Raw genomic sequence first — 57,671 nt, 5'->3', positions numbered from 1 at the left:
TGATCTTGAATGATTGGGATCGCTTTCGTTGCTTCATGATCCTCTTCAATGACAAAGCGTTTTTCTTTTAGTCTTGAAGGGTCGAAAGCAGTTTGTAAATCTTTTTGCATTTCAGATGCATCTTCATATCGATAAAATGGATCTTTGGCCATTGCCTTTAAAATGATGTTTTCCACGCTTTGTGGAACAGAAGGATTCCACCTTCTTACAGATGGTGGCTCTGATTGCAAATGCTTCAGCGCAACACTGACAGCTGATTCCCCTTCAAATGGCATGCGTCCAGAAATGAGTTCATAGAGCACAATTCCAAGTGAATAGATGTCTGACTTTTTCGTCGCAAGACCTCCGCGGGCTTGCTCTGGAGACAAATAGTGCACGGATCCTAGAACCGAATTTGTGTGGGTGATGGTCGCTGAGCTGAGTGCAATGGCAATCCCAAAATCAGTGACTTTAATATTCCCCATGTTGTCTATTAATATATTGTGGGGCTTAATGTCCCGGTGGACGAGCTGCTTTGCATGGGCTTCTTCCATCGCCGCAACCACTTGCTCCATAATGCGAACGGCTTCTTTCGGATGAAGCGGGCCATTGGCATGTATGTATTCTTTCAGCGTCATCCCCTCGACATATTCCATGACAATATAATAAATGTCATCTTCTTCCCCTACATCGTAGATGCTGACAATATTTGAATGATCTAAGCTTGCGGCTGATTGCGCCTCGCGCCGGAAACGTCTAATAAAATCATCATCGCTTGCAAAGTCAAAGCGCAAAATTTTAATCGCAACTTCGCGATCTAAAATCATGTCCTCCGCCAAATAAACGTTTGCCATTCCGCCTCCGCCTATGACGCGAAGAATCTGATAACGGCCGCTGATCCGTTTTCCGATCAACACTTGCTGTCACCCTCCTCTGGCTGGGAGGAGATTTCTAACAATACTGCTGTAATGTTATCTTCACCGCCGTTGTCATTCGCTGTTTGGATTAATGCTGTTACTTTTTCATCTGGTGCGGTCGTTTGCGTTAAAATATGAATCAAATTCTCTTCTTCTACTTTATTTGATAAACCATCTGAGCAAAGCAGGATTTGATCTCCTGGGTCCACTTCAAAGGTATGTGCATCAATTTGAACGTGTTTATCTGTTCCTAATGCTTTCGTAAGCACATTTTTTCTTGGATGATATTCTGCATCCTCTTTAGAAATTTCACCTGTTTTCACAAGCTCATTTACAAGTGAATGGTCATCTGTTAGCTGGGTCAGTGCTCCTTCTCTTAGCAAGTAGCAGCGGCTGTCGCCAATATGGGCAATTGTGACCGTTTGCAAATGAACGAGCGCACAAACAATGGTTGTCCCCATTCCTTGGCACTCCTCATTGTTTTTCGCATGTTCATATACTTGATCATTAATGTCACTTATTTTTGAGATTAACCAGCTTTCTTGCTCTGCTGGTTTTGCTGGGATTGAAGATGTTTCTTCCCAGTATTCTTTTAAAGAAGAGACGGCCATCCTGCTGGCGACATCACCAGCAAGATGACCTCCCATTCCATCTGCTACAACAGCTAGAAGGGTGTCTTCTTTTGCTTCAAAAATACCTGCATCATCTTCATTATGCTGACGGACTTTTCCTGTATCGGTTTGAAAGGCTGCCCTTATCAACATTCGTCACCTCGTCTCTTCCTGACGCTCCTTCGCTCTTAGCTGACCGCAAGCAGCATCAATATCATGGCCTTGCTCTCGTCTAATCGTTACGTTTACGCCGCGTTCTTTCAGCGTTTTTTCAAATAGGAAGATTTGTTCTCTCGGTGTTCTTACATAATCCCTTTCCGGTACATAGTTCACCGGAATGAGGTTCACATGGCACTTGATTCCTTTTAATAAGTCTGCAAGCTCTTCTGCATGATGCACTTGATCATTTACTCCGCCAAACAGGCCGTATTCAAAGCTGACACGTCTACCCGTTTTTTGAATGTAGTATTCAATGGCTTCCATTAATTTTGGGAGCTTATATGCCTTATTGATCGGCATCAGACGGCTTCTGATCTCTGTGTTCGGTGCATGCAGGGAGACAGCAAAATTGATTTGCATTTGCTCATCAGCGAATTGATAGATCTTTGGAATGATTCCGCTTGTCGACACTGTAATATGACGCGCGCCAATATTTAAGCCGTTATCATGGTTGATGATTTTAAGGAAAGCAAGCATTTCGTCAAAGTTATCAAACGGTTCGCCAATTCCCATGATGACAACCGAGCTGACTCTCTCATCTGTTTCGTCAAGTGCCTGCTGCACTTTCAATACTTGAGCAACGATTTCTCCTGCTTCAAGGTTTCGTTTTAACCCGCCAAGTGTAGATGCACAGAATGTACAGCCAATTCGGCAGCCAACCTGAGTTGTGACACAGACAGAGTTGCCGTATTCGTGGCGCATCAGTACTGTTTCAATCGTATAGCCATCATGTAATTCAAATAAAAACTTGATCGTTCCGTCTTGAGACGTTTGTTTGATCACGGTTTTTAATGTAGTGATCGCAAATTGATTTTTTAATTTTTCTCTTAAATCCTTTGAAAGGTTAGACATATCGTCAAAGGATGTCACACGTTTCTCATAAAGCCACTCGAAAATTTGGGCTGCGCGGAAAGGCTTTTCGCCTTGTTCTTTTAACCATTCTTTCATTTCGTGAAGCTCAAATGAGTAGATCGACGGCATTTCTGTCTTCAGTTCTTTTCTTACTTTTTGTTCTGTCATTTTTTATCCCTTCTTTCTCATGCTGCAAATAAAGAAACCATCTGTTCCGAAATAATGAGGAAGAATTTGTACACTTCCGTTTTGAACAAACGGAGCAACCTGCTCAGGCAGCCGTTCATTAAGAGATAGATCGGGTTCGAAGTCTTGGTGTTCTTGTAAAAACGCATGAATCACTTGTTGATTTTCTGTTGGGTCCATTGTACATGTACTGTATACAAGGGTTCCGCCCGGTTTTAAAAGCGGGGCCGCTTCCTTTAAAATGGCCTGTTGGATAGCCGCAAGCTTTGCTGAGTCTTCTTTAGACTTTGTATATTTCATATCTGGTTTTCGTCTAATGACGCCAAAACCGGAACACGGTGCATCAATGAGAATACGGTCAAACGAAGCTTCGCTGTAATAGTCTGCCGCTTTCCTTGCATCAAGTGCTTTTGCCTCAATGTGAGTAAGGTTCAGACGTTTTGCTGCTTGTTTGATGAGTTTCACTTTGTGTTCATGTAAATCAAGAGAAACAATTTTGCCCTCATCATTCATACGTTCTGCAATATGTGTTGATTTTCCGCCAGGAGCCGCACAGGCGTCAAGCACTGTTTCTCCCGGCTGAGGGTCGAGCGCTCTTGCGACAAGCATCGAGCTTTCATCTTGTATCGTCACATAGCCTTCTTGAAAAGAAGGGGTTGAGACGATGGACCCTTTCATGAGCTTAAGTGCATCTTCAGATAAGTCGCCAAGCTCCGTTTCGATGCCTGCATCCATTAGTTTTTGCTGCAGTGCCGTGCGGTCAGTTTTCATTCGATTGACACGAAGGGTTTGCTTTGGCGGGACTAAATGAATGCGGCACATGCTTTCTGCCGCTTCAAACCCGTACGCCTGAACCCACTCCTGCACAAGCCATAATGGGTGGCTTGTCTCAATGGACAGCCGCTTTACGGGATCTTTGATTGCATCAAATGCCGGAACGCCTTCTCTTTGCACAGAACGAAGAACACCGTTCACAAGTGAAGAAATGCCTTTGTGCCCGCGCTTTTTCGTTAGCTCGACCGCTTCATGAATGGCTGCACGATCTGGTATTTTTTCAAGGTACACCATTTGATAAAGAGACATCCGCAAAAGCTGCATCACCCATGGAGCGACCTTTTGCGGTTTTTTTACAAAGGGCGTCAGCATATAATCTAATGCCAGTTTATTTTGCAGTGTACCATATACAAGCTCTGTTAACAGCGGTTTGTCCTGATCAGCTAAGTCTTTATCTTTCATGACTGACTGCAACAGCAAATTACTGTAAGCTTGATTTTGTTCGAGTTTGATTAAAGCGTCCAGCGTTACTTCTCTCACATTACTTTTCTTCATTCATTAACCCTAATTTCTGTCCAATTTCGATATTTGCGCCTCTTAAGAAGTCTTCGCCGCTCATTTTTTTCTTACCAGCTGGCTGCACACCTGTTAATAAAAGGCCTTGCTCATTCCCCGTTCCAATGACCGGACCTTCTTTTTGAAGTTCAATCACTTTCCCTGGTTCTTCTTGAACTTGGAGCGGAACCTTTTTCGCTTCCCATACTTTTAGATGAGCGCCGTTCCATTCAGTATAGGCAACTGGCCAAGGATTTAGCCCGCGAACTTGGTTGTAAAGCTCTTCACCGGTTTTTGTCCAGTCTAACCTTTCTTGCTCCCGCTTAATATTTGGTGCGTATGTGGCCGCTTCTTCATTTTGCGGAATCGGAGAAATAGACCCGCTCAGAACATTTGGCACCGTATCTTTTAACAGTGCGGCACCAGCTGCACTTAATTTATCATGCAATGTTCCGACATTGTCTAATTCATCGATTTCTACTTCTACTTTACTGATCATGTCACCTGCATCAAGTCTTTCCACCATGTACATGATGGTAACGCCTGTTTTCTTTTTGCCTTGAAGGATCGCATAATGGATCGGCGCGCCGCCTCTTAGTTCTGGCAGAAGCGAGGCATGAACATTGATACAGCCAAACTTAGGTTCATCGAGTAATCGCTTTGGTAAGATTTGTCCAAATGCCGCTGTGACAATTAAATCCGGCTGTAATGCAAGCACCTTATCAATTTCTTCATCAAGGCGCACCTTTTCAGGCTGCAACACAGGAATGCCGTGCTTTAAGGCTTCCACTTTTACAGGAGGCGGTGTGAGCACTCGTTTTCTTCCTTTCGGGCGGTCTGGCTGCGTGACGACCCCTACCACTTCGTATCCTTCTGTTATCAGTGTTTGCAGCACAGGTACTGAGAAATCAGGGGTTCCCATAAATACGATACGTGCCATTTTCTTCACCCTTCCATTTCCGCAAGTTCTTTTTCTGTATAAGTTTCAATGATTTTTGACGTAAATAAAATGCCGTCTAAATGATCAATTTCGTGCAATAAAGCTCTTGCTAAAAATCCGTCTGCTTCTATTGTAAATGGTTTGCCTTTCTTATCAAAGGCTTTTACCTTCACATAGTTCGGTCTCTCTACAGTGCCGTATAAAGTTGGAAAGCTCAGGCAGCCTTCAATATCTGTCTGGCTTCCTTCTACTTCAAGCACCTCGGGGTTCACTAAATCAATTCTGCCAGATTCTTCTCCGATATCTACAACAGCGATTCTTTTTGAAATACCGATTTGTGGTGCTGCTAGTCCAACTCCATCCAGCTCAAGCATTGTATCATACATATCATCCAGCAGTTTTTTAAGCTTTTTATCGAACGTCTCGACACGCTCTGTCTTTTGTTCAAGCACTTCTGCCGGATGTATGACTATTGGTTTTACTGCCACTTACAGCCCTCCGTTTTACATCATCATGTATGGATTCATATCTATTGAAATCATCAATTGTTTTTGTTCCATTTCCTTTTGATAATGGTCTTGTATTTTCCGTAATAAACTTGTCAGTTCATTTTCCCTTTTGTATTTTATCACGCATTGATACCGATATCTATCTTTGATCTTAGCGATTGGCGATGCGGCCGGACCAAGGATTCGAGTATTCGGTGCACAGTTCATTTTTAGGAACTGGACAATTTGATCAGTGACATGTGCTGCCTTCGTCACTTCTTCGTGTGACACTGTCACCATCGCCAAAAAGTAATATGGCGGATAGGACTGGTGGCGGCGATGCAGCATCTCCTGTTCATAAAAGGCTTCGTAGTCATGCTGCTTCGTTAATTCAATACTATAGTGAGAAGGGGTATACGATTGAATAATAACCGAGCCCGCTTTTTCATGGCGCCCTGCCCTGCCGCTGACCTGCGTGAGAAGCTGAAATGTTTTTTCACTTGAACGAAAATCAGGGATGTGAAGGGATGTATCCGCACTGAGAACACCAACAAGTGTGACATCTGGGAAATCCAGCCCTTTTGCAATCATCTGCGTCCCGAGCAAAATGTCCGCTTCTTTATTGCCAAAAGACGTAAGAAGCTTTTCGTGAGCACCTTTTCGAGACGTTGTATCCACATCCATTCGGATCACACGCGCCTCAGGCAATACCTTTGTCAGTTCTTCTTCTACTCGCTGCGTGCCAGTTCCAAAATAGCGAATATGCTCACTGTGGCATTCTGGACATTCAGAAGGTACTGGAGCTTCGTGACCACAATAATGGCACTTCAGCCGTTTTTGATAGCGGTGATAGGTGAGAGAAATTTCGCAATGAGGACATTGCTCCACATATCCGCAATCACGGCACATCACAAAGGATGAATAGCCTCTTTTGTTCAGAAATAAAACGGCTTGTTCTTTTCTTTCAAGCACTTCCTTTAACCTGATCATTAATTCTTCTGAGAACATGGAGCGGTTTCCATTTCTTAGTTCTTCTCTCATATCAATTAACGAAACGTGCGGCAGCTGCTGCTGGTTGACGCGGTGCTTGAGCGGCAGCAATGTATAGACGCCTTTTTTCGCACGTGCATAGGTTTCAAGTGAAGGTGTTGCACTGCCTAATACGACTGGACATTGATGCCGCACTGCTCGTTCAATGGCGACATCCTTGGCATGGTAACGAGGCATTTCTTCTTGTTTATAAGAGGATTCGTGCTCTTCATCTATAATAATCATGCCTAAATTTTCAAATGGAGCGAAAACAGCAGATCTTGCGCCAACGACAAGCTTGACTTCCTTGCGATGAATCTTCCGCCATTCATCATATTTTTCTCCTGTCGATAAGCCGCTATGAAGAACAGCCACATTTGAGCCAAATCGTTCTTTAAATCGCTGCACCATTTGAGGGGTTAATGAAATTTCAGGAACTAAAACGATCGCTTCTTTCCCTTTTTGAAGAACATGATCAATTGTCTGCAAGTAAATCTCCGTTTTGCCGCTTCCTGTCACTCCGTGCAGCAAAAAGGTTTCGTGCTGATCCTCACTGACTGCTTGATGTATATGTTTTGCCGCCTCTCTTTGCTCAGGCGTGAGATCAAGTGATGCAGATGGTGTAAACTCCCGGTCACGGTAAGGATCTCGATAGACCTCTTCATAGCTTTCTGTTAACAGCCCTTCTTGAATAAAGGTTTTAAGCGTTTGAGAACTCGCGCCTGTTTGCTGCTGCAAGTCTTTCGCTAAAAAGGTTGTCTCTCCCGCTTGAAGCAAGTAAGAGATCAGTGCCTTTTGTTTTACCGCATTTTTCTTTAGCTGCTGCTGTTTTTCTTCAAGTTTTTCTTTCGATACAGCCAGCTGGAGCATGCGGACCTTTTTCTTTCCAGATTTTTGCGAGACATGGTATCTCACCTCTAGATGACCTTTTTGGACATGTTTTTGAATCTGTTTTAATTGTTCAGCCGGGATGTCAGCATAAAGAATGCTCTCTCGCTGACCGAAAAGCTCTTTCAATGACTGCGGAAGTTCTTCCTCTGATAGCACCTGTATTTCTTTTTCATACTTTGCCTTCATGGCTGCGGGCAGCATCGATTGAAGTGCCGTAATATGATAGGACAATGTTTTTTCCGTCAGCCAGTGGGAAAGCTCCAATAGCTCATCTGTCAGAACAGGTGATAAATCAAATAAATCGACTATCTCTTTGATGCTTCCTGACTTGATGTCTGTTTCCTCTTTGACTTTTGTCACAAACCCTTGAATCTTCCGCGGGCCAAAGGGAACGACCACCCTCATCCCCGCTTTGACGAGATCTTTGAATCGATCTGGTACACGGTAATCAAATGGCCGGTCAATGGCTTTCGTTGTGACATCTACGATGACTTCAGCAATCATGCGCGATCACGCTCTTTTGGAAGCAGCAGTATTGCCTCCTTTAAAATTTCAAAGGCGAGGTCTTTTTTGCTCATCATTGGCAGCTCTTTTTTCGTTCCATCTGCTTTGATGATCGCTGCCACATTTGTATCTGTGCCAAAGCCTGCCCCTTCTTTAGTGACGTTATTAGCCACAATCATATCTAGATTCTTGGATTCAATTTTCTTTTTCGCATAATATTCTACATCCTGCGTTTCAGCTGCAAATCCGACCAGCACTTGATGCTCTTTTCTTTTCCCCAGCTCTTTTAAAATATCTTTTGTCCGGGTGAATTCAATGTCCAGAGCGCCGTCCTGTTTTTTCATTTTATGAGCATATGTCGTGACAGGGGTGTAATCGGCGACAGCTGCTGATTTAATGACAAGATCAGCTTCTCCGTATACATCTAGCGCAGCTTGATACATCTCTTCAGCTGATTCAACGTGCACTACATGTACATCGTCAGGTTCAGTTAAAGAAACAGGCCCAGAAATCAGCGTCACATCTGCCCCCATTTGCTGAGCAGCCTCTGCAATCGCATAGCCCATTTTTCCACTAGAACGGTTTGTAAAGAACCGGACAGGATCGATGACTTCACGAGTAGGACCTGCTGTCACCACAACTTTTTTACCAGAGAGCGGTAAGCTTTTTGGCTCTTCAAAAAAGGCCCGGATGTGTTCCACAATTTTTTCAGGCTCTTCTAGTCGCCCTTTTCCAATGTACCCGCAGGCTAAATAACCTTCACTTGGCTCAATAAACCGGTAGCCGTCTTCATATAATGTGCGAATGTTCCGTTTGACAGCCGGGTGATCATACATATGCACATTCATCGCTGGTGCGATCCATACAGGCGCTGTTGAAGCAAGCAAAGTCGTCGTAAGCATATCATCTGCAAGTCCAGCGGCCATTTTACCAATCGTATGTGCTGTTGCAGGGGCAACAAGAATGAGATCGGCCCAGTCAGCTACGTCAATATGCGCAATGACTCTTGGATTGTTTTCTTTGAATGTATCTACATATACCTCATGTCGAGACAGAGCTTGGAAGGTAAGCGGAGACACAAACTCACGAGCAGATTCCGTCATAATCACTCTGACATTTGCGCCTGCTTGTACGAGTTTACTAGTAAGTGCTGCTGCTTTATATACGGCAATTCCTCCGCTGACACCGAGCAAAATATTTTTTGACTGTAACATTTGTTTGTCCCCCTTAACGGCCTTTTTCACAAATTCGTCTACAATTCAAAAAAGTCAAAACCAATCATAGTTTTGACTTTTTTGAACGTATCGTATCTGCATTGCAGAAGCGATGTGTTATTCTTGATCCTCTTTTTCAAATGTCAAAAGACCAGCGTCGATTTCTTCTAGTGCTTTGCCTACGAATTTGTAAGACTTTGTGTTTTCAATCTGCTGATCTTGATGGATCTGCATTTCACGTGCACGGCGTGCCGACACTGTTACAAGTGTGTATTTTGAATCAAGTTTGTTCATCAATGAGTCAATTGAAGGATCTAACATGGTTTATTCTACCCCCAGCATTTTTTTATATCTTGGTGCGACTCTGTCTCTGCGCAGGTGTTCTGCAAGGACGATCGCTTTGATTCTTTCACAAGCAAGCTCGACATCATCGTTTTCAACGACATAGTCGTAAGCATCCATCATTTCAATTTCTTCTTTCGCAGCGGCCATTCGGTTTCGAATGAGCTCCTCAGACTCTGTACCGCGTGTAATAATACGGTTTTGAAGTTCTGAAAGACTAGGCGGTGCAAGGAAAATAAAAAGACCTTCTGGGAATGCTTCTCTTACTTGAAGTGCACCTTGCACTTCAATTTCAAGGAAAACATCTTTTCCTTCGCTTAATGTCTGTTCTACATAGTCAACAGGCGTGCCGTAGTAATTCCCGACGTACTCTGCCCATTCTAACAGCTTTTTGTTTTCAATCATATGTTCAAATTCTTCCCTGGTTTTAAAGAAATAATCGACACCATTTCTTTCACCTTCACGCGGTTTGCGTGTCGTCACAGAAATAGAGTATTCAAATTTCGTATCTTCCTGGGAGAAAATGGCTTGTCTGACCGTTCCTTTTCCAACTCCCGAAGGTCCAGAGAGAACGATTAAAAGTCCTCTTTCTTTCATAATGGCGTATTACCCCTGCCCTTCATCTATGATTTCTTCTTTTACAGAAAGTCTTTGCGCGACAGTCTCAGGCTGAACGGCAGATAAGATGACATGGTCACTGTCCATAATGACAACAGCACGGGTTCTTCTTCCGTATGTAGCATCTATGAGCATGCCTCGATCTCTTGCGTCTTGTATCATTCGTTTAATCGGTGCTGATTCCGGACTGACGATCGAAATCATCCGATTCGCTGAAATGATGTTTCCAAATCCGATATTGATCAACTTTATGGTCATCTTCTTTCGTCCCCCTGTAATATAAACGTCTCTAGTCTCGCCGAAAGAGACGCACTGTAAACAGCATACACAATGACTATTCTATATTTTGCACTTGTTCTTTTATTTTTTCAATAGCACTTTTCATTTCAACCACCAGCTTTGTTAAATGGTGATGGTTCGCTTTTGATCCAATAGTGTTCACTTCACGGTTGAGCTCCTGTACAAGGAAGTCAAGTTTTCGGCCGGCAGCACCGCCTTGCAGCAAGATTTGCTGAAACTGCTGAAAATGACTTTTCAGTCTCGTAATCTCTTCTGTAATGTCACACCGGTCAGCAAAGATGGCAGCCTCTGTCGTTAGTCTGCTCTCGTCAAGCGCCTCTCCGATCCATTCTTGCAATCGCTGATTCAATCGTTCTTTGTACTGACTCACAACCTCTGGTGCAAAGACTTTGATTTCTTCTGTATAGGCCTCTAGTTCAGAAAGCCTCAGTTCACAGTCTTTTTGAAGTGATGCTCCCTCTTGCTCTCTCATGAAGCAAAGCTCCTTGACAGCAGCCTCGCAAGCTTCCATCAGCAGCTGCTCTAACTGTTCATTTCGGCTGGCTGACTCTTCCACCTGAACGGCAAGCTCCAGCCCCAATAAGTCATGTGCATGCTGAATGCCTGAAATGTGATAGCGTTCTTCGAGGTCTTTTGCGGCTTTCATGTATTCATCAAGCAGCGGCCAGTCGATCTGTAAGGACCGGCTTGCTAGTTTACCGCCTTCAATCGTGACAAACAGCTCAATTCTACCGCGCTGCACGTGACGAAGAATGATTTTTTTTAATGTATCTTCGAAATATAAAAGCGGCCTCGGCAAACGGGCATGAACCTCTTTAAAACGGTGATTGACCGATTTTAGCTCAACTGACACTGTCAGTTCTCCATCCGTTTTACTCGCTTGGCCGAATCCCGTCATACTGCGTATCATGTCAAAACACCCAATTCTTTCATATTAATAAAATGAAAAAGGTAATAGCAGACACTATTACCTCAAAATTATACCATAATCAATTATTTTTTTCTTGTCAAAAGTGATCCTGCCAGTAAAAAAGTTGGCAGTGCAGACATCCCGATGATCAGCAGCCAATCAATTGGTGCAACCGCGACCGTTTTGAAAATCGGCTGAAGCGGCGGGTAATAAATGACCACAAACATGAGCAAAAGTGATGACAAAACCGCACCGATCAAATAAAGGTTCCCAAATGGATTACGTTCAAAAATGGACCGTTCACTGCGGCAGTCAAATACATGAATGAGCTGCGCCAAAACAAGCGTACTAAATGCGACAGTCTGTGCATATTGCAGGTTGTTTGGATCGCGGTGATACACAAATATAAATGCCAAAAGGGTCGCAAGTCCGATGAGGAAGCCTCTTGAAATGACCTTCCAGCCAAGCCCTCTAGCAAAAATGCCCTCTTTCACATTCCGCGGCTTTCTCTTCATGACATCGCCTTCTGGCTTATCCATGCCAAGTGCCATAGCCGGCAGACCATCTGTGACAAGGTTGACCCATAAGATTTGTATAGGAACGAGCGGAAGCGGAAGCGCGAGGAGCATCGCAAACAGCATGACCAAAATTTCTCCGACATTTGATGCCAGCAAATAACGGACAAACTTACGAATGTTTTCATAAATATTCCGGCCTTCTTTAATGGCGGATTTAATGGTCGCAAAGTTATCGTCAAGTAAAATAAGAGATGACGCTTCTTTGGCTACGTCTGTTCCAGTGATGCCCATGGAAATGCCGATATCTGCTTGTTTAATGGCAGGCGCATCATTGACCCCGTCACCTGTCATCGCCACAACATGCCCATTTTTTTGATAGGCTTTGACAATTCTCAGTTTATGCTCAGGGGAAACCCGGGCAAAGACGTATACATTTTCAGCCGTTTGCTCAAGCTCTTTGTCGCTCATCTGATCAAGCGCTTTTCCGTCGAGCACCTGTCCTTGCTTCGGTAAAAGGCTCAAGTCTTTGGCGATCGCTTTGGCCGTTTCGACGTGGTCGCCTGTAATCATGACCGTTTTAATCCCGGCATCCCGGCACTCTTTAATCGCTCGTCTGACTTCAGGACGCGGTGGATCGATCATGCCCTCTAACCCGATCAATGTTAAATCGGTTTCAGCCTGCTTTACAGAGGTGATTTTGTCTGTCAGACTGACTTTTTTATACGCAATGGCAATGGTTCTAAGCGCCTGTCTTGCCAACCCTTGAATTGCAGCTTCTGTTTCTTGCCTGTGAGTCGCTGAAAAAGAAGCTGTGCGTCCGCCGTGCATGATATGACTTGAACGGTTCATTAGTACATCCGGCGCACCTTTTGCAATGACATACCGCTCTTTTTGATTCGTTTCAACGACGACTGACATCATCTTTCTTTCTGAATCAAAAGGAAACTCCTCAATGACATGAAATCCAGCTTCAATGAATTGCTCTGTAAAACCCGCTTTACGTGCTGCGGTAAGAAGCGCCCCCTCTGTCGGATCGCCATCAAGCCTCATCTCTCCGTCTTTTTCAACGATGGTCGATGTATTACACAGCGCCCCGTATAATAACACCTTTTGCAGGCTTGGGTGATTGTCGGCATGGACGATTTCTCCGTTTAAGGTAAAGTCACCGGATGGCTCGTAGCCTGTGCCAGAAATATTCCACGTTTTCCCCTCTGCCCATACATGGGTCACGGTCATTTTATTTTGCGTCATCGTTCCTGTCTTATCTGAGCAAATGATTGACGCGCAGCCGAGTGTTTCCACCGCGGGGAGCTTTCTGACAATCGATTTTTGTTTGATCATCCGCTGCACCCCTAGGGAAAGTGCGACAGTGACGATCGCCGGCAGTCCTTCTGGAATCGCCGCAACAGCAAGAGATACTCCCGCTAGGAACATATGATACAATTCATGCCCTTGCACAACACCGAGAACCACTACGAGCACCGTTAAAAATAAAGCAGCCACAATCAGAATTTTCCCAAGCTGCTCGAGACGCCTTTGCAGCGGCGTTTCCATATTACCTGCTGCATCCAGCATACCGGCAATTTGTCCCATTGCCGTATTCATTCCTGTACCAATGACAACCCCTACGCCGCTTCCTCTAGTAACAAGCGTCCCCATAAAGGCCATGTTCGTCAAATCTCCAAGCGAGACATGGCTGCTTGAAAGAGGACTTGCGTGTTTGACTGCTGGGATGGACTCGCCAGTGAGAGCGGACTCCTCAATTTCTAAGCTCTTTGTTTCTAGTAATCTAATATCCGCCCCAATCCGGTCTCCGCTCGAAAATTTCACAATATCCCCTGGCACGAGATGTTTAGACGGGATCTTAACCCATTCATTATTTCTCCTTGCATATACATGCGGAGTTGATAATTCTTTTAACGCTTGAAGGGATTTTTCCGCCCGGCGCTCTTGATAAAAGCCGAGTACACCATTAATTAAAACAATGGCTACAATCGCAACAGCATCAATGTATTCTCCTAAAAAGGCAGAAATGATTGTTGCTGCAAGCAAGATTAACACCATGAAATCTTTAAACTGTGCTAAAAAAATGATCAGAGCCGACGCCTTTTTTCCTTCCTGCAATTCATTTGGCCCGTGTTTTTCAAGCCGCTTTTGTACATCTTTTTCTGACAGTCCGTCACCTATCGATGTATTCATTGTTTTTAATAAATCGGTTTGGTTCAGTTCATGCCAATTCATTTGACCTCGTCCACTCCTCTTTTGTTCTCTCTCATATGCAGTGTTCTATAAGCCAGTTTATTCAGACTCGTCCTAAATCATGCTATAATAATAAGACTGCCTAAAGAACGAGAAAACAGAAGGTTCTTTCAGTAGATTTGTGTGAAAGAAGAGGGTGTATCCAACATGTCATTTGACGGCATTTTTACATATGGTATGACAAATGAATTGCAAGAGACATTAACTGGCGGGAGGATTTCAAAAATCCATCAGCCATATAAGCACGAGCTGATTTTTCATATTCGGGCAAACGGGAAAAATCATAAGCTCCTTTTATCGGCTCATCCGAGCTATGCGAGAGTGCAGCTCACTGAGCATCAATACGACAATCCAAGCGAACCGCCAATGTTTTGTATGCTCCTCAGAAAGCATCTTGAGGGCGGCTTCATTGAACGTTTTGAACAGATTGGGTTTGACCGGGTGATCGTGCTTCATGTGAGAAGCCGAAATGAAATTGGCGATGAGCAGACGCGTAAGCTTTACATAGAAATCATGGGACGTCATAGTAATTTCATTCTCGTAGAGGATGGAACGCAGCAGATCATTGATGGCTTGAAACACCTTTCTCCATCTGTGAACAGCTATCGAACGGTGCTCCCTGGTCATGAATACCTTCTGCCGCCTGCGCAGCAAAAATTGAATCCTTTTGACGTGACAAAGGATGATATTTTGAAGCATTTACGCTTTCAAGAAGGAAAGATCGCAAATCAAATTGTCGATACCTTCTCTGGGGTTTCCCCGCTGTTTGCAAAGGAAGCAGTACACCGGGCCGGCCTTGCCAATCAAGAAACGATTCCAAATACACTGCTCGACATGTTCCAGCTCATTCGCATGCATTCCTTTACACCGCAGCTCACAAGAAAAGACGGAAAAGAGTATTTCTATTTATTAGAGCTTCAGCATGTCCATGGTGAGATGAAGACATTCGACTCACTCAGCCAGCTGCTTGACCGCTTTTATTTTGGAAAAGCTGAGAGAGATAGAGTCAAACAGCAGGCAGCGGACCTTGAACGGTTTGTCGTCAATGAAAAAAAGAAAAATGAAAACAAGCTGAAAAAGCTAAAAAGAACCCTTGAAGAATCTCAAGATGCACACAAATATCAGCTCTATGGCGAATTGTTAACAGCCAATTTATATGCGATTAAAAAAGGGGATAAAGAAGCGACTGTTATCAATTATTACGATGAAGACGGCGGAGAAATCACGATTCCGCTCAAAACAAACAAAACCCCTTCTGAAAATGCCCAGGCATATTTTACAAAATATCAAAAGGCAAAAAATGCTGTAGAAGCTGTAAATGAACAAATTAAGCGGACACATGAAGAAATTGCTTATTTTGAAGAGCTGATTCAGCAGCTGTCCTCTGCTTCACCGAAGGATTTAGAGGAAATGAGAGAAGAGCTTGTGGAAGGAAAATATTTGCGCGCCAAACAAAAGCGTCTCGCCAAAAAGAAAAAACCGGCGGCCATTCGGCTCGAAACGTATGAATCGTCCCAAGGCATACCAATTTTAGTCGGAAAAAACAACAAACAAAACGAGTATTTGACTACAAAGGCAGCTGCTCGTGATGATATTTGGCTGCATACAAAGGATATTCCTGGATCACATGTCGTCATCCGCCACCAAGCACCTGATGAACAAACGCTGCTTGAAGCGGCTCAAATTGCCGCCTATTTTTCAAAGGCAAAAGAGTCCAGCTCCGTACCTGTCGACTATACAAAAATCCGGCATGTGAAAAAACCAAACGGAGTAAAGCCTGGCTTTGTTACGTATGATCAGCAGCAAACATTATTTGTCACGCCTGACGAAGATCTTGTGCTCAAGCTGAGAAAATAAATAAAAAAGCCGATAAAATCGAGGGTCAGCCCCCGATTTTATCGGCTTTTTCTTTGTCGTTTTTTTCTTTCGATGTAAAGGGCATCAAGTGCGTCAATATCCTCTTCTTCAAGCAAGGATTCAATTGCCGCAGCCAGCTGTTTTGTCCGGGCGGGGCTTGCACCGCTTGTAGAGACTGAAATCGTCACTTTTCCTGCTTTGACAACCTTCGGCACCATCACATTACCGAGCTCAGATTGGCTCACACAATTCACGAGCTGGTGAGGCTGTGCTGTTTGTGCAATCCATTCATTTACCGAAGGGTCGTTTGTCGCAGCTACAATAAAAAACGCATCCTTCAAATCTTCAGCGCCCACCTTCTTTTCCTTCCAATTCAATGCGTATGTATCAATGAGGCACGCCATCTCTTCAGAAAGATCAGGACTCACAACAGTTATATGGCAAGACTCCGTACATAATGTCTTTGCTCTTCTTAATGCAACAGATCCGCCGCCGGCGATGACCACTTGTTTATTGGTTAAATCAAGATGGACTGGAAGCATGGCTTTCTCCTCGGAAACGAAACGCATCGTCTTTGTTTAAAATGGTTTCTTGCACGCGTTCAATATAAGCCGCTTTGACATGCGGATGAAAGCCAATATACCGGCATACCCGGACATCTTTCAGCCGCTTTCTCGCCTGAGCGGCTTCACTTTCAATTTCTTTCATTAAAATCCCCGTAAACAGTAAGTAAGGAACGAGATAAACAGGCCCATCGTCATCTTCTGATAACTGCGCGAGAACATCTCGATAATTTGGCTCACATGCTGTAATAAAACACGGAAGAACCTCTGCATGAGGAAGCAGATTTCGGACATCGTCTGCAATACCAAACACATCTCGCTTCACATCCGGATCAGAGCTCCCGCGGCCAATTAAAAGAATCCGCGCGCGCTCGCCTTGATATCCTGCTTCTTCAATTCTTGCGGCAACCGCTTTTGTTACTTCTTGATTCACGCCGATCGGCTTTCCATATGTGACCTTCACTTGCGGGAAACGCGCGCGCACTTTCTCAATTTCGACCGGGATATCCGATTTGGCATGCATGGCAGTTAAAAGGAGGAGCGGGACGATGGCAATGTGTGTCGCTCCTTTTTTCACACAGGCCTCAAATCCTTCTTCTATAGAAGGGTCCGTCAGCTCTAAAAAACAAATTTCTTGTATATCTGCTTTCACTAACGGCATACAGCTTTTCATAAAAGAAATGGCCTTATCTTGTGCTTCTTTTACTCGGCTTCCATGCCCAACATAAAGGACAGCTTGTTTCATGCGGCTCCTCCCTCTCACTTGTTTTCATCAGACGAAAAGACACGATGTATGCACGTGTCTTTTCTCTATCATTCTCATTTCTCGATTAATGCAGGTTCAAACCAGTTCAGCTTTTGATGAAAATGAACGACATCTCCAACAACAATTAAACTTGGATGCTCGATCCCTTCTTTTTCAACGGTTTCAGACAGTGTCGCAACCGTGCAGCAAGTTGTCTTTTGCCTTGTTGTGGTTCCCCAGTGTATAAATGCAGCGGGTGTTTCAGGGTCCCGTCCATTTTTCAAAAGCAGGCGCTGCACTCTCTCCACGTTTTTGACACCCATGTAAATCACAAGAGTATCAATCCCTGTAGCCAGCGCCTCCCACTTTTCTTCAAAATGTTCATCCTTTTGATAGTGACCCGTGACAAAAGCAACATTTGAGCTGAATTCACGATGTGTCACAGGGATGCCCGCATAAGCAGCCGCTGCAATACCAGAAGTAATTCCCGGGACGACCTCATACGGAATTCCGTGCTCAGCTAAGCATTCGATTTCTTCACCGCCGCGGCCAAAGACAAAGGGGTCGCCGCCTTTCAGCCGAACGACAACGTTCCCTTCCTTTGCATGAGCCACAAGCGCTTCATTGATGGCTTCCTGTCTCATTGTATGATGATTTGGCAGCTTGCCGCAATAAATCAATTCCGCCTCCGGTTTGGCATGGGCGAGAATTTCTTGATTGACAAGACGATCATATAAGATGACATCTGCCTGCTGTATCGCCTTATGGGCCTTTAATGTTATTAAATCTGGGTCACCGGGTCCAGCACCCACAATGTATACTTTCCCCATCTTGCTTTTCTCCCCCTGCCATCAGGCGATTATTTCGTTGTTCCTTTTACATAATCAACAAGACGCTGTTTGGATTCCTCACGGGATAATTCCCCTGTATCTAATACGAGCTCAGGCGCAGCAGGCTCTTCATACGGTGAATCGATTCCAGTGAAAAATGGAATTTCACCGTTTCTCGCCTTTTTATATAACCCTTTTGGATCACGCTCTTCACACACGTTCAGATCACATTTGACAAACACTTCGTGAAATTCTCCATCTTCGACCAACTGTCTGACAGTGTGGCGGTCTTCTTGAAATGGAGAAATAAAAGCAGTGATGACAATCGTCCCTTGCTCCACAAATAATTTTGCTACTTCTCCGATCCGGCGGATGTTTTCTTTTCTGTCATCATCTGAAAACCCTAGATCTTTATTGAGTCCGTGCCGCACATTATCGCCGTCAAGAACTGTGACTTGGTAGCCTTGTTCAAACAGCTCTCTTGCAGCTGCATTCGCGATCGTTGATTTACCTGACCCGCTTAGACCTGTAAGCCAGATAATGCCGCTCGTATGATTGTTTTTCTGTTGATATTCTTTTTTTGTAATAGATGAATCATGCCACACGATATGTTCGTTGCTCATGTCATACCCTCCCATTAAGATACCGTCGTTTTTAATCCTTCGATTAATGTTTCAATGACTTCTTTTCGGCTGAACGTGCTTGGTGGTAATTCACCGTTTCTCAGCATTGTTCGAACCTTTGTACCTGAAAGAATGACATGCTCGCTTTTGTCGTGAGGACACGTTTTTGGTGTGGCCATCGCTTCACATGTATTACAGTAGAAGCTGTGTTCAAATTTTAATGGAGTAATGCCGATTTCTTCGCTTGTAAATTGATCAAATAGTTCCTGCGCCTCGTATGTGCCGTAATAGTCACCAACACCTGCATGATCTCTTCCAACAATAAAATGGGTGCAGCCATAATTTTTCCGTACTAGCGCATGAAAAATGGCTTCCTTTGGTCCAGCATAACGCATTGCAGCAGGAAAAACACCTAAAAAGACGCGGTCTTTTGGATAATAACCGTCCAATAATACTTGATAGCTTTTCATTCTTACATCTGCCGGGATGTCGTCAGATTTTGTTTCACCGACAAGCGGATTTAAAAATAAACCATCGACTGTTTCCAGTGCTGTTTTTTGAATATATTCATGGGCACGATGAACCGGGTTTCTCGTTTGGAAACCAACAATGGTTTTCCAGCCGTTTTCTTTAAAATGACGTCTTGTTTCTTCTGGCTCATACGTAAATTGAGGGAATGGTTTTTCACTGCGTTTCGTCAGTGTAATTTTTCCGCCGATGTAAGTATCGCCGCGTTCAAATAATTTTTTCACGCCTGGATGATTGCGGTCATCTGTTTTATAGACATTCACCGCTTCTTTTTCCTTATCTGGTGTGTATTGATCCTCTACTTCAATGATTCCATATACAGTTCCATTGTAGGATAAACGCACGATATCGCCTTGATGGATTTCCGCCGCCTTTTCTTTTGTCACTGGCAGTGTAATAGGAAGAGACCAAACGACACCACTTGCTAGCCGCATACTGCTTACAACTGCTTCATAATCAGCTTTTGTTAAAAACCCTTCAATTGGACTATATCCGCCAATTGCAATGAGTTCAAGGTCTGCAAAGGAAATCGCATCTAGTTCGATTTCCTTCGCAGCCGTGCTGAGATCATATTCTTCATTTACTCGATTAATTAATACGCCACCATGTGGTGTTAAACTCATTTGTTCATCTTCCTCTCAATGTTCATATTTATTAGATGTTAATAGTCGGATTTATGGTTAAATCCCGCCGCCCTGTTCATGAATAGAGCTGCTTTCATTTTTGACTGCCTTCATCAGACTCAGCGCACCAAGTGAGGCAAGCAGTACACTCATCATGATAAAGATAGAGTAATAGTCTCCTTTTAAGAAAAGGCTCACAAGCAAATACGATAGGCTGAGTGATAAGAAAGGTGAGACCACCCACACCTTCAGCATTTTTTTCACAACATGTTTGTGAAAAATGTTAGGCCCCCCTTTTGCCATTCCAAGCCCGATAATAGACGAGGAGGTGATTTGCGTAAGTGGAACGGGCAGCCCCAAAATAGAGCTGACGATGACAAGCCCGGCACCGGTACTCGAAAGTAAAATCCCTTCGCCTGTTTGATAGCGGGTAATTTTCTTTCCGTTTGTTTCCAGCACTCTTCTGCCTAGCAAGAGGGCCCCTGCTGCGACGAAGATTCCGCCGTAAAGTGTTCCCTGCCCAACTGACAAAACGCCTGAAGCGACGAGCGGGCCGACGGCATTTGCCACATTGTTCATACCGGCTGAAAATGCCTCTAAAAATCCACTAAGGATTAATATGACAGATAAAATAGCTGTACCTTTTTTAGACAGCTTCCGTTTAGGGAACATTCTGATGATTTTGACGACAGCAAAGGTAAAAAGAAAGGCGAAAAGCGGGATGATGACCCAAAATGCCACAATCACTAAAATGGATTTCACAAACAATACTTTATATGCGACTGCCACACCAACCACAGCCCCTACTGTGACCTCACTTGTTGATAAAGGAATCGCTATCAGATTCGCTATGAAAAGTGATAGTGCAGCAGAACCAATGATAATACAAACGATTTCAAGTGTAATGACTGATTCTGGCATAATACCAGAGCTGATCGTTTTGACGACCTCGCCGCCGCCAATCACTGAACCTGCTAAAATCCCCACTGCACAAAAACTGAGTGCATAAATGGGCTTTTGAATGGCACCTGATCCATACGCTATGCCCATAGAAGCAGCTGCCCCGCTTGCGCCTATGTTTAAAGCAAAGAATAGACTAAATAAAATTGCGGCGATTTCCATACATTATGCTCCCTTACTCATGTAATCCGCACTCTGTCTTTGCTGTTCCTGACCATCTGCCAGAACGCAGATCGTCTGCAGTAAATGCTGGCTGTGTACACGGTGCACAGCCGATACTTGGATATCCTTGGTCATGCAGCGGATTATAAGTAAGTTCCTCTCTAGATGCATATCTCCATATGTCCTTCCACGTCCAATGGATGAGCGGACATACTTTCACTGATTTGAATTTTTCATCCTTATTTAAGAAATTCGTCCCTGCTCGTTTTGGTGACTGCTCTCTTCTTAAACCAGAAAGCCATGCTGGATAACCAGATAGCGCTTCTTGCAAAGGAATGACCTTACGCATATGGCAGCAGCTTTGAGGATCTGTTTTCCATAATTGATCACCGTGCTGCTCATTTTGCTGTTCAACCGTCAGCTCTGGCGTTTTCAGTACAATGTCTAAACCCGGGTATCTTTCCTTTACCGCATCAATTGTGTCGTAAGTTTCTTTAAAATGCAGACCTGTATCTAAAAAGACAATTCTCGCATCTTTTTTTACTTTTGCAATCAGATCAATCAGAACGATGCCCTCAATCCCAAAGCTGCACGCATATACGAGCTGGTCACCATAATGACCGTACGCCCATTTCAGTACAGACAGGGCTCCTTTATACAAATCATCTTCTTGAAATGTAATGGACGGCTCTTGCCAATTTTCATAAGTTAACATGATTTCTCCCCTTCCGGAGTACCGCTCATATTGCTATTTTCCGCACTACTTTAATCTAATTTTTTCGTTTTTTTCCACTTGAATCACTTGACCGTCCTGAACAATTAACGTAATTGAACCGAATTTCATATCCCCAATCAGTTCTTGCATATGCTTTACTAAGTCCTCATCCTGATTTTGTTTCACTTCCATCTCCTCTTCCTCCTCACCGTTAAAATAAAAAAACTTTCTTTCAGTCCGAAAGAAAGATGAGGAAGCTCACAATTTCCTTATCTTTCAAAATAGAATCATTTTGCAGGAAGTAGCACCTTGCGAATCGCAGGTTGCCGGGTTTCATCGGGCCAGTCCCTCCACCTCTCTGGATAAGAGTTTCAATTTGTCTTAAATATTAACACAATTCAAACAAAAGTCAACCCGACTTTATTGATAGGATTAGTTTTTATTAAAATTTGAGTCTATTTTACTATTTTTACCCAAATGAAAAAGCCGTGCGGGCAGGCACAGCTTTTGAAATTGTTAACGTTGGACTTTGACTTTTCAGACCGTTTCTTCCATCCAAGATTCAGACGAAGGATCTTGTCTCCAGCGTTTTAGTTTGTTCATCGCAGACGGCTCAATCGCTTTCAGTTCAAGTGCCACGTCTGTCAATGTGTCATAGTCTGTCAGGGTGACAAATGGAATATTTTTTTCTTGAAAAGCGGCTGCTGCTTTTGGCAGTCCGTATGTGAAGATTGCGGCAACTCCTAGTACCTCGCAGCCCTCAGCTTGAAGAGCAGCAACCACTTCCAGCACACTGCCTCCTGTGGAAATAAGGTCTTCGACGACGACAACCTTTTGGCCTTTCGATACGGCCCCTTCAATTTGATTTCCTTTGCCGTGTGCTTTCGGCTTACTTCTGACATAACACATCGGGATGTTCAAGCGGTCTGCTGCTAATGCTGCATGCGGAATGCCTGCTGTTGCAGTACCCGCAACAACCTCTGCTCCCTTGAAATGAGTGAGAATCAAATCTTTTAGACCTTCCGCAATGTCGTGTCTGACTTCTGGATATGATAATGTGAGGCGGTTATCACAATAGATCGGTGATTTTATACCGCTCGCCCATGTAAACGGTTCGTCTGGTTTTAATGAGACCGCTTTGATTTGTAATAGATGTTTCGCGATTTTTGATTTCATCTGGCAGTCACTCCCACTCTTTCAAAATTTGATGATAAGCTTCTATTGGTTTATCAGCTTTTGTGATTGATCTCCCGACAACAATTTGTGAAACACCTTGCTCTTTTGCATAGGCAGGTGTCGCCACACGCTGTTGGTCATCAGTTTGATCATTTGGTAAGCGAATACCTGGCGTTACAGTGAGAAAGGAGGGTGAGATATGTTCATGAAGTGCTTTAGATTCATGAACAGAGCAAACAACCCCGTCCAGCCCACTTTCATATGCTAATTGTCCGTACCGGATAACAGTCTCTTGCAGCGGACGGTCAATGAGTAATTCTTTTCTCATCATGGCTTCTGACGTACTAGTCAGCTGGGTCACTGCAATAATGCCCGGACGGCTTTGTCCAGCAGGAGTCCCGCTTTCAAGTCCCTCTAACGCAGCCTGCATCATTCGTTTCCCGCCAGCCGCATGCACATTGACCAAGTCAACGCCAAGTGCGGCAAGCCGGTTCATCGCTTTTTGCACCGTTGTTGGAATGTCATGTAATTTTAGATCGAGAAAAATGCGGCAATTTTTTTCTTTCAGCGCATCAAGGATGGCAGGTCCTTCTTGGTAAAACAGCTCCATGCCGACCTTCACAAATAATGGTGTCCCTTCAAAGGGATCTAAAAAGGCAAGCGCCTCTTGTCCTGAAGGAAAATCAAGCGCGATGATGGGCAAGTGCTTCATGTTTCCAGCTCCTTCCGATACATTCCTCTACAGATGAATAACCATATGCTGCTAACACATTTGGCAGCTCTTCAATGATTTCCAGGCAAATAAATGGATTCACAAAATTGGCTGTACCGACAGCTACTGCACTTGCACCTGCTAGTAAAAATTCAAGTACATCTTCAGCACTTTGCACTCCGCCCATCCCGATAATCGGAATAGAAACCGCTTGACTCACCTCATGCACCATGCGCACAGCGACAGGTTTGACAGCTGGTCCTGATAATCCGCCTGTTTTATTGGCAAGGATGGGTTTCCCCGTTTTTAAATCTAAACGCATCCCGATTAATGTGTTAATCATGGTGAGTCCATCCGCTCCAGCAGCTTCAATCGCTTGAGCAATCTCCACAATATTGGCTACGTTAGGTGACAGCTTGACATAGACAGGTACAGAAGAGACGTCCTTGACTGCTTTTGTCAATGATGCTGCCATATTTGGATCTGTACCAAAGGCGATTCCGCCGGTTTTAACATTTGGGCAAGAAATATTCAGCTCAAGGGCATGAACATTTTTTGCTTGGCTGATTTGCTTGGCTACTTCAACATAATCTTCAACCTGTGAGCCAGCAACATTCGCAATAATAGGCGTATCAAACTGCTCAAGCCAAGGCAATTCATTTTCAAGCACGCCTTTTAGACCTGGATTTTGAAGGCCGATTGCATTGAGCATACCAGCTCCTGTCTCGGCTACCCTTGGAGTCGGATTGCCAAATCTCGGTTCAAGGGTTGTGGCTTTGATCATGATACCGCCCAGCAATGATAGGTCATATAAGGATGCAAATTCTCTCCCGAATCCAAAGCAGCCTGATGCAGGGATAATTGGATTCTTTAAAGATAATCCCGGTAACTCAACGTTTAGCATGACAATGCCACCTCCTCTGCTTTAAAAACAGGTCCATCAAGACACACTTTGACGTAAGGTTTGTCGAGCTGATCGGTATGACAGACACATGCAAAGCAGGCACCAATCCCGCAGCCCATTCGTTCTTCCATCGAAATGTAGACGGGCTTATCAGGATACGTGTCTTTCAGCGCTTTTAGCATAGGTGTTGGACCGCAGGAAAGCAGCACATCAAAGCTCAGGTTTTGCTCTTTTATCACATCTGTTACAAAGCCTTTAGCACCGTATGTGCCATCAACCGTTGCAATAAATGTATCGCCGAGTGCTTGAAATTTCTCCTCGTAAAATACATCCTTTTTCGATTGAAAGCCGAGGACATGCTTTACGATGACGCCTTTTTTCGTTAAACGCTTGGACAGTTCATATAGAGGCGGTACGCCAATTCCGCCGCCGACTAGTAATGCCGTCTCTCCGGGCTTGACGACTGAAGGATCATACCCGTTTCCAAGCGGCCCTAATACATCGACTGATTCTCCCTCCCGCTTTTGGGAGAGGAGCTTTGTGCCCTCTCCCTCTGCGCGGTAAATGATAGTTGCTTCTTTTTGCTCGGCATGAATGTTGGCAATACTGATCGGTCTTCTCAGCAGCGGTGTCATGGATTCACTGACCTTTAGATGAAGAAATTGTCCAGCCGTTTGAAAGGAGTCCACAAGGTCACCTTTTAATGTCATTTCGTAAATATGATCAGCGATCTCTCGGTTCGAGACGACCGTCAAGTATGCTTTTTTCATATCGTTACTGTCACCTCAGCATTCGTTTTCACTTCTGGCATTTCATCCGCTCTAAATGTCATGCTCTCTAGCACTCTTAAAATGGCTTCTGCTGTATCTAGTGACGTTAAGCAAGCCACTCCGTTTTCAACAGATTCACGTCTAATTCTAAAGCCGTCTCTTGCCGGCTGTTTTCCTTTTGTTAATGTGTTGATTACGAATTGGGCTTCCCCGTTTCGAATGACATCAAGAAGATTTTTGCCTTCCTCTCCAATTTTGCCGACCACACTTGATGGAATGGAGGCTTGTTTTAAATAATTCGCCGTTCCTTCTGTTGCTAAAATATGATAGCCGATCGAATGGAATCTTCTTGCGATCTCAAGTCCTTCTTCTTTATCCTTATCAGCCACTGTCAGAAGAACTGTTCCGTCATTAGGGATTTGAATGCCTGATGCAATCAATCCTTTATATAGGGCTTTTTCGATCGTGACATCTTTCCCCATGACTTCACCTGTTGATTTCATTTCAGGCCCGAGTGTAATATCCACTCTTCTTAATTTTGCAAAAGAGAAGACTGGAACTTTGACGTACACCCCTTCTTGCTCTGTATGGAGCCCTTCTTCGTAGCCATAATTTTTGAGCTTGTCTCCTAAGATGACTTTTGTCGCAAGGTTTGCCATCGGGATGCCTGTAATTTTACTTAAGAAAGGAACCGTCCGGCTTGATCGCGGGTTCACTTCAAGTACATACACTTCACCTTTTGATAGGACAAACTGAATGTTCAAAAGCCCAATAATGTTGAGTCCTTTTGCAAGCTTGATCGTGTATTCTGCGATCTTTGCTTTGATGTCCTCAGACAATGTTTGCGGCGGATAGACCGCAATCGAGTCACCAGAGTGAACTCCGGCTCTTTCAATGTGTTCCATAATGCCTGGGATTACGACAGTTTCTCCATCAGACACGGCATCTACTTCAATTTCTTTTCCTGTCAAATACTTGTCAATTAACACTGGATGCTGCGGGTTGACCTTCACCGCATTCTCCATGTAGTGAAGAAGCTCAGCTTCTTGATACACAATTTCCATCGCGCGGCCGCCTAATACATAGGAAGGACGGACAAGGACTGGGTAGCCGATTTGATTGGCAATCGCTACAGCTTCAGGCACAGACGTTGCTGTTTTCCCTTTAGGCTGCGGCACACCAAGTGTTTCTAACGTTTGTTCAAACTTGTCCCGGTTTTCTGCGCGGTCTAGGTCTTCTAGGGAAGTTCCAAGAATTTTAACCCCTCTATTTGACAATTCATCTGCTAGGTTGATCGCCGTTTGTCCGCCGAACTGAACGACGACTCCTTCAGGCTGTTCAAGGTCGATGATATGCATGACATCTTCTACAGTGAGTGGTTCAAAATAGAGCTTATCTGAAATACTAAAGTCTGTTGAGACTGTTTCAGGGTTGTTGTTAATAATGATCGCTTCATAGCCTGCTTGTTTAATTGCCCACACAGAGTGAACAGTCGCATAATCAAATTCAACCCCTTGTCCAATTCGGATAGGACCTGAACCTAATACGATAACGCTTTTCTTGTCTGTACGTTCTGATTCATTTTCATCTTCATATGTGCTGTAGAAATATGGTGTCTCTGATTCAAATTCTGCCGCACATGTATCCACCATTTTGTATACAGGTACAATGCCTGCTTCTTGTCTTAGCTTGTAGACATCCGCTTCGTTCATCTTCCACTCGCGGCTAATGTAGATATCTGAGAAGCCTTTTTCTTTCGCTTCTTTTAATACGTCTGTATTGCCTTTGTTTTCTTTTAATGTCTTCTCAAAGGCGATGATGCCTTCCAGCTTATGAAGGAAGAAGTAATCAATTTTTGAGAATTCGTGTATTTGTTCGACTGTATAGCCTCTTCTAAGCGCCTCAGCGATATAAAATAATCGTTCGTCTCCCGCTTTGATAATCCGCTTTTCAAGCACTTCATTTGTAATGTCTGCTTCATCTTTTAATTCAATGTGATGCACATCGGCTTCAAGTGAACGTACAGCTTTTAGAAGAGACTCTTCTAATGTGCGGCCGATTGCCATGACTTCACCAGTTGCCTTCATTTGCGTACCAAGACGCCTGTTCGCTGATTCAAATTTATCGAACGGCCAGCGCGGTATTTTTGAAACGATATAGTCAAGTGCCGGCTCAAAGGCTGCATAGGTTTTACCTGTGACTGGGTTCATCATTTCATCAAGCGTTAAGCCGACAGCAATTTTCGCTGCCAATTTGGCAATTGGATAGCCTGTCGCTTTTGACGCAAGCGCAGATGAACGGCTCACACGCGGGTTTACCTCGATGATATAGTATTGAAAGCTGTTTGGATCAAGTGCCAGCTGAACGTTACAGCCGCCTTCAATACCAAGTGCACGGATCAGCTTAAGCGACACATTACGAAGCAGCTGATATTCACGGTCACTTAACGTTTGGCTTGGTGCTACAACAATACTGTCACCTGTATGGATGCCGACAGGGTCAAAGTTTTCCATGTTACAAACAACGATTGCATGGTCACCGCTGTCTCGCATGACTTCATATTCAATTTCTTTAAAGCCGGCAATGCTTTTTTCAAGTAAGCATTGTGTGACTGGGCTTAGCTTCAGACCGTTTTCAACGATTTCCTTCAGTTCTTGCTCGTTTGTACAAATACCGCCGCCCGTTCCGCCTAATGTATAGGCTGGTCTGACAATGACAGGGAAACCGATTTGATCCGTGAACGCCATCGCTTCTTCAAGGTTATGAATGATTTCACTTTCTGGTACCGGCTCATTTAGTTCATTCATTAAATTACGGAATAAATCTCTATCCTCTGCTTTTTGAATGGCTGACAGCTTTGTACCGAGTACTTCAACGCCGCATTCAGCTAATACGCCAAGCTCTGATAATTCAACTGCAAGGTTTAATCCGGTTTGCCCGCCAAGTGTTGGCAAGATCGCATCAGGGCGTTCTTTTCGAATGATTCGTGTTAAAAATTCTGGTGTCAGTGGTTCGATGTATACCTTGTCGGCCATTTCTGTATCTGTCATGATGGTCGCAGGGTTAGAGTTGACAAGAACGACTTCATAGCCCTCTTCTTTTAGCGCTAAGCAAGCCTGTGTGCCTGCATAGTCAAACTCCGCTGCCTGACCGATGATGATAGGACCTGATCCGATTACTAAAATCTTTTTGATGTCTACGCGTTTTGGCATACTTCTTCCCCTTCTTTCTCAGTCGTATGAATCATTTCCATGAACTGGTCAAATAAGTAGTTTGCATCTTCTGGACCCGGTGATGCTTCTGGGTGGTACTGAACAGTGAATGCTGGTGCTTCTTTATGTTTTAATCCTTCAATCGTATTGTCGTTTAGGGCAATATGTGTGACTTCGAGCACGTCTTCGTTAATACTGCTAACCGTGTAGCCGTGGTTTTGAGAAGTCAGTGTCACCTTGCCAGTTGCTAGTTCTTTCACCGGATGGTTTGATCCTCTGTGGCCAAATTTCATTTTTTCTGTGCTTGCACCGCACGCTAGAGCAAACAATTGATGTCCGAGGCATATACCAAAGAGCGGCACCTTTCCAATCAATTGCTGAATCATCTCAACGGCTTCCGGTACATCCACAGGATCTCCAGGTCCGTTTGAAAGCATGATGCCATCAGGCTTTAGCTGCAGCACTTCATCTGCAGTGATGTTGTATGGCACCACAATGACGTCGCAGTCACGTTTATTGAGCTCGCGCAAAATGCCGTGCTTCATGCCGAAATCGACAAGGACAATTCTTTTTCCTCTGCCTGGGCTTGGGTACGCATTTTTCACAGATACTTGACTCACTTGATCTGTTGGCAGCTGCAATGTTTGAAGGCGGCGGACAACGTCTTCTACTTGTTCATCAGGTCCTGCGAACGCCCCTCTTAAAGTCCCTGCACTTCGAATCATTCTAGTCAGCTTCCGTGTATCGATTCCGCTCAGCCCCGGAATGTTTTTCATTTTTAAATATTCATCGAGTGAATATGAAGAGCGCCAGTTTGAGGGCTTTTCACAAAGCTCTTTCACAATCAGCCCTTTCACAAACGGTGTGATCGATTCAAAATCGTCACGGTTAATGCCATAGTTGCCGATAAGCGGGTAAGTCAGTGTGACAATTTGCCCGCAGTATGATGGATCAGATAAAATTTCTTGATAGCCCGTCATCCCTGTATTAAAGACGACTTCTCCGACTGATGGTTCTAAGCTGCCAAAGCCTGTTCCTTCGAATACTGTTCCGTTTTCTAGCACTAAGCGTCTCTTCATTTTACTAGTCTCCCCTCTTCATAAACGACTTTCCCAGATGCAAGTGTCATGACCGGCCATCCTGATACAGTCAATTTGTCAAACGGTGTATTTTGCCCTTTAGATAAGAAGCTTGTTTTATCAATTGCCATTTCTTTGTTTAAATCAATAAGTGTGATATCAGCTATATGCCCTTCTTCAAGCTTTCCATATGGAAGAGAAAATGCTTCTGCTGGTTTAATTGTCATATAATCAACGAGTTCCTTTAATGTCCATTCGCCTGTTTTGACAAATCGTGTATACAGAAGCGGGAACGCTGTTTCAAGTCCCACAATTCCAAACGGGGCACGCTGCATGGTTTCGTTCTTTTCTTCTTCTGTATGCGGCGCATGGTCTGTTGCGATGAAATCAATCGTTCCATCTAACAGTCCCTCGATCAATGCCTCGCGATCCTCTTTTCCTCTGAGCGGCGGGTTCATTTTATAATTTGTATCAAGACCTGGAATGTCCGTATCACACAACAGCAGGTGATGCGGTGACACCTCAGCCGTCACACGGATGCCTGCTTTTTTTGCATCGCGTACGACCCGCACAGATTCTTTCGTACTGATATGACATACATGATAATGACAGTTCGCTGCTTCTGCTAAAAGAACATCTCTTGCAATATGCACCGATTCACAAATGGACGGGATTCCGTTTAACCCATTTGCTTTTGAAAATTCTCCTTCATGAACGCACCCGCCGTAAATGAGCGAGTTATCTTCACAGTGCGCCACAATCGCTTGATCAAGACTTGCTGCCTGTTTCATCGCTTCGTACATCATGCCTGCTGTTTGGATGCCGACACCGTCATCTGTAAAAGCAAAGGCGCCTGCTTCTTTTAGTGCTGCAAAATCCGTCATCTCTTCCCCAATTTGTCTCGTTGTGATGGAGGCGTATGGCAGCACTCTCACAGATGAGGTCTCTTCGATTCGATTCATCAGCCATTCCATTTGCTCTTTTGTATCTGGAACCGGCCTTGTATTCGGCATCGCTGCAATCGTCGTATATCCGCCTCTTGCGGCTGCTTTAGAGCCTGTTTCAATCGTTTCCTTTTTCTCTCCGCCCGGCTCTCTTAAATGCACATGCAGATCGATCAAGCCTGGTGACACAAATAGCCCTGCTGCATCAATAACCTCTTCTCCGTCTTCTCTTTCTAGGTGACCAATCGCTTGAATCACTTTTCCTTTTACCCTAATATCCTGCTGCACTCTTTCACCTGTGCTTGTTAAGATAAAACCGTTTTTAATGAGATATGACATAGACAGAATCTCTCCCTTTTTGATGTAGTGTGCTATTTTGAAAAGCTCTTTTTAATACGGCCATTCGGATATAAACACCATTTTCCATTTGTTTGAAAATCCTTGACTGCTTGGACTCTACTAATGAATCATCTATTTCAACACCTCTGTTTACTGGTGCTGGATGCATAATAATCGCGCGTTCTTTCATTTTGTTTGCTCTGTCTACTGTTAATCCATAAGTTGATAAGTAATCTTCACTGCCCATTTTTTCAGCGTGCCGTTCATGCTGGATTCTAAGCAGCATCACCACATCAGATTGTGCGATGGCTTCATCTACTTGGACATACGTTCCGTGAGGGTTTTGTTCATCCTGGAAGGAAGCAGGCCCTGAAAAGAGGACTGTCGCTCCCAGCCTTGAGAGAACCTCAGCATTTGATCTTGCCACCCTGCTATGTTTGATGTCTCCATGAATCGAAATCGTTAAGCCTTCAAAGCCGCCAAACTCTTCAAAGATGGTCATGAGGTCAAGCAGTGATTGGGTTGGGTGCTGTCCGCAGCCATCTCCTGCATTGATGATGGGAATTCCAACCTTCCCGATCAGCTCGTTATAATATTCATCGGTGCTGTCTCTGATCACACATGCCTTTACTCCGATCGATTCGAGTGTTTTTACCGTATCGTAAAGTGTTTCGCCTTTTTGAACGGAGGTGCTTGCTGCATCTAAGCTTAGGACATTCATCCCTAGTTTCTTCTCGGCTACTTCGAAGCTAAAACGTGTTCTTGTGCTTGGTTCAAAGAAAAGGTTTGCCACAAATTCTCCGGCTAATCCATGTTCTTGTTTCCCCTTTTTGAGTGCAGCTGCTTCTTCAATCAGCTGTAAAATCTCTTCTTTTGATAAGCTGCTCATTGTCGATAAATCATTCATTTTTTCTTCCCCCTCTAGTTTTTCATCACTTTCAGGTTCAAAAAAACCCTAAGCCTCGGCAGCTTAGGGTTCTCCAAAAGAAGCAGCGGCACTTTTGTGCATTCTGCTCCATTTAGAACCCTTGTCAGCCTCACTGGACTTCTTTTAAAAGGTTTTCTGTATTTGATTCATTTGAGTTGTCATCTTCTGCTTTTTGATGCGGCAGGATCAGATTTAACAGCACACCCGTAATCGCAGCAAGTGCCATTCCAGATAGGGTGAGATTGATTTGTTTCACCTCAATGAATGCCCCGCCAATCCCTATGACTAGGATGACTGATGCGATAATGAGATTACGCTTTTCTTCAAAATTCACTTTATGATCAATCAGAATTCTCAGGCCGCTTGAAGCAATGATTCCAAAGAGCAGGAACGAAACGCCTCCCATCACCGCGGACGGCACTGTACTGATTAATGCTGAAATTTTCCCTACAAAACCGAAGCAGATCGCAAACACCGCCGCTCCGCCGATGACGAAGATACTGAACACTCTTGTGATGGCCAGTACGCCAATGTTCTCTCCATAAGTTGTTGTTGGCGGTCCGCCAATAAGTGAAGCGAAGATCGTCGCCGCACTGTCTCCTAAAATGGAGCGGTGAAGACCTGGTTTTTTAATAAAATCTTGTCCTACGACCTTACTTAACACCACTTGGTGGCCGATATGCTCAGACATTGTCACAAAGGCAACCGGTACCATCACTGTGAGAATGCTTAAGGTCACAGCAGGTGTATAGTCGACAAATGGCACGACAAAGTCTGGTACAGCAAACCATTTTGCGTCAATGACCGGCTGGAAGTTCACAATGCCTTGTGTTAAGGCAAAGAGATAGCCGCTGATGATGCCGATTAATACTGGGATTAAGCTAAGGAATCCTCTTAGGAAAATCATACTGATAATGGTGACAGCCAGTGTGAAGCCAGCGACCATTAAGTGCTTGAGGCTGTAAACAAGCTCGGTTGCATTCGGATCAACATACATCGCCATGTTGACTGCTGTTCCAGCGAGTCCGAGTCCGATGACCATAATGACTGGTCCTACGACAACCGGCGGCAGAAGCTTCATCAGCCAGCCTGTGCCGAGCCATTTAATGAATAGGGCGATGAGTGCATAAGCGACACCCGCCATGAAGGCGCCAACCATTGCGGCTCCAGAGCCGCCCGTTGCTTTCACATTCAGTATGGGGGCGATGAAGGCAAAGGAAGATCCAAGATACGCCGGAATTTGTCCTCTTGTGATAATTAAGTAAACAATCGTTCCCACACCGCTTGAGATGAGCGCGACGGCTGGACTCATATCAATGATTTTTGGTACAAGAATGGTCGCACCAAACATCGCAAACAAATGCTGCAGGCTAAGTGACAGCCATGTGAATGGTTTTGGGATATCTCGAATGCCTAAATTGGCTTTTTGCTGACTCATGATTTTCCTCCTAGATGTGTCCTTTTTCATTAAAAAAGCCTCTTTGCGAGTATGCGCAAAGAGGCCTAGATAAACCGGACACGTCATGTTAGCCGTGTGCTCGGTGTCTCTGTTATTGCCCTCTTTGCAAACTCTCTGGAATGCATTTAAAAAGGTTATTTTTCATATATAGCGACAAGGTCGTTTTGATCTACTTCATTGAGCTGAACCATGACTGTCTCTGCTTTTGAAGTCGGAATGTTTTTCCCGATATAATCCGCTCGAATCGGCAGCTCCCGGTGTCCTCGGTCGACAAGCACAGCCAGTTGAATGGAAGATGGTCTTCCTACATCCACAAGGGCATCCATAGCTGCTCTCACGGTTCTGCCTGTAAATAGGACATCGTCAACAACAATGAGTGTTTTGTCATTAATGTCAGCTGGTATGTCTGCACCCTTTACAAGCGGGTCTTGGTTGTCTGTCTTTTTTGTCAGGTCATCACGGTATAGCGTAATATCAAGTTCACCCACAGTGACTGGATTCCCTTCAATTTGCTCGATGCGCTCTGCAAGGCGCTTAGCAAGATGTATGCCTCTTGTCTTGATCCCGGCAAGGATGACATCCTTCATCCCTTTGTTGCGCTCAATCATTTCATGTGCAATTCGGGTAAGCGCTCGTCTAATCGCTTGTTCATCAAGAATGACTGCTTTTTGTTCCATCTATTACACCTCTTTTTGACAAATAAAAAGCCCCTTCTGCAAAGGGCAGAGAGGGGCGTTCATTTGTGCATACGCGTGCACAAATTGATCCGTTATCCTTCTCAGCCTCTCTGGACTGTTTTAAAGAATCTCAATTTCTTTGTTTATTATTTCAAAAAAAGAACGGCCTGTCAATCGTTATTTCTTAATGAATCGATAAAGCCTCGCATATCAGCTGGAATTGGTGCTGTGAACTCGATATATTCTCCTGTTCTAGGATGATCAAATCCTAAAACACCTGCATGCAGCAGCTGTCCATTAAAATCGACTGTTTTTCTCGGCCCATATTTCGGATCTCCTGCAAGAGGGTAGCCGATATATTTCATATGAACACGAATTTGGTGTGTTCTTCCCGTTTCAAGACGGCATTCGACAACCGTAAAGTCTTTAAAGCGTTCAATCACATCAAAGTGAGTAACGGCCTGTTTTGCATTTTCTTTTGTGACCGTCATGCTTTGGCGGTCTTTTTTGTCTCTGCCAATTGGTGCATCAATTGTGCCTGTATCATGCTGGATAATACCGTGGACAACAGCTGTATACTTTCTAGTGACAGTTTTAGCCACCAGCTGATTAACGAGTGACTCATGTGCCATATCGTTTTTTGCGACCATTAACAGCCCAGACGTATCTTTATCAATTCGGTGGACAATTCCAGGACGCATCACACCGTTAATCCCTGATAAGTCTTTGCAATGTGCCATCAGTCCATTTACAAGTGTTCCTGACACATGACCCGGCGCTGGATGAACGACCATTCCTCGTGGTTTATTTACGACTAACACATCTGCATCCTCATAATAAATATCAAGATCCATTGGTTCTGCTTCTACATCTAGCGCTTCCGGATCTGGAATCTCCACTTTGATTTGATCCCCAGCTTGTACTTTGTAATTGGCCTTTACTTGTTTCCCGTTTACTTCGATCAGCCCATCTTTTACCCATTGCTGGACTTGGGTTCTTGACCATTCTGGTTCTGTCGTGCTTAGAAATTTATCTAGCCGTTCACTCGTTTGTTCTTCTGAAACGGCAATATTTACTTGATTCATGTAGTTGACTCCTTATTTTTCTTTCCATCTAACAGCATTTGAATGAAGAGCAGAATAACCCCTACACAGAGAGAAGAATCTGCAATATTAAAGATTGGGTAGTGATAATCCCCAAATACGAAATGAGCAAAATCAACCACTTCCTGACGGAAAATACGGTCGATAAAGTTTCCGATCGCTCCGCCAAGCATTAAGGCCAGCGCTACTCCCAGCAGCTTGTCCTTTTGTCCATGTTTTTGTAAGTAATAAACAATTCCCGCAATAACAACGAGTGTGATCACATAGAAAAACCACATTTGCCCTTGGAGAATTCCCCATGCGGCTCCTGAATTTCGGTGAGACGTGATATAAAAGAATCCATCAATGACTGGAACAGAATCACCGAGCATCATATTTTTGACAATGAGCCATTTTGTTAATTGGTCTAAACAAATGATAACGAATGCGATTATGTAATAGAACACTCACGTTCCTCCATCTTCATACTTTGATCTTTAAGCATTTTATCAAGAAAACAGGAAGGAGTAAAGAAACTTTAGTTGACAGACAAAAACCTCCCTACATGTGGAAGGCTTCAAAATGAGAATCATTTGATTCGTAAGGATAAGGAGTGAATGCTTTTTTCTCGTATTGCTTATGATATAAAAAGTCGTCAGCCGTGCGAGCGGTAGGAAGAATACTCATTTGTTCAAGCGGAATCACATCTCCTGTTGCCTCACATATGCCATAGGTTCCTTGTTCGATTTTTGCAATAGCGAGAGACACATCTTGCAGCTCTTCTTTGATGTGATAAAGAAGTGTGGTCGTTTTGACCTCATTCAATGTGACATGCTCAGCGGGTGAACGAAATGATGCGTATTCAAACAGTTTAGATTGCAGCTCTTCTTTCATTTGAAGGAGTTCCGTGTAAATCGTCTCTAGATCGCCATTCATGTCGCTATTTCAACTCCTGCCCTGTCGTGATAATCATATTGTTGCCCCGCCTGGTTACTTTAAAGCCATAAGATTTTTCCTTTCGTTCTAAACGCTGTCATTTTCTCATAAAAGAAAACGCCCCGCATATGACGGGGCGCCAGCTTGTGATATCGCATTGTTAATTTTGGTAATATTTCTCCACGATTTCAGCATTTTTCAGCGACAATGTTGGGTATTTCGGATTTGCACCAACGTCTTTTGAAATAATGCGGGAACGCTCGCATAGTTCTCCTTCTGCTTTTTGAACCACAATTCGTCCTGATGTATATTCAGGCGCTGATGCATCTGCATGCTGCTCATCTTCTACCGTTAATTCAGAGATGATAAAGAGCTGCTTCACATCTTCTTTAATGGATGCAAGAAGGTTTTTCACTTCATCTGTCGCATAAAGCGTCACACTTGCTTCAAGTGAACGTCCGATGACTTTCTCGTTACGCGCAATCTCCAGCGCTTTTAGCACATCGTCACGTACTTCCATAAAGCGGTCAAACTTCGCTTCTGTCGCTTCAGCTTGAGGAACTAGCACACCTTCTGGCATATCTGTTAACTGAACACTTGGCTCTTCAACAAAGCTTAAGTGGCTCCATAATTCATCTGCGGTATGCGGAAGAATTGGTGCAGTCAGCTTCACTAAAGCCATTAATGTTTCGTAGAAGATAGTCTGCATGCTGCGGCGGTCTGGATGATCGGCATGCTCAATGTAGACGACATCCTTTGCAAAATCGAGATAGAAAGAGCTGAGCTCAATCGTACAGAAATTGTGAATCGCATGATAGACGACCGCAAATTCGTAATCATCATAAGCTTTTTTCACTTTATCAATCAATTTGTTTAATTTGATCATGATGTATTGATCCACTTCGCGAAGCTCTTCTACCGGCACGGCATTAACTGCTGGGTCAAAGTCAAATAAGTTCCCATGCAGGAAGCGGAAGGTGTTACGGATCTTACGATAGACTTCTGCTACTTGTTTCAAAATATCATCAGACACTGGATGATCGGCTTGATAGTTGACAGAAGATACCCAAAGTCTAAGAATCTCTGCACCAAGCTGCTTCGCGACCTTCGTTGGATCAATCGTATTGCCTAATGATTTACTCATCTTACGTCCTTCTTTATCAAGCGTGAAGCCATGGCTTAGGACACCTTTATATGGTGCTTTTCCAGTGACAGCAACTGCTGTTGATAAAGAGGAGTTAAACCAGCCGCGATATTGGTCAGAGCCTTCAAGGTAAAGATCTGCCGGACGGACTAGGTCGTCTCTTTCTTCTAAAACAGCTTGGTGAGAAGAACCGGAATCAAACCATACATCCATGATGTCCTGCTCTTTTGTGAATTCACCATTCGGGCTGCCTGGATGTGTAAAGCCTTCTGGCAATAGCTCTTTTGCTTCTTTTTCAAACCAAATATTCGAGCCATGCTCTCTAAATAATTGAGATACATGCTGAATGGTTTCGTCCGTGATGATCGGCTCACCATTTTCCGCATAAAAGACCGGAATTGGAACGCCCCATACACGCTGTCTTGAAATACACCAGTCACCTCTGTCACGCACCATATTGAACAGACGTGTTTCTCCCCATGCTGGAACCCATTTTGTTTCTTTAATATTGTCTAATAACGCTTCTCTAAAATCTTTAATGGATGCAAACCACTGAGCTGTCGCACGATAAATCGTTGGTTTTTTCGTTCTCCAGTCATGCGGGTAGGAGTGCGTGATAAAGTCGAGCTTTTTCAGCGCACCTTTTGCTTCTAGCTGTTCTGTGATGGCTTTATTAGCATCCTCATAGAATAGTCCTTCAAAACCAGGCGCCTCATCTGTCATCACACCTTTTTCATCTACTGGACAGAGCACATCAAGACCGTATTTCATACCGACAATAAAGTCATCTTCCCCGTGGCCTGGTGCTGTGTGAACACAGCCTGTTCCCGCATCAGTTGTCACGTGATCGCCAAGCATCACAAGAGAATCTCTATCGTAAATTGGATGTGCTGCAACGATTTTATCTAATTCTTTACCTTTTAATGTTTTCACAACTTCGTATTCTTCAAAGCCGAGTGTTTTTACTACTTGTTCAACCAGTTCAGATGCAACGACATAACGCTCAGCACCGACTTGAAGAACACTGTACTCTAAGTTTGGATGAACACAAATGCCAAGGTTTGCAGGAAGCGTCCAAGGTGTTGTTGTCCAGATAATGAATTGTTCGCCGTTTTCAAGAACGCCTTTGCCATCTTTTACTTTAAACGAAACGTAAATCGATGGTGAACGTTTGTCTTTATATTCAATTTCCGCTTCAGCGAGGGCTGATTCACTTGAAGGAGACCAGTTAACAGGCTTTAATCCTTTATAGATATAGCCTCTCTTCGCCATTTCACCAAAGACAAGGATTTGCTGTGCTTCGTATTCAGGCTTTAATGTGACATATGGATTGTCCCAGTCTGCTCTAACGCCTAATCGCTTAAACTGGCTGCGCTGACCTTCAATTTGCTTCCAAGCATACTCCTCGCATAGTTTGCGGAATTCTGCTGTAGACATTTCTTTGCGTTTGACTTTTTTATTTTTAGTAAGAGCTGTTTCAATTGGTAAGCCGTGTGTATCCCAGCCCGGTACGTACGGTGCATGGTATCCGTTCATTGATTTAAAACGGACGATAAAATCTTTTAGGATTTTATTAAGTGCATGCCCCATATGAATGTCACCATTCGCATATGGAGGTCCATCATGCAAAATAAACGTCGGGCGTCCTTTAGTCCGCTCTAAAACCATTTGATAGATGTCTTTCTCTGCCCACTCCTCTTGGATTTCAGGCTCTTTGTTCGGCAAGTTCCCTCTCATCGGGAATTCTGTTTTCGGCATTAATAAGGTGTCTTTGTAGTTCATACCCATTCCTCCACATGCAAATTCTGATTAAAAAACAATAAAAAAAGCCCTCTCATCCCATAAGGGACGAGAAGGCTTGTCTCGCGGTACCACCCTTTTAGACAAGCGATATGAAAGAGCCGCTTATCCACTCAAAAATCGTAACGTGATCAGACGCCTTTTCTTACTGGTTTTTTCAGAAAAGGAACTAAAGGGGTGATCTCATTGCAGCGTCTCGTAATGTCAGGCTTCCACCATCCCTGATTCGCTTTATTACGCATGTGACAGCTGCGAGTGTCCCTTTCAAACGTTTATCTCTTGTTAATTTATGATGGTATTATATGCAACATGAGCACGTCATGTCAAGATGATGCGCTTATTCTTTTTCGTCAAAGACAGCGTCTACTTCATATTCCAGTAAATGATCCCAATCGTCATTTTTCAGAAGATCAAGCTGTGCTTCGATGAGCATTTGGAAACGAGTTCTAAAGACCTTCGACTGTTTCTTCAGCTCTTCGATTTCCATCGCAATTTTTCTTGATTTTGACAGCGCTTCGTTGATAATACGGTCTGCATTTTTCTCTGCTTCACGAATAATCAATTTTGCTTCTTTATCAGAATGACGCTTTACGTCTTCTGCTGCTTCCTGCGCCACAAGAATCGATTTGTTTAATGTCTCTTCAATTGTTGCAAAATGACCTAGTCTTTCGTCAAGCTCGTTTACTTTGTCTTCAAGCTCATTCTTTTTACGAAGTACGATCTCATAGTCTTTACGTACTTGGCTTAAAAACTCGTTTACTTCGTCTTCGTCATAGCCCCGAAAGCTTTTTGTGAACGTTTTATTATGAATATCATTAGGTGTTAATGGCAACCTCGCCACCTCCAGATTCAAGTTCGTTATGTCAGAAGCTCAAATGTTACTTTGAATTTATCTTTTTTGGTCTTCCCATCAATCGTTTTGAGGCTAAAGCGGCCAAATCCCCGAACAGAGAGCTGATCGCCTTCACCGATTGTAAAGGAAGGGTCCTCAGTGACTTTCCAATTGACTTTGACAAGCCCATTTTTGACTAAAAGCTGTGCTTTCTGCCGAGACTGACGGCTGACAGCAGCACATACAGCATCAAGCCGAAGTGAAGAAATGGTATCTTCTTTGATATCAGTCTTCGTCATCACTGGCTTTATTTCTGCCTGCGTGATTTCCTCTAATGAAACGGAGGCTCTGCCGACATGTGTCAGCTGCGCCCGCACAAAATCGGCGACATCACTTGTACAAATAAACTGCACATCTTCCTCTGAAAATAATAGATCTCCGAATTTTTGACGCTTCAAGCCTGTCCCAATCAATGAGCCGAGAAGCTTCGGGTGTTCTAAGGAAATAAACTTTTTCGCATAGTTCACCTGAAAATATGACAGCTCAACATCTTGAATAGAAGGTTCTAAATAATCAGGATAAATGAGAGCTCTTTTGCGCTCCGCTCCCTCATACCCGCCAAAAAACATGATTCCAAGTTCTTCGCCATGCTGGATGACGGACTCAGTAATAAATTGCTCACGCGGATCAAGGAAATCTGTTAATTTCATTCGATATTGGTCGAGTGCGATTTTTTTCCAGCCTAACACTTGGTCGACAAATGGCTGTTCGTCTTTTCTAAAATGCTGATAGATATCGCTCATTTTGTTCCCCTCTTATGTAAAAGAGCCTGGCAGTGCCAAGCCCGGCAGCCTGTTTACATGAAGCGCACAATCATATTGTAAAGACCAGTTAGTCCATATGATGATGCAAAACGAATCACAAGCAATGCCACAATCGGCGAGATGTCAATCATGCCGATTGGCGGAATAATTTTACGAAATGGTTCTAAATACGGTTCGCAAATATTTGTCAGAAAACGGCCAAACACAGTTTCTCTTGCAGATGGCACCCATGACATAAAGATGTAAATAATAATCGCGAATGAGTAAATCGTTAATACCGTTCCTAAAATATTAAAAATGAAATTTAGAATCACTATGATTTACCACCTCTGAGGTTCTTCCTCTGTCAATAGCTCTGATATTGTACCAGATACATCTACATTATCAGGTGTGCAGAGGAATATATTCGAGCCAATACGCTGGATGTCTCCACCGATTGCATAAACGGTTCCGCTTAAGAAGTCAATGATTCGCTTTGCTTGATCATGCTGAATGCGCTGCAAATTCACGACGACTGCACGTCTGTTTTTAATATGGTCTGCAATCTCCTGCGCCTCTGCATAAACACGCGGCTCACTTAACACCACTTTAGAGGATTTTTGCACGCTTTGCAAGCTGACGACATTTTGTTTTCCTGTCTGCGGACGATCTTGAAATGCTGCTTTGTCCTTCGTTCCTTTTTCTTCTTGAACGGGTTCTCTTTCTTCATCAATATATTCGTACTCATACTCTTCATCGTCGAGAGTGAAAAAGCTTTTAAACTTATTTTTTATGCTCATGTCACGCACCTCCTGTTTCATTTCCAACAAGTGAAGAGCCAATCCGAACGAATGTCGCACCTTCTTCAATTGCGATTTCAAAATCATTTGACATGCCCATCGATAAATGCTGACAAGGTGCATTTACTTGGTTAAGAAGTTTTACCTCTTCTTGAAGGTTTTTTAATGTTTTAAAACAGTTGCGAATCACAGTGTGATCATCTGTAAATGGAGCCATTGTCATCAGCCCAGCCACTTCAATGTGTTTGAAATCAGCCAGCTGTTTCACAAATGGAATCACGTCTTCGCTTTGCAAGCCGTGTTTTGACTCCTCAAGTGATGTGTTCACTTGTACAAAACAGCGAACCGTATGATCCGCTCTTTTTTCAATTTCATTCGCAAGGGACATTCTGTCAAGCGAATGTAAATAGTCGATTGTCTGAATGACAGATTTCACTTTTCGCGTCTGTAAACTGCCGATGAAGTGCCAGCTAATGTTTTCATCGGTTATGGCCGCCTGCTTTTCAAGTAACCCTTGGTCACGATTTTCACCAAAGTGCATAATTCCTGCTTCTTTGGCTTCTTGTGCTCGTTCAATGGAGACATACTTTGTCACAGCGACGACCGATACATCTGCTGGTTGTCTACCGGCTCTTTTACATGCTTCGTGTATTTGTTCATTTATTTGTCTGAGATTCTCTCGTACATTCAATTGCACTTATGCCTCCTTAAACCCGACAAAAGACATCATACGTCCTGTTTTCCCTTGATCACGCCGGTGTGAGAAGAAAAGCTGATCATTGCAGCTTGTGCACATCGAACTAACATGTATGTTTTCTTCTTTTATTCCTGCATGAAGCAATACGTTTTTGTTTAATGTTTTCAAATCAATTTTATATTGTCCTGGTGAAATCTCGGAATACACATCCTCTGTTGAAAAAGGAAGCTGTTTCACTTGATCCATGACTGCGTCATCGACTATGTAGCAGCAGCTGCCAATGGATGGTCCAATGACGACTTGAATATGATCGGCCTTGGCACCTTCTTGGCTGACCCATACATCAACCATCTTTGCACCAATTTGCTTGACGGTTCCTTTCCAGCCGGCATGAGCCGTTCCAATTAATCCGTTTTGCGGAGCTAGAAAATAAAGCGGAACACAATCAGCGAAACAAAGAGCGAGCATCATGTTCGTCTCAGACGTATATAAACCGTCTGTACCAGGCAGTGCCTCATGATAATGAAGACTTCCTCTTCCTCTTTGCTCCTTGGTGGCTTTCAGGATGCGATCCTCGTGTGTTTGGTCTGCAAACACCCAATCAGAGAGCGGCACAGCAGCAGCATCTGCTATGACTTGACGATTCCTTTGAACACTAGAAGCATCATCTCCTACATGGAGTCCAGTGTTCAATGATTGATATGGAGGTAGGCTGAAGCCGCCATTTTTTGTTGTAAACCCGGCCAATACCTCTTTACCAGAACATGTCATGTTCGTCCAATCATGAATGGTCATTGCATATGGTGATTTCTGCTGAAAGGGGTCATATTTGTATGTCAAAGCTGCCTCCCACCTTTCATTCATCTCTCTTTATTTCGCTCCTATTTTACCACAAGACATGCATAGACAGTTAGTGGGATTCATTAAATATTACACTCAAATGTGCCCTTTCTGCAGGTTTTTTTACAAATTGATATGAAAACGTAATCTTTTTACCCGAAAAAGACATTGTTTGCTAAGAATGAAGAGTTTGTTTTAAGGAAAAATTGAATGATTCATTGAGGAATTATACGAATTAAGAAGACAAGCGGACAAGTATCACATCTTCGCCAATTTTTACTATATTTCGCCATGGGACAATCATTTCCTCTTCTTTTCCGAAAAATCCCATCATTTTACCTGTGCCGCCAATAATAATCGCTTGGATTTTACCGCTTGTGACATTAATATCAATGTCCCCAATGGTGCCTAGTTTTTTCCCGCTGGATACATCGACGACATCCTTGATTTGGAATTCAGAAATACTGATCATCTGTCCTTCCCCGCCTTTCGTTTTCTACTATAATATGTATGATGGAAAAGCAGGGACGCAGACCAATAGTTTCTTTTATCTACAATTTGCTTAAATGCGGGCGGCCATTTCTCCACATGACATCTACAGGACATTCAAAAAAAGAAGAAAGCAAGCCGCTTGTCATCATTTCTTTCGTTTCTCCTTGATCAAAAACAGCTCCATCTTTTAATAATAAGGTGTGCTGAAAAACAGGCAGAATCTCCTCTGCATGATGGGTCGTATAGAGCAAAGTAGGCGCATCAGGCTTTGCTGCAATAAATGAGATGGTCTCCAGCACTTGCTCTCTTGCTAAAAAGTCAAGACCCGTCACAGGTTCATCTAAAATCAAGAGCTGCGGATCATTCATTAAAGCTCTCGCAATCAAGACTTTTTGCTTCTCTCCCTGTGAGAGGGTTTCATATGTTCTGTTGGCATATTTGAATGAACCAAACGCTTTTAATAGATCAATGGCTTTCTCTCTCATTTCATCTGTTGGGGTTTCATAAAGCCCGATAGAAGCAAATGCGCCGCTCAAAACAATTTCAAATGCATTGTCGTCTCTGTGTAATTTCTTTTCAAGTCCCGCTGAGATGAGACCAATTTTCCTCCTGAGCTTTTCACCAAGAGCTTCCTTGCCAAAGACATGTCCCAGCACTGTCATCTCGCCTGACGTGGGGAAATAATAGGAGCAGAGCATATTTAATAAAGCGGTTTTTCCCGCACCATTTAAACCGTAAAGCACCCAGTGTTCCTGCTTATTTACCAGCCAGTCAACAGACTGCAGCAGCCATTTCCCATTTCTTTTTAACGAAACATTCTTCAATTCAAGTGACACTATAACTTCCTCCTGAGTAAAAATTCTGAATATACAAATAATGAATGTTTACAGCATATCGTAAATGCTCTTTCTGGTAAACCTCATATAAAAAAGCTGCTCCAATTTAGGAACAGCTTTTTTACAAGGTTACGAAATTTCAATTCGTACGCCTTCTTTTATATCAGGAAACGTGTGCGGTGATGCAAAAACAGCTCCTGGTAATACATCATCAAACGGCTCTTGGAAGTAGATCGAAATATGGCCGAGCTCTTTAAAGTTGTCATTTGCTTTATTGCCGAGGGCTGTGATCGTGTACGTTTGATCGCCCACTTGAATGGTTCCGCCTAGCTTCAGCGGCTCTTCTTCTAGATGTTCGAACTCATGAATGACAGACATATCTCTTAATTCCTGCGGCGCTGCGGGTCCAAATAAAACAATCAGCTTATCTTCTTTAAATTGCGGGACTAAGATCCCAATTTCTTTTACAACAGATTGTGTTACCATGTATCTCGATTCCTCCTTTAATACGTTTAATACATACCGAAGCTGGCAACGTATGCGATCACAACAGATAGAACCCCTGTAATAAGACGGCTATACAAAACAGCTGGTACCCCATATTGTACCGTTTCCGGCTTCGCTTCACCAAGTGACAGCCCCACTGGAATAAAATCACACCCTACTTGACCGTTGATGGCAAATAGTGCAGGAAGTGCAAATTGAGGCGGAATGTTTCCTAGTGCAATTTGACTACCAATCAGAACACCGATGACTTGGGCAATGACTGCACCAGGTCCTAAGACAGGTGATAGGAACGGCAGTGTACAGACCACAACGAGCAGTAAAAGCCCCCAAAGAGATCCTGCCAAAGGTGATAGAAAATGGGCAATCAGATCACCGATTTTTGTATAATTGATAATTCCAATTAACATACTGACAAATGCCATGAATGGAATAATGTTTTTCAAAAGCATATCAACAGAATCACGGCCGGCCTGGTAGAACGTACCGGTGACTTTCCCGATTCCGCGTGAGAATCTCATCAGGAAATTGCCTTTTTCCTGCCGCTCAATATTTTCCTCTTTCAGCTTTGCATACGTTTCTTTGAAATTCTCTTTGTCAATCGACTCACTGTTTTCCTGACCTTCTGCTTTCGACTCACCATCAGATGCTTCTGCATAGGAAATATCTTTTTCTGTTACGCCTGATACGAAGATATCTTCTGTAATATGTTTAGCAAGCGGCCCAGAAGGAGAGGATGCCAAAACGTCTACAGTTGGAATGCGTTTCATTGGATAAAGTCCGATTCGCGCCGTTCCCCCGCAGTCAATGACAACACACATCATTTCATCTTCTGGTATAGAGTTTTTAAAGCCGTCACATGCTTCTGTCCCTGTCATTTCTGCAATTTTACGTGCAACCGGGTGAATGCCTCCCCCTGTAATGGAAACAACCTTTCTTCTTTTACCAGTTGGTTCAAGCTCTAAGCCTTCTCCCCATCCGCCAGCACCTTTTGCAACAAATACTTTGTGGTTTGTCATGTCTAACCCTCCCCTATTGTGAATTCGCTTTCATTTTTCCTGCTAAATATTTTGTAATCCATTCAGTAATGATTCCGCGTAGTAAAATGACGACGATCCCGACTAAGAAGTAACGAACAGCAAGCTCTGACATTGAATATCCAGCTTCTTTAATCCCGTTCGCAATTCCTAAGTAGACAAATAGTTCTCCTGCGTTGGCATACGGGAACAGTGATGTCACCGGATGAACAAATGAAACAGCTGAATCATAGAATGCTGGTTTTTGTTTTTCAGGTAAGAAGCGGCCAAACGTATAAGCCATTGGGTTTGTCAAAATAAGAACAGATAAGATCGGCATTAACGTGTAGCGCAAAATGGTATATTTCGCTGCAAACTGAATGGCTCTATTCACTCGCTCTTCTCCAATAAATTTCATGACAGCATAAGTGAAAGTAAGTAACACAACAAGCGTTGGAACGATACCTGTAATCAGACCCATGAACTGCTTTCCGCCGGCTTCAAACATGCCGATAAAGTGCTCTCCAAACCATTGAATCCATTCCATGTTTCATCTCCCCTTTCTTTAGTTCACATTTGTTATATTTTTTTTCGAAATCGAGACAAGTGCCTGTTCAGCCGCCATGGAAAGTGCTTGCATGACAGCTGGCGCTTTTTTGCGCTTTTTCAACGTTTTCTTCATCATGTGGTGCTCGTCCAGCACAGCCCCTACATGCTTGCCTTCATATGCAGGGACTTCTTTAAATTTAGATAAGATCGACACGCCGCCAAGCACATGACATTTTTGAATGATATACGATTCATCCACAATGATGAGCGCAATGGCCCCAGGGCCAACTTTGCGCCGTTCCATTCCTGAAAATAAGTGATAGCCTTGTTTCCCTCTGTAGTCATCAATCAGTGAGTCCATGCTTTTGCGGTAATACTTGATTTGAATAAAAGATAACCCATACTGCACTATGAGAATGATACAAAGTACGATTGCTAATTTTTCCATAGCTTCACGTCCTTATGATTGAAATAAGTGATCTTGTAATGAACGCAGCTTCCAGACGGTTGTGTTTGAATCAAGCTCTACATCATCATGAGTAAGGAACTGTCCTAATTTGATGTCTTTTTTCGCTACAACTTTTCCGCTGATTAAGCCAATTGGAATGTGACCGTTCGTTTTCATGTCTTGATGCGTTTCAAGTACACCTCTTACGGAGTATCCGCCAATTCCGTCAAGTGATTCCCCTGCTTTAATATCTCTTTTCGCAACAGCGACTGTTTCTGACACTGGTACACCAATCGGGTGGATCGATGAATCATGCTGTAAGACCGCTTTTGCGATGGTAACAGGTGTTTCAAGACTCGCTAAGTGGAAAGGACGGTAAAGCGTGTAGTGAGGACCTTTTCCAACTTTTAAGTAACGAAGCTCTTCATCTACTGGCTCTAGATCACTCTTGACGATAACGAATACGCCTGGAGCAAGTCCATTTACATATTCAACGACTCCGAAGTGATCGAGCACGCCGCCTTGTTGTTTTTGATTCAATTTATCTGCTACATTCTCTAAATTTGCTTCGACTCCGTGCATACCGACTTTATCTGGCAAAAGCCCTGTCGCGTTACTTAATAAGTTCATTTCTGCCATTGTTTTTGTTCCGTCTTGGAAGGCAGCGAGCATATGTGCACTCATATGTTTACTATCTGCTTCTGCTTTACACGTATCTGGATTTGCTTCTGGGAAGAATGGGTTGTTCTTGCCTTTCCCAGCAACGAGCACCTCAAGTCCCATTGTTTTTGCAAATTCATATAATTCTAGTGTTGCTGCCGGTTCGTCTCCAGCTGATCCAGAATAAACAAGTCCTGCATTTGTGAATAATTTATGCATCACCAAACCGATGGTAATATCAACTTCTACATTTAAAAGAACGAGATGTTTCTTTGAATTAAGCGCTTCCAAAGAAATGTTTGCTCCGACCTCTGGCACTCCTGTTGCATCTACGACAACTTCCACAAAATCTGATTGAATCACTTCTCTATAATCATTTGTGACGACCATTTGATGCGGCTTCGCATGCTGCTTGTAAAAATTCGCTGCCTTCTCTGCTGCACTAAGGTGAATATCACAAACACCTGCTACAATCATGCCTGGAATTTTAGAAATTTGTGAAATAAGTCCAAAGCCCATTTGGCCTGCCCCAATAATTCCCACTTTGATTGGATCTCCACTGCGTTCTCGAGCTAACAACTGTTGATAGATTGACATCTAAATCATCCTTTCAGGTTTTCTTGCTTCTCGGGTAGATTGCTAGAAAAATAATCTGAAACTTTTAACAAATGTTATAAAAATTAACAAAAATCTGTTTCTTGTAACATTTGTTATTTTATTTATCATTTGTTATGAACTTAGTTTATATGATGTGTCAACTTTGTGTCAAGCTAAAATCGATAAAATTTTCAATTTTTTTGAGTCTAAAGACTCAAAAAAACTACCTAATCATATTAGGTAGTTTACTTTAATAAGGCATCTCCTGTTCGTTCATCCGTAATTAATACATGTATTAATCCACCTTCTAATGCTGCCCGGATCGCTTCAACTTTTTCTTCTCCTCCAGCGACACCAATGACAAGCGGGATTTCTTTCAGCTTTTGCGGGCTTATGCCCATTACCCTGTCGTTCCATGGGTGAGGATACACTTCCCCTTGGTGATCAATAAAGTTATAGCAAATGTCACCCGCTACATCCTTCGCTTGAAGAATATCCTCCTCACCGCTTGTCATATAAGATTTCACCATCGTTGAATGCTGCGGAACCCCGCCAATCCCGACAACCGCAATATTTGATGATTCTCCTAGTTCAATCACTTTTTTGATTGACGGCTGCCGAATTAGTACATCCTTCGCTTCTTTCGTATCAAGCATGACAGGCACATGTAAAAACTCACATTTAGATTTGAGTGCCTCTGTGCATCTCGCAATAATATAATTGGCATGGATATCAACATCTTCGTTTCCCACACCCCCGACAAGCGGAACAAATGTCACAGATGGGTAATGCTGAACTGACGTAAGCGCTTTCGCCATTTCATGCAAAGTGGTTCCTGAGGAAAAACCGATGACTTGTCCATCCTTCATGACTTTTAATAAAAAACCAGCCGCCGCAGCGCCGATTCGGCTTTTTGTTGTTTCTTGGCTGAGCGTTTCCACACAGACGACTTCTCGCAGCCCGTATTTCCGCTCTATTTTTCTTTCTAAAGATCCATATTGTTGATTCATTTCATCATGAATAATGATTTCCACGATTCCTGCTTCACGTGCTTTTGCCAAATATTTCGATATGAGCGAACGGCTAACCCCAACCGCTTCTGCTATTTTAGATTGAGTGGCGCCTTCTTCATAATACATATGCGCAACCTTAATGAGCAGCCTTCTTTCATCATGGAATGTCATAATAACCCTTCTTTCCGCTTAAGTGTTTCCTAACAAATGATATCTTAAATAACATTTGTTAAAAACAGATTAAATGAAAAAAATAACAGAGTCAATACTAGAGACGTGCTCTTTCCAAGAATGAAAAAAGCCGCACATGAAGCGGCGGCTTTAAAAGATGTTTTTATTCATTTGTTTGATGGCTGCTTTTTCAAGTCTTGAGACTTGTGCTTGAGAAATCCCGATCTCTTCAGCGACTTCCATTTGCGTTTTTCCTTGGAAGAAGCGTTTGCGAAGAATCATTTTTTCTCGATCATTCAGTCGGCGCATTCCCTCTTTTAAGGCCAATTCCTCTACCCATTGTGTGTCTTTGTTCCGATCATCACTAATTTGATCCATCACATAAATCGGATCTCCTCCGTCATTATAGATCGGTTCAAACAAAGAAACAGGATCTTGAATCGCATCTAGGGCAAAGACAATTTCCTCATGAGGCACTTCCAGCACTTTGGCAATGTCTTCTGCCGTTGGCTCCTTGCTTGTCTCACTAATCAGCCTCTCACGAACCTGAAGCGCTTTGTAGGCAATATCTCTTAGTGAACGAGACACCCGAATTGGGTTGTTATCACGCAAGTATCGACGGATTTCTCCTATGATCATAGGGACCGCATAAGTTGAAAATCTGACATTGTGGCTTAAATCAAAATTATCAATTGATTTCATTAATCCGATACAGCCTACTTGGAAGAGATCATCCACATACTCGCCTCTGTTGTTAAAACGCTGAATCACACTTAAAACCAACCGCAAATTGCCATTGACTAGCTTTTCTCTTGCTGTATCGTCACCCTCATCTTGCAGCTGTCTGAACAATTTTCTCATCTCTTCGTTTTTCAGAACAGGCAGTTTGGAGGTGTCGACTCCGCAGATTTCCACTTTATTTCTGGACACTTTTTTCCCTCCCTACAGGAGCTGTTGTACAAAGTTCAGTATCTCCTTGGGATGGAAAAATATGCACGAGTGATGACGAGAATCATGAGAAAAGAAGTTGATTCCTTTGACAGCAGAGGGACAGAGCTTTTTTAAAAATTTTTTTAGACCATTTTGTTAAATTCTTTTTGTAATCGTTTAATAATTCTTTTTTCAAGCCTTGAAATATACGACTGGGAAATGCCTAGCATGTCAGCGACATCTTTTTGGGTTTTTTCCTCACCGCCAACCAAGCCGAATCTGAGCTCCATGATCTGTTTTTCACGGTCATTTAATTGCTCCAGCGCTTTTTTCAAAAGTTTTTTATCTACATTTGCTTCAATATCCCGTGTGATAATATCATCATCTGTTCCAAGTACGTCTGATAAAAGCAGTTCATTTCCGTCCCAATCAATGTTGAGCGGCTCATCAAACGACACTTCTGAACGAATTTTATTATTTCGGCGCAAATACATCAAAATCTCGTTTTCAATACATCTCGAAGCATACGTCGCAAGCTTGATCTTTTTTTCTGGGTTAAATGTATTGACTGCCTTAATTAGACCAATAGTTCCAATACTAATTAAATCCTCAATATTAATCCCTGTGTTTTCAAATTTTCTTGCGATGTAGACCACCAACCGCAAATTTCTTTCAATCAGGATGGCCCTTGCTGTTTGATCACCTTTTGGTAATTTGACAAGCAGTTCCTGCTCTTCATCCTTTGATAATGGCGGCGGCAGCGCCTCACTACCACCAATATAATAAATCTCATCACTCTTAAGACCTAGCTTCATGAGGAGTTTATACCAGTAGTAAGTGAGTTTAAATTTTAATTTTTTCATCTTCTTCTCCCTTCTAAATGTCAAGTTGACCTCGTAAGATAAAAGACATCACCAAAACTTAAGACACCCCTTGGATGATTTTTCCGTCTAACATATCTGGATGAATGATGGATTGAAATTCCTGATCTGCTGATAAACCGCTCAGACTCATGCCTACAAAACACTTGGCTGGCTGGATCATATGCGTTTTTGAATAAATGATGACCGTATCTGGTTTTAAGCATAGAAGAAACCCTTGATCATGACCGACCGCTCGATATGGAACAAGTCTTAAACGATCAAGAAGCGGAAATTGATCATCGAGCTTTTGCATCACTTCAACAGGATGAGACTGCTTCATAAGCTCTATAAATGGCTCTCCACAAATGGACATGAGCTCATCTGCTTGAACGATCATCACAGGTGTTTTCGTCATAGGATCATACAGCTGATTGCCAGAATCGACGAGTCCCTTTAAGCGGATGGTCTCTCCTTGAATGTGTATCTCCGCAAGGACTTGTTCATCAAACTGTCTTTTTTTCGCACCGACCTCTCCTAATCGTTTCTTTGAAAACAGCCAAATCGCTGGAAAGCCGGTTAAAACAAAAAGCCAGCTAATGGGATCACCAAAGCCATCATTTTGTGAAATCAGTAGCCCGTCTTGAATAACAGTATTGGTTTGTAAAAACGAATGAACCCCGATCATGCCTCCTCCCATCAAAAATGTGACAAAGTAAAAAGCAAACAGGTTTTGAAAAAAGGATCGAAATCTTTGAAATCCAAAAGTGACAAGCACGATCAAGACAGAAAAAAGCAGTTTGCCTAAAGGGTGTGACACAAACATTGCAAATGGTGTAAAGAGCAAGAGAACAATGCTCGATCCAATCAGAGCTCCTAACATATATCGCCGTTTTTTTACTTGTCGTTTGAGAATAAATGCAGTGAGTAAGAGAAGCAATAGATCAAAACAAAAGTTTAACAGCCAAATCACATCTAAATAAATGACCACCTTCTGCTCCTTTCATCTGAAACAAAGAATCAAAAGCAGTACTTGCACTTGTTTGTACCAGTATAAAACAGCCAAGAGATGGAAGTCTGTCAATTCTTGTTGGGGATGATAGAGAACTTTTGGTGGATTGTTATTGTTTTTGTCGAGGAATGAGAGCACAAAGCAAGAGAGTGTGCTTCCGGACAAGCATACAAACAATTATTCGAAACAAAAAAAGACACGCTCCAAGGAGTCGTGCCTTTTTAAAGGATTATTTTTCATTGATATTTAATGTGCCTGGAGCCTTTTGTCGAGTAACATTTCCATAATCATCCCGCACAATCACTTCAATGACTGCACCTTTTGCTTTGGCGGTAGAAGTAGCTGTCCAGTAGCCTTCATATGTTCCGCCGGCTACCTCACGAAGCGGCAGCTCTGTTGTATTTTGCAGCTTTGATCTCGCGTTTGTCAGCGGCATGTGAATGACAAACGTTGCGTCTAGCTTTTCTCTGCTGTTGAATGAAATTTTAACAGACTCACCTGATAATAGATTGACATTCTCTGCTGGTGTCAGATTAGAAATCTCAGGCGCTTCGTATTGAACATCAAGATCGACTTTTTTAGTCGTTTTGTTTCCTGCTGCATCTTTTGCTGTTACTTTGATCGTATTTTTCCCGTTTTCAAGCAGGATTCTTGCAGAATATTTCCTATCTTTTATTGCTGCTTTTTTTCCATTCACAGTGACTTGATCAAGATGATCATCCGTTACCTTTCCTTCTACAGTGAGTGATTCTTTGTTAGACTTTTCCCCTTTTTTTGGTGTATCTATCGTTAAAACTGGGGCTGTTTGATCAATGATCACCTTGACTGATTTGGATTTTTTCGTTGCGCCTTTATCCGTAACAGTAGCAGCCGTGAATACATGCTCTCCGCTTGACACTGTAACCTTCTCTTTGAAAGCACCCGACTGATCTGCTTTCACTTTGGCAATCTCTTCATCGTTTTGATAGATCGCTACATCAAGCCCTGGAGAGGCTTTACCTTCAATCTCCAGTTCATCTTTGTTCGTGATTGTTCCAGCCTTTGGAGATGTTATTTCTGGTACATCTGCTTCATATTGGACAAGCGCACGAATCATATAATTCCCCTCTTCTTTTGGGGAAGGAGAAAAGGCACCGCTTGTCAGCTGCCAGCTTCTTTCAGCATTTGGTCCATCTTCATCTGTTGCAAGGCCTGGAGATTCCGTATTCTTTTTCGTTTGAATATAGACAAGATAGAAATCTCCATCCACCGTAATGGCTTGATCTTCTAAATCTACTTTTGTCCATTCACCATTACGCAGCGCATTCGCTTTAAAAGGTCCCGCAATTTTTTCACCTGGAGCGCCGTCCTTCCCAGAAGCATCATACACTTCAACCGCAAATTCATTCCCGCCAGGGGCTGGCCACTCTGTTGTCCAGAAACGGAAAAGCCCCCCTGTGACCTGCGCTAGTTTCTTCCCTTTTTCTAATGAAAATTTCACCGCCCAGCCATTACCAGGATCATAGAACGCCCGCGCATTTTCAGGTGTTCCGTCATCGTAGCCAATTTCGCCAGCAAAACCGATGAAAGGTTCCAGCTTGATTGCTTTTTCAAGCGGCTTTTCTGTCACATCGGCTGTAAACGAATATCCTTTAAACCCTTTCGCAAATACTTTGACTGTATACACACCGCTCAATGCCTCTAGAGAAAACTCGCCAGATTCATCTGTTTTCACCGGCTCAATTTTCGCATCCTCTACAAGATAAACCGTAGCATCCTTTACTTTTTCACCCGTTGTTTCATTGACAATTGTGCCAGATATCGTTCGTTTTTCTAGTGGCTGCAGGGAGAAATTTGCCTCTGCTTGATCATTTGCAGAAATATTGACTTTTTGTGTGCGTGATTCAAAGCCATATGCTTCAGCTTTCACTGTAAATTCCCCTGCACCATGAGAAAGCTGATATCTCCCTGTCGCTTCATCTGTGTACGTGGACTTGCCGCTTTCAAGAACACTGATTTCTGCCTTCATCGGAAGAGCTTTGATAGACGGAGCATCTAAGCTTTTTTCCTTTTTCATCTGGACATGTTTTTCTTTTATTTTAGCCGGCTTTGCACTATTCGGATCGACAGGTTTCTTCTGCTCCTGTGCTGGCTTTTCTTTTTTGATGACGCCAAGCTGTTTCTTTGCCTTTTGAGGCAAGGCTTGATCTGTTATTTTCACATCATCTAAATAAAAACCGTCTTTTGTCACACTGCCATCCGTTCTTATCTGAAAAATAACTCTCACGTTCTGACCTTTGTAGGCAGATAAATCAACTTCTCCTTTTGTCCATCCACTTGTTTTGCCTGTGTAGGCTGCCACTTGGACAGCATCTTCCCCCTCAGGCTGCACATGCATATGCACATAGTCATAATTTGCTTCAAGGTCATGCCAGTATTGATATTGTAAAAAGGAGGCGCCTGACTCAGGTACCGCAATCATCGGCATAGATAAATAAGCATCTGTTTGATTTTCATAAGGACTGTCTAGGTTTGTGGCGTAGACATGATCTCCAGTAAAGGCCTGTTTCGGACCTGTGGTCGGCTTCCCCCACTGCCAAGGATCTTTTGTTCCACCACTGAACCATCCACTTGGCCAAGCTTCAAAATCTTGCGAGTAGCCAGTCGTGATGGATGTTTTAATCGGAAGCGTATACGGTTCTGATGCAGCTTCATTTTCTCCAAAATCTTTCACAATCCATCGGTACGTGACGTTTTCTCCCTCAAGTTCTGGGAGCTGGACAACATATGTCCCTTTTAAATGATTTCCATCCGTTCGTTTTGCTTGCAGCGTCTCCCTTTTCCCTTGATCCACTTGATAGCTCAAGGAGACATTTGTCACCGCTACTTCATCTTCTGCTGTAATACTTAGAGGTGTTGGTGTAGAGGCAAAAATTTCATTCGGTCCTTTATGAGAAAAAACAGGTGGTTCTGTATCTTCTCCCTCTTTTGTTACCTGTCCTTCAATCTTGCCAATTCCATCTGTTAATGCTGTGATGGCTTCTTTTGCATCAACTAATCCTGCCCCATAGCCATTGTTAGGGGATTCCGGGAATTGCTGATCTGTCAGCGGTTTTGCAGTATCAATGAGAATTTCTTCGATCTCTTCAACAGACAGATCTGACTGTACTTGGCGCAGAAGAGCCACAACAGCTGAAACATGCGGACCTGCCATCGAGGTTCCATTCCAGCCATCCTCATACCCTTTCCCAGGAATAGAAGAACGAATATTTACCCCTGGGGCCGCAATATCTGGTTTCATGACCCCATATGGAGAGGGACCTTGCAAAGAGAAAGAACCCAGTTTGTTGTTTTGATCTGTTGCACCCGTCGCAAAAGCTTCGGGATAGTTCGCAGGATTTGCAATAGATCCCTCACCGCCAGGGTTAAATAAATCCGTATTACCAGCTGAAAACTCTGGGAAGATGTCCGCTGCTCTCCAAGCATTGACCACATCTTTATACCAATCATCAAGACCTGGCCCACCGCCCCAAGAATTATTGACCACATCTGGCGCCTTTTCTGGATGAGGGGTTCCGTTTTCATCTTTTGGAGCTAAAATCCATTCACCTGCGTCAAGCAGATCAGCATCTGATCCACCATCTTCTGAGAAAGCTTTCACCGCGATCCATTTTGCACCTGGTGCGACTCCAATTTGATTCTCTCCATTTGGCTCAGAGCCAACCATCGTTCCCGTTACATGTGTACCATGCTCTAAATCATCGTATGGCGCTTTAGAACCTGTCGTTGCATCGTACCAATTGAATTCATGAGAAGGTTCATTCGGACGTGCAGGGTCAAATCCGCGGTATTTTTCTTTTAATGCAGGATGATCCCATTCCACACCTGTATCAATACTTGCCACAACGGTACCAGTTCCGTCATAGCCTAAAGCCCACGCTTCTGGGGCATGAACTTGAGAAATATTCCACTCGATTCCACCTGCTGCTTTGATTTGTTTGTTTTTCTTTGAAGTCTTCAAATCAACAGGACGATGGATTTGACGGATTTCATTTGGCAGCACTTGATCTACTTCTGGGAAGGAAGCCACCTTTTCCATGACTTCTTTCGTTCCCGTCACAGCGAGACCATTCACAATATAGTACGAATGAATATCCTTCACTTGCTTTTTCTTTTGGGCTTTTTGTAAATAAGCAAGCAGCGCTTCCTGCGTCTCTTTAGACGTCGCTCTTAGTTCTGATACGACAGCTGATCTTTTTGTGTACTGCGTTTTAGCAGCTGTTAACTTCTGTTTTTTGGCTTTTGACACAGCATCCTTCGCCACTTTTTTGACATTGGTTTGTTCCTTCATTTTGACTAAAAAGGTCACCTTGTCTTCTTGTTGAAACTGTTTCATTAATCTAGATGAGATCTTTGCTTTTGTTTTCTTGGAGGAAACAGCTTCCTCTTGATATGAGGTAGAAGTCGATTTTGCTTGAACCATCCCAAAGCTTGTCATCGTTAAAGTACCAATCACCAAAAGACTCATCAAACGATAGCCGGCGGTTTTGCGTAACTTCACTTTCAATCAAATCCCTCCTCCTCAAATGGTCAAACAGTGTATGGGTTTAACTCCTCCCTTTCCTTTGTTCATGACAAGATTCATGGTGTTCTATTTAATGTAGTCAAATAAAGTTCATCATTTTGTCGCTTTTTGTAATAGGATTTAAAAATGATTCTTTTTACTTAATCACTCTAAGTCGAAATGCATATGTTGGATAAAGTAACCAAGACAGATTTAAGACTTTTTGATTAGTAGTGATACGGGTTTCTTTATATATTAGACATGAAAAATCCCCTTCCGGTGGAAGGGGATGAGTGATACTCGATTAACGTTTATTACGGTTGCGCAAGAACGTTGGGATATCCAGCGTATCATCGCTTGATTGTGTATTTTGTCTCGGCTGAGATGATGACTGCTGATGTTCCTCACGCTTTACTTCACGTTTTTGAGGAATGGATTGATTTTGCTTTAATCCTTGCCCTAATGGATTTCTTTGTGGTTTTGACACCTCTGGCTCTTGCTCAATAAATCCAGTTGCGATCACGGTTACCACAATTTCATCCTTCAAGTTATCATTGATGACAGAACCGAAAATCATGTTTACATCTTCATCAGATGCAGAAGCCACAATGTCCGCTGCTTCTTGTACCTCATAAAGACTTAGGTTCGTACCACCAGTAATATTCATGATGACACCTTGTGCACCGTCGATTGCCGTTTCCAGAAGTGGCGAAGAAATAGCTTTCTTCGCAGCTTCGGCGGCACGATTTTCACCAGTCGCAACACCGATACCCATAAGAGCAGAACCTTTATTGGACATGATCGTTTTCACGTCAGCAAAGTCAAGGTTGATTAAACCTGGTGTAGCAATAAGATCTGAGATCCCTTGAACACCTTGTCGTAGCACGTTATCTGCTGCACGGAATGCTTCAAGCATTGGCGTGTTTTTATCAACAATTTCAAGCAAGCGGTCGTTTGGAATGACGATTAATGTGTCAACTGCTTCCTTCATAGAAGCAATTCCTTCGACTGCTTGAAGCTGACGCTTTCTTCCTTCAAATGTGAAAGGACGAGTCACGACTCCAACTGTCAATGCACCAGAATCTTTTGCGATTTTTGCAATGACAGGTGCAGCACCCGTACCAGTTCCACCGCCCATACCGGCAGTAACAAAGACCATGTCTGCGCCTTTTAATACTTCTTCAATCTGTTCTT

General features: G+C 43.3%; 55 protein-coding genes, 1 riboswitch and 1 other annotated feature (2 of these 57 cut by a window edge). Of the genes, 1 reads left to right on the top strand and 54 read right to left on the bottom strand.

All coding sequences use genetic code 11. From position 1 onward, the window contains the following. The 13 genes from pknB to BAE31_RS04280 form a co-directional block, all read right to left on the bottom strand. Nucleotides 1-896, bottom strand: the 5' end (the start) of a protein-coding gene (gene pknB / locus BAE31_RS04340; RefSeq protein WP_076839548.1) for a Stk1 family PASTA domain-containing Ser/Thr kinase. The gene continues 1,060 nt to the left of window position 1, outside the view; only the first 896 of its 1,956 coding nucleotides appear in the window; it begins with the start codon at nucleotides 894-896; its stop codon lies beyond the left edge, outside the window. Continuing rightward, nucleotides 890-1,660, bottom strand: coding sequence for a Stp1/IreP family PP2C-type Ser/Thr phosphatase (locus BAE31_RS04335; protein ID WP_034281746.1), 771 nt, complete (start codon nucleotides 1,658-1,660; stop codon nucleotides 890-892). The genes pknB and BAE31_RS04335 overlap by 7 nt, the downstream gene beginning before the upstream one ends. A 3-nt stretch (nucleotides 1,661-1,663) precedes the next feature. Further along, nucleotides 1,664-2,746 carry a dual-specificity RNA methyltransferase RlmN gene (rlmN, locus tag BAE31_RS04330; RefSeq protein ID WP_024424208.1) on the bottom strand — a complete coding sequence of 361 codons (1,083 nt, stop codon included), beginning with the start codon at nucleotides 2,744-2,746 and terminating at the stop codon, nucleotides 1,664-1,666. A gap of 3 nt (nucleotides 2,747-2,749) precedes the next feature. Then, nucleotides 2,750-4,093, bottom strand: a complete 1,344-nt coding sequence (gene rsmB, locus BAE31_RS04325; protein ID WP_076839546.1) for a 16S rRNA (cytosine(967)-C(5))-methyltransferase RsmB — start codon at nucleotides 4,091-4,093, stop codon at nucleotides 2,750-2,752. Further along, entirely contained in the window at nucleotides 4,080-5,033 is a 954-nt protein-coding gene (gene fmt / locus BAE31_RS04320) for a methionyl-tRNA formyltransferase (protein ID WP_076839545.1), read from the bottom strand. Before fmt ends, rsmB begins: the two co-directional genes overlap by 14 nt. A 5-nt stretch (nucleotides 5,034-5,038) precedes the next feature. Beyond that, entirely contained in the window at nucleotides 5,039-5,521 is a 483-nt protein-coding gene (gene def / locus BAE31_RS04315) for a peptide deformylase (RefSeq protein WP_076839543.1), read from the bottom strand. Nucleotides 5,522-5,536: 15 nt separating this feature from the next. Then, a complete protein-coding gene (gene priA / locus BAE31_RS04310) occupies nucleotides 5,537-7,945 on the bottom strand; it encodes a primosomal protein N' (RefSeq protein ID WP_076839542.1) in 2,409 nt (802 codons plus the stop codon). Then, entirely contained in the window at nucleotides 7,942-9,159 is a 1,218-nt protein-coding gene (coaBC, locus tag BAE31_RS04305) for a bifunctional phosphopantothenoylcysteine decarboxylase/phosphopantothenate--cysteine ligase CoaBC (RefSeq protein WP_076839540.1), read from the bottom strand. The genes priA and coaBC overlap by 4 nt, the downstream gene beginning before the upstream one ends. A 117-nt stretch (nucleotides 9,160-9,276) precedes the next feature. Beyond that, nucleotides 9,277-9,480 (bottom strand): DNA-directed RNA polymerase subunit omega, encoded by a 204-nt coding sequence (gene rpoZ, locus BAE31_RS04300; RefSeq protein ID WP_003211647.1) that lies wholly within the window; start codon nucleotides 9,478-9,480, stop codon nucleotides 9,277-9,279. A gap of 3 nt (nucleotides 9,481-9,483) precedes the next feature. Beyond that, complete coding sequence (gmk, locus tag BAE31_RS04295) at nucleotides 9,484-10,098, bottom strand: guanylate kinase (RefSeq protein WP_024424214.1); 615 nt, start codon at nucleotides 10,096-10,098, stop codon at nucleotides 9,484-9,486. 9 nt (nucleotides 10,099-10,107) lie between these two features. Continuing rightward, complete coding sequence (gene remA, locus BAE31_RS04290) at nucleotides 10,108-10,377, bottom strand: extracellular matrix/biofilm regulator RemA (protein WP_008344898.1); 270 nt, start codon at nucleotides 10,375-10,377, stop codon at nucleotides 10,108-10,110. 76 nt (nucleotides 10,378-10,453) lie between these two features. Beyond that, nucleotides 10,454-11,329: a YicC/YloC family endoribonuclease gene (locus BAE31_RS04285; protein ID WP_034281735.1), complete on the bottom strand. Its 876-nt coding sequence runs from the start codon at nucleotides 11,327-11,329 to the stop codon at nucleotides 10,454-10,456. An 83-nt stretch (nucleotides 11,330-11,412) separates the two neighbouring features. Beyond that, on the bottom strand, nucleotides 11,413-14,088 hold the full coding sequence (locus BAE31_RS04280) for a calcium-translocating P-type ATPase, SERCA-type (protein ID WP_076839538.1): 2,676 nt from the start codon (nucleotides 14,086-14,088) through the stop codon (nucleotides 11,413-11,415). Nucleotides 14,089-14,253: 165 nt separating this feature from the next. Here BAE31_RS04280 and BAE31_RS04275 point away from each other — a divergent pair, with 165 nt between their 5' ends. Then, nucleotides 14,254-15,963: an Rqc2 family fibronectin-binding protein gene (locus tag BAE31_RS04275; protein ID WP_076839537.1), complete on the top strand. Its 1,710-nt coding sequence runs from the start codon at nucleotides 14,254-14,256 to the stop codon at nucleotides 15,961-15,963. Between the two features lie 38 nt (nucleotides 15,964-16,001). Here the strand turns inward: BAE31_RS04275 and BAE31_RS04270 are convergent, their stop codons facing one another. From BAE31_RS04270 to ftsZ, 41 genes are all read right to left on the bottom strand, one after another. Beyond that, nucleotides 16,002-16,505: an NAD(P)-dependent oxidoreductase gene (locus tag BAE31_RS04270; RefSeq protein ID WP_041108931.1), complete on the bottom strand. Its 504-nt coding sequence runs from the start codon at nucleotides 16,503-16,505 to the stop codon at nucleotides 16,002-16,004. Beyond that, nucleotides 16,486-17,271 (bottom strand): sirohydrochlorin chelatase, encoded by a 786-nt coding sequence (locus BAE31_RS04265; protein ID WP_041108930.1) that lies wholly within the window; start codon nucleotides 17,269-17,271, stop codon nucleotides 16,486-16,488. Before BAE31_RS04265 ends, BAE31_RS04270 begins: the two co-directional genes overlap by 20 nt. A 74-nt stretch (nucleotides 17,272-17,345) precedes the next feature. Next, complete coding sequence (cobA, locus tag BAE31_RS04260; RefSeq protein ID WP_041108928.1) at nucleotides 17,346-18,101, bottom strand: uroporphyrinogen-III C-methyltransferase; 756 nt, start codon at nucleotides 18,099-18,101, stop codon at nucleotides 17,346-17,348. Nucleotides 18,102-18,130: 29 nt separating this feature from the next. After that, on the bottom strand, nucleotides 18,131-18,724 hold the full coding sequence (gene cysC, locus BAE31_RS04255) for an adenylyl-sulfate kinase (protein WP_034281722.1): 594 nt from the start codon (nucleotides 18,722-18,724) through the stop codon (nucleotides 18,131-18,133). Nucleotides 18,725-18,738: 14 nt separating this feature from the next. Beyond that, the gene (gene sat / locus BAE31_RS04250; protein WP_041108927.1) at nucleotides 18,739-19,875 is read right to left on the bottom strand and encodes a sulfate adenylyltransferase; all 1,137 of its coding nucleotides are present in this window, start codon (nucleotides 19,873-19,875) and stop codon (nucleotides 18,739-18,741) included. 57 nt (nucleotides 19,876-19,932) lie between these two features. Next, nucleotides 19,933-20,997, bottom strand: a complete 1,065-nt coding sequence (locus tag BAE31_RS04245; protein ID WP_041108926.1) for an inorganic phosphate transporter — start codon at nucleotides 20,995-20,997, stop codon at nucleotides 19,933-19,935. Nucleotides 20,998-21,010: 13 nt separating this feature from the next. Then, nucleotides 21,011-21,712, bottom strand: a complete 702-nt coding sequence (locus BAE31_RS04240; protein WP_024424224.1) for a phosphoadenylyl-sulfate reductase — start codon at nucleotides 21,710-21,712, stop codon at nucleotides 21,011-21,013. A 45-nt stretch (nucleotides 21,713-21,757) separates the two neighbouring features. Then, nucleotides 21,758-21,862, bottom strand: coding sequence for a DUF2292 domain-containing protein (locus BAE31_RS04235; protein ID WP_369810469.1), 105 nt, complete (start codon nucleotides 21,860-21,862; stop codon nucleotides 21,758-21,760). A 116-nt stretch (nucleotides 21,863-21,978) separates the two neighbouring features. After that, a riboswitch (SAM riboswitch) is annotated at nucleotides 21,979-22,081 on the bottom strand. Between the two features lie 168 nt (nucleotides 22,082-22,249). Further along, entirely contained in the window at nucleotides 22,250-22,888 is a 639-nt protein-coding gene (gene pyrE / locus BAE31_RS04230; RefSeq protein WP_041108925.1) for an orotate phosphoribosyltransferase, read from the bottom strand. 7 nt (nucleotides 22,889-22,895) lie between these two features. Beyond that, complete coding sequence (gene pyrF, locus BAE31_RS04225; protein ID WP_076839535.1) at nucleotides 22,896-23,600, bottom strand: orotidine-5'-phosphate decarboxylase; 705 nt, start codon at nucleotides 23,598-23,600, stop codon at nucleotides 22,896-22,898. Continuing rightward, nucleotides 23,572-24,504: a dihydroorotate dehydrogenase gene (locus BAE31_RS04220; protein WP_076839534.1), complete on the bottom strand. Its 933-nt coding sequence runs from the start codon at nucleotides 24,502-24,504 to the stop codon at nucleotides 23,572-23,574. Before BAE31_RS04220 ends, pyrF begins: the two co-directional genes overlap by 29 nt. Further along, entirely contained in the window at nucleotides 24,498-25,274 is a 777-nt protein-coding gene (locus BAE31_RS04215) for a dihydroorotate dehydrogenase electron transfer subunit (protein WP_041117331.1), read from the bottom strand. The genes BAE31_RS04220 and BAE31_RS04215 overlap by 7 nt, the downstream gene beginning before the upstream one ends. Continuing rightward, on the bottom strand, nucleotides 25,271-28,486 hold the full coding sequence (gene carB, locus BAE31_RS04210; protein WP_034623677.1) for a carbamoyl-phosphate synthase (glutamine-hydrolyzing) large subunit: 3,216 nt from the start codon (nucleotides 28,484-28,486) through the stop codon (nucleotides 25,271-25,273). The genes BAE31_RS04215 and carB overlap by 4 nt, the downstream gene beginning before the upstream one ends. Then, complete coding sequence (locus tag BAE31_RS04205) at nucleotides 28,471-29,565, bottom strand: carbamoyl phosphate synthase small subunit (RefSeq protein ID WP_024424230.1); 1,095 nt, start codon at nucleotides 29,563-29,565, stop codon at nucleotides 28,471-28,473. The genes carB and BAE31_RS04205 overlap by 16 nt, the downstream gene beginning before the upstream one ends. After that, nucleotides 29,562-30,848 carry a dihydroorotase gene (locus tag BAE31_RS04200; RefSeq protein ID WP_024424231.1) on the bottom strand — a complete coding sequence of 429 codons (1,287 nt, stop codon included), beginning with the start codon at nucleotides 30,846-30,848 and terminating at the stop codon, nucleotides 29,562-29,564. Before BAE31_RS04200 ends, BAE31_RS04205 begins: the two co-directional genes overlap by 4 nt. Continuing rightward, entirely contained in the window at nucleotides 30,832-31,755 is a 924-nt protein-coding gene (locus BAE31_RS04195) for an aspartate carbamoyltransferase catalytic subunit (protein WP_024424232.1), read from the bottom strand. The genes BAE31_RS04200 and BAE31_RS04195 overlap by 17 nt, the downstream gene beginning before the upstream one ends. 130 nt (nucleotides 31,756-31,885) lie before the next feature. Next, nucleotides 31,886-33,214 carry a solute carrier family 23 protein gene (locus tag BAE31_RS04190; protein WP_076839532.1) on the bottom strand — a complete coding sequence of 443 codons (1,329 nt, stop codon included), beginning with the start codon at nucleotides 33,212-33,214 and terminating at the stop codon, nucleotides 31,886-31,888. 155 nt (nucleotides 33,215-33,369) lie between these two features. Beyond that, nucleotides 33,370-33,912 carry a bifunctional pyr operon transcriptional regulator/uracil phosphoribosyltransferase PyrR gene (gene pyrR / locus BAE31_RS04185; RefSeq protein ID WP_024424234.1) on the bottom strand — a complete coding sequence of 181 codons (543 nt, stop codon included), beginning with the start codon at nucleotides 33,910-33,912 and terminating at the stop codon, nucleotides 33,370-33,372. 170 nt (nucleotides 33,913-34,082) lie between these two features. Continuing rightward, the gene (locus tag BAE31_RS04180; protein ID WP_061109813.1) at nucleotides 34,083-34,997 is read right to left on the bottom strand and encodes an RluA family pseudouridine synthase; all 915 of its coding nucleotides are present in this window, start codon (nucleotides 34,995-34,997) and stop codon (nucleotides 34,083-34,085) included. Next, nucleotides 34,994-35,461, bottom strand: coding sequence for a signal peptidase II (lspA, locus tag BAE31_RS04175; RefSeq protein WP_024424236.1), 468 nt, complete (start codon nucleotides 35,459-35,461; stop codon nucleotides 34,994-34,996). Before lspA ends, BAE31_RS04180 begins: the two co-directional genes overlap by 4 nt. Nucleotides 35,462-35,555: 94 nt before the next feature. Then, the gene (locus tag BAE31_RS04170; RefSeq protein WP_024424237.1) at nucleotides 35,556-35,930 is read right to left on the bottom strand and encodes a TraR/DksA family transcriptional regulator; all 375 of its coding nucleotides are present in this window, start codon (nucleotides 35,928-35,930) and stop codon (nucleotides 35,556-35,558) included. Nucleotides 35,931-36,090: 160 nt separating this feature from the next. Continuing rightward, a complete protein-coding gene (ileS, locus tag BAE31_RS04165) occupies nucleotides 36,091-38,856 on the bottom strand; it encodes an isoleucine--tRNA ligase (RefSeq protein WP_076839531.1) in 2,766 nt (921 codons plus the stop codon). A 59-nt stretch (nucleotides 38,857-38,915) separates the two neighbouring features. Next, nucleotides 38,916-39,152: a binding site (T-box leader), on the bottom strand. A gap of 59 nt (nucleotides 39,153-39,211) precedes the next feature. Then, nucleotides 39,212-39,706: a DivIVA domain-containing protein gene (locus BAE31_RS04160; protein ID WP_008344947.1), complete on the bottom strand. Its 495-nt coding sequence runs from the start codon at nucleotides 39,704-39,706 to the stop codon at nucleotides 39,212-39,214. A gap of 26 nt (nucleotides 39,707-39,732) precedes the next feature. Beyond that, complete coding sequence (locus BAE31_RS04155; RefSeq protein ID WP_041108921.1) at nucleotides 39,733-40,509, bottom strand: YlmH family RNA-binding protein; 777 nt, start codon at nucleotides 40,507-40,509, stop codon at nucleotides 39,733-39,735. 53 nt (nucleotides 40,510-40,562) lie between these two features. After that, nucleotides 40,563-40,844, bottom strand: coding sequence for a YggT family protein (locus BAE31_RS04150; RefSeq protein WP_024424240.1), 282 nt, complete (start codon nucleotides 40,842-40,844; stop codon nucleotides 40,563-40,565). A 6-nt stretch (nucleotides 40,845-40,850) separates the two neighbouring features. After that, nucleotides 40,851-41,309, bottom strand: a complete 459-nt coding sequence (sepF, locus tag BAE31_RS04145; protein ID WP_024424241.1) for a cell division protein SepF — start codon at nucleotides 41,307-41,309, stop codon at nucleotides 40,851-40,853. A 1-nt stretch (nucleotide 41,310) separates the two neighbouring features. Then, nucleotides 41,311-42,000 carry a YggS family pyridoxal phosphate-dependent enzyme gene (locus BAE31_RS04140; RefSeq protein ID WP_041109747.1) on the bottom strand — a complete coding sequence of 230 codons (690 nt, stop codon included), beginning with the start codon at nucleotides 41,998-42,000 and terminating at the stop codon, nucleotides 41,311-41,313. 6 nt (nucleotides 42,001-42,006) lie between these two features. Beyond that, nucleotides 42,007-42,846 (bottom strand): peptidoglycan editing factor PgeF, encoded by an 840-nt coding sequence (pgeF, locus tag BAE31_RS04135; RefSeq protein WP_170871268.1) that lies wholly within the window; start codon nucleotides 42,844-42,846, stop codon nucleotides 42,007-42,009. A 235-nt stretch (nucleotides 42,847-43,081) separates the two neighbouring features. Continuing rightward, the gene (locus BAE31_RS04130) at nucleotides 43,082-43,318 is read right to left on the bottom strand and encodes a YlmC/YmxH family sporulation protein (protein ID WP_008344958.1); all 237 of its coding nucleotides are present in this window, start codon (nucleotides 43,316-43,318) and stop codon (nucleotides 43,082-43,084) included. A 79-nt stretch (nucleotides 43,319-43,397) separates the two neighbouring features. After that, a complete protein-coding gene (locus BAE31_RS04125) occupies nucleotides 43,398-44,174 on the bottom strand; it encodes an ABC transporter ATP-binding protein (RefSeq protein ID WP_041108919.1) in 777 nt (258 codons plus the stop codon). A 129-nt stretch (nucleotides 44,175-44,303) separates the two neighbouring features. Further along, nucleotides 44,304-44,660 carry a PTS glucitol/sorbitol transporter subunit IIA gene (locus BAE31_RS04120; RefSeq protein WP_007499733.1) on the bottom strand — a complete coding sequence of 119 codons (357 nt, stop codon included), beginning with the start codon at nucleotides 44,658-44,660 and terminating at the stop codon, nucleotides 44,304-44,306. A 26-nt stretch (nucleotides 44,661-44,686) separates the two neighbouring features. Then, nucleotides 44,687-45,697: a PTS glucitol/sorbitol transporter subunit IIB gene (gene srlE, locus BAE31_RS04115; protein ID WP_041108918.1), complete on the bottom strand. Its 1,011-nt coding sequence runs from the start codon at nucleotides 45,695-45,697 to the stop codon at nucleotides 44,687-44,689. 13 nt (nucleotides 45,698-45,710) lie between these two features. Then, a complete protein-coding gene (gene srlA, locus BAE31_RS04110) occupies nucleotides 45,711-46,241 on the bottom strand; it encodes a PTS glucitol/sorbitol transporter subunit IIC (RefSeq protein WP_024424246.1) in 531 nt (176 codons plus the stop codon). An 18-nt stretch (nucleotides 46,242-46,259) separates the two neighbouring features. Continuing rightward, complete coding sequence (locus tag BAE31_RS04105) at nucleotides 46,260-46,691, bottom strand: transcriptional regulator GutM (protein ID WP_024424247.1); 432 nt, start codon at nucleotides 46,689-46,691, stop codon at nucleotides 46,260-46,262. Nucleotides 46,692-46,703: 12 nt separating this feature from the next. Continuing rightward, nucleotides 46,704-47,948 carry an NAD(P)H-dependent oxidoreductase gene (locus BAE31_RS04100; protein ID WP_076839530.1) on the bottom strand — a complete coding sequence of 415 codons (1,245 nt, stop codon included), beginning with the start codon at nucleotides 47,946-47,948 and terminating at the stop codon, nucleotides 46,704-46,706. A gap of 245 nt (nucleotides 47,949-48,193) precedes the next feature. Beyond that, nucleotides 48,194-49,132, bottom strand: a complete 939-nt coding sequence (locus BAE31_RS04095) for a sugar-binding transcriptional regulator (protein WP_061109809.1) — start codon at nucleotides 49,130-49,132, stop codon at nucleotides 48,194-48,196. Between the two features lie 150 nt (nucleotides 49,133-49,282). Further along, entirely contained in the window at nucleotides 49,283-50,062 is a 780-nt protein-coding gene (gene sigG, locus BAE31_RS04090) for an RNA polymerase sporulation sigma factor SigG (protein ID WP_024424250.1), read from the bottom strand. A gap of 143 nt (nucleotides 50,063-50,205) precedes the next feature. Next, nucleotides 50,206-50,925: an RNA polymerase sporulation sigma factor SigE gene (gene sigE, locus BAE31_RS04085; protein WP_007499746.1), complete on the bottom strand. Its 720-nt coding sequence runs from the start codon at nucleotides 50,923-50,925 to the stop codon at nucleotides 50,206-50,208. Nucleotides 50,926-50,983: 58 nt separating this feature from the next. Then, the gene (gene spoIIGA / locus BAE31_RS04080) at nucleotides 50,984-51,913 is read right to left on the bottom strand and encodes a sigma-E processing peptidase SpoIIGA (RefSeq protein ID WP_041108912.1); all 930 of its coding nucleotides are present in this window, start codon (nucleotides 51,911-51,913) and stop codon (nucleotides 50,984-50,986) included. A gap of 250 nt (nucleotides 51,914-52,163) precedes the next feature. Continuing rightward, on the bottom strand, nucleotides 52,164-56,480 hold the full coding sequence (locus tag BAE31_RS04075; RefSeq protein ID WP_076839528.1) for a S8 family peptidase: 4,317 nt from the start codon (nucleotides 56,478-56,480) through the stop codon (nucleotides 52,164-52,166). A gap of 301 nt (nucleotides 56,481-56,781) precedes the next feature. Beyond that, on the bottom strand, nucleotides 56,782-57,671 hold the 3' portion of the coding sequence (gene ftsZ, locus BAE31_RS04070; protein ID WP_024426931.1) for a cell division protein FtsZ. The gene runs 256 nt beyond the window's last position; 890 of the gene's 1,146 nt are visible here — the last part of the coding sequence; its start codon lies beyond the right edge, outside the window — the gene reads right to left on this strand; the stop codon is at nucleotides 56,782-56,784.

Source organism: Bacillus sp. I-2 (assembly GCF_001974945.1).
Classification (GTDB): domain Bacteria; phylum Bacillota; class Bacilli; order Bacillales; family Bacillaceae; genus Bacillus; species Bacillus safensis.
Note: the sequence above shows the minus strand (reverse complement) of the source record. Positions and strands in the feature narration are given on the sequence as shown.

Bases quoted from the DNA above. Each gene is read 5' to 3' on its own strand.
- BAE31_RS04100 (WP_076839530.1), bottom strand. From the start codon at position 47,948: ATGTCAATCTATCAACAGTTGTTAGCTCGAGAACGCAGTGGAGATCCA.
- carB (WP_034623677.1), bottom strand. From the start codon at position 28,486: ATGCCAAAACGCGTAGACATCAAAAAGATTTTAGTAATCGGATCAGGT.
- BAE31_RS04220 (WP_076839534.1), bottom strand. From the start codon at position 24,504: ATGCTAAACGTTGAGTTACCGGGATTATCTTTAAAGAATCCAATTATC.
- sepF (WP_024424241.1), bottom strand. From the start codon at position 41,309: ATGAGCATAAAAAATAAGTTTAAAAGCTTTTTCACTCTCGACGATGAA.
- BAE31_RS04215 (WP_041117331.1), bottom strand. From the start codon at position 25,274: ATGAAAAAAGCATACTTGACGGTCGTCTCGAACCGAGAGATCGCTGAT.
- BAE31_RS04205 (WP_024424230.1), bottom strand. From the start codon at position 29,565: ATGAAGAGACGCTTAGTGCTAGAAAACGGAACAGTATTCGAAGGAACA.
- rpoZ (WP_003211647.1), bottom strand. From the start codon at position 9,480: ATGTTAGATCCTTCAATTGACTCATTGATGAACAAACTTGATTCAAAA.
- coaBC (WP_076839540.1), bottom strand. From the start codon at position 9,159: ATGTTACAGTCAAAAAATATTTTGCTCGGTGTCAGCGGAGGAATTGCC.
- rsmB (WP_076839546.1), bottom strand. From the start codon at position 4,093: ATGAAGAAAAGTAATGTGAGAGAAGTAACGCTGGACGCTTTAATCAAA.
- BAE31_RS04285 (WP_034281735.1), bottom strand. From the start codon at position 11,329: ATGATACGCAGTATGACGGGATTCGGCCAAGCGAGTAAAACGGATGGA.
- BAE31_RS04105 (WP_024424247.1), bottom strand. From the start codon at position 46,691: ATGGAAAAATTAGCAATCGTACTTTGTATCATTCTCATAGTGCAGTAT.
- remA (WP_008344898.1), bottom strand. From the start codon at position 10,377: ATGACCATAAAGTTGATCAATATCGGATTTGGAAACATCATTTCAGCG.
- priA (WP_076839542.1), bottom strand. From the start codon at position 7,945: ATGATTGCTGAAGTCATCGTAGATGTCACAACGAAAGCCATTGACCGG.
- BAE31_RS04200 (WP_024424231.1), bottom strand. From the start codon at position 30,848: ATGTCATATCTCATTAAAAACGGTTTTATCTTAACAAGCACAGGTGAA.
- sigE (WP_007499746.1), bottom strand. From the start codon at position 50,925: ATGAAAAAATTAAAATTTAAACTCACTTACTACTGGTATAAACTCCTC.
- pyrF (WP_076839535.1), bottom strand. From the start codon at position 23,600: ATGAAGCACTTGCCCATCATCGCGCTTGATTTTCCTTCAGGACAAGAG.
- pyrR (WP_024424234.1), bottom strand. From the start codon at position 33,912: ATGGAACAAAAAGCAGTCATTCTTGATGAACAAGCGATTAGACGAGCG.
- srlE (WP_041108918.1), bottom strand. From the start codon at position 45,697: ATGACAAACCACAAAGTATTTGTTGCAAAAGGTGCTGGCGGATGGGGA.
- BAE31_RS04180 (WP_061109813.1), bottom strand. From the start codon at position 34,997: ATGAATCAAGTAAATATTGCCGTTTCAGAAGAACAAACGAGTGAACGG.
- BAE31_RS04095 (WP_061109809.1), bottom strand. From the start codon at position 49,132: ATGACATTCCATGATGAAAGAAGGCTGCTCATTAAGGTTGCGCATATG.
- BAE31_RS04170 (WP_024424237.1), bottom strand. From the start codon at position 35,930: ATGAATGGCGATCTAGAGACGATTTACACGGAACTCCTTCAAATGAAA.
- BAE31_RS04190 (WP_076839532.1), bottom strand. From the start codon at position 33,214: ATGAGTCAGCAAAAAGCCAATTTAGGCATTCGAGATATCCCAAAACCA.
- rlmN (WP_024424208.1), bottom strand. From the start codon at position 2,746: ATGACAGAACAAAAAGTAAGAAAAGAACTGAAGACAGAAATGCCGTCG.
- cobA (WP_041108928.1), bottom strand. From the start codon at position 18,101: ATGGGGAAAGTATACATTGTGGGTGCTGGACCCGGTGACCCAGATTTA.
- srlA (WP_024424246.1), bottom strand. From the start codon at position 46,241: ATGGAATGGATTCAATGGTTTGGAGAGCACTTTATCGGCATGTTTGAA.
- BAE31_RS04275 (WP_076839537.1), top strand. From the start codon at position 14,254: ATGTCATTTGACGGCATTTTTACATATGGTATGACAAATGAATTGCAA.
- cysC (WP_034281722.1), bottom strand. From the start codon at position 18,724: ATGAGCAACGAACATATCGTGTGGCATGATTCATCTATTACAAAAAAA.
- BAE31_RS04335 (WP_034281746.1), bottom strand. From the start codon at position 1,660: ATGTTGATAAGGGCAGCCTTTCAAACCGATACAGGAAAAGTCCGTCAG.
- BAE31_RS04270 (WP_041108931.1), bottom strand. From the start codon at position 16,505: ATGCTTCCAGTCCATCTTGATTTAACCAATAAACAAGTGGTCATCGCC.
- fmt (WP_076839545.1), bottom strand. From the start codon at position 5,033: ATGGCACGTATCGTATTTATGGGAACCCCTGATTTCTCAGTACCTGTG.
- BAE31_RS04195 (WP_024424232.1), bottom strand. From the start codon at position 31,755: ATGAATGATTTATCGACAATGAGCAGCTTATCAAAAGAAGAGATTTTA.
- BAE31_RS04235 (WP_369810469.1), bottom strand. From the start codon at position 21,862: ATGCAAGAACTGATTGGGGATATGAAATTCGGTTCAATTACGTTAATT.
- BAE31_RS04120 (WP_007499733.1), bottom strand. From the start codon at position 44,660: ATGGTAACACAATCTGTTGTAAAAGAAATTGGGATCTTAGTCCCGCAA.
- BAE31_RS04280 (WP_076839538.1), bottom strand. From the start codon at position 14,088: ATGAATTGGCATGAACTGAACCAAACCGATTTATTAAAAACAATGAAT.
- ileS (WP_076839531.1), bottom strand. From the start codon at position 38,856: ATGAACTACAAAGACACCTTATTAATGCCGAAAACAGAATTCCCGATG.
- BAE31_RS04265 (WP_041108930.1), bottom strand. From the start codon at position 17,271: ATGAAACAAGCTGTCCTTTATGTTGGGCATGGAAGCCGAGTAAAAGAA.
- BAE31_RS04245 (WP_041108926.1), bottom strand. From the start codon at position 20,997: ATGGAAATCGCCGCAATTTTATTTAGTCTATTCTTTGCTTTAAACATA.
- BAE31_RS04240 (WP_024424224.1), bottom strand. From the start codon at position 21,712: ATGTTAACTTATGAAAATTGGCAAGAGCCGTCCATTACATTTCAAGAA.
- BAE31_RS04130 (WP_008344958.1), bottom strand. From the start codon at position 43,318: ATGATCAGTATTTCTGAATTCCAAATCAAGGATGTCGTCGATGTATCC.
- pyrE (WP_041108925.1), bottom strand. From the start codon at position 22,888: ATGAAATCAAAAATCGCGAAACATCTATTACAAATCAAAGCGGTCTCA.
- sat (WP_041108927.1), bottom strand. From the start codon at position 19,875: ATGAGTTTAACACCACATGGTGGCGTATTAATTAATCGAGTAAATGAA.
- BAE31_RS04155 (WP_041108921.1), bottom strand. From the start codon at position 40,509: ATGAGCGATATCTATCAGCATTTTAGAAAAGACGAACAGCCATTTGTC.
- gmk (WP_024424214.1), bottom strand. From the start codon at position 10,098: ATGAAAGAAAGAGGACTTTTAATCGTTCTCTCTGGACCTTCGGGAGTT.